The 56,570-nt window shown below is 57.6% G+C and carries 53 protein-coding genes, 1 tRNA gene, 2 pseudogenes and 1 riboswitch (1 of these 57 running past the window's edge); of the genes and pseudogenes, 33 read left to right on the forward strand and 23 right to left on the reverse strand.

The genetic code is table 11. The features are described 5' to 3' along the window. Positions 1–29: 29 nt before the first annotated feature. Positions 30–176, reverse strand: a pseudogene (locus tag AC2FIR_RS21280) (hypothetical protein); the annotation flags it as partial. A 221-nt stretch (positions 177–397) separates the two neighbouring features. Then, the gene (gene gcvA, locus AC2FIR_RS21285; RefSeq protein WP_170612474.1) at positions 398–1,333 is read right to left on the reverse strand and encodes a transcriptional regulator GcvA; all 936 of its coding nucleotides are present in this window, start codon (positions 1,331–1,333) and stop codon (positions 398–400) included. Positions 1,334–1,474: 141 nt separating this feature from the next. Between gcvA and AC2FIR_RS21290 the strand changes: the two genes are divergently transcribed. The 4 genes from AC2FIR_RS21290 (at position 1,475) to AC2FIR_RS21305 (ending at position 5,077) form a co-directional block, all read left to right on the forward strand. Then, on the forward strand, positions 1,475–2,116 hold the full coding sequence (locus tag AC2FIR_RS21290) for a pyridoxamine 5'-phosphate oxidase family protein (RefSeq protein ID WP_496747524.1): 642 nt from the start codon (positions 1,475–1,477) through the stop codon (positions 2,114–2,116). 13 nt (positions 2,117–2,129) lie between these two features. Beyond that, the gene (locus AC2FIR_RS21295) at positions 2,130–3,092 is read left to right on the forward strand and encodes an alpha/beta fold hydrolase (protein ID WP_321250110.1); all 963 of its coding nucleotides are present in this window, start codon (positions 2,130–2,132) and stop codon (positions 3,090–3,092) included. Between the two features lie 116 nt (positions 3,093–3,208). Next, on the forward strand, positions 3,209–4,048 hold the full coding sequence (locus tag AC2FIR_RS21300) for a PhzF family phenazine biosynthesis protein (RefSeq protein ID WP_480912439.1): 840 nt from the start codon (positions 3,209–3,211) through the stop codon (positions 4,046–4,048). Positions 4,049–4,300: 252 nt separating this feature from the next. Continuing rightward, positions 4,301–5,077 (forward strand): alpha/beta hydrolase, encoded by a 777-nt coding sequence (locus tag AC2FIR_RS21305; RefSeq protein WP_496747521.1) that lies wholly within the window; start codon positions 4,301–4,303, stop codon positions 5,075–5,077. Between the two features lie 178 nt (positions 5,078–5,255). Here the strand turns inward: AC2FIR_RS21305 and AC2FIR_RS21310 are convergent, their stop codons facing one another. The 3 genes and pseudogenes from AC2FIR_RS21310 to AC2FIR_RS21320 form a co-directional block, all read right to left on the reverse strand. Next, positions 5,256–5,831 carry a lipid-binding SYLF domain-containing protein gene (locus AC2FIR_RS21310; RefSeq protein WP_496747519.1) on the reverse strand — a complete coding sequence of 192 codons (576 nt, stop codon included), beginning with the start codon at positions 5,829–5,831 and terminating at the stop codon, positions 5,256–5,258. Between the two features lie 443 nt (positions 5,832–6,274). Beyond that, positions 6,275–7,549: a TAXI family TRAP transporter solute-binding subunit gene (locus AC2FIR_RS21315; RefSeq protein ID WP_496747517.1), complete on the reverse strand. Its 1,275-nt coding sequence runs from the start codon at positions 7,547–7,549 to the stop codon at positions 6,275–6,277. A 118-nt stretch (positions 7,550–7,667) separates the two neighbouring features. After that, a pseudogene (locus AC2FIR_RS21320) lies at positions 7,668–8,202 on the reverse strand (transposase); the annotation flags it as partial. 281 nt (positions 8,203–8,483) lie between these two features. Here AC2FIR_RS21320 and AC2FIR_RS21325 point away from each other — a divergent pair. The 16 genes from AC2FIR_RS21325 to AC2FIR_RS21400 all read left to right on the forward strand — a co-directional run bounded on the left by AC2FIR_RS21325 (position 8,484) and on the right by AC2FIR_RS21400 (position 27,226). Then, positions 8,484–9,500 carry a substrate-binding domain-containing protein gene (locus AC2FIR_RS21325; RefSeq protein ID WP_496747515.1) on the forward strand — a complete coding sequence of 339 codons (1,017 nt, stop codon included), beginning with the start codon at positions 8,484–8,486 and terminating at the stop codon, positions 9,498–9,500. A gap of 98 nt (positions 9,501–9,598) precedes the next feature. Continuing rightward, positions 9,599–11,113, forward strand: a complete 1,515-nt coding sequence (locus tag AC2FIR_RS21330; RefSeq protein ID WP_496747513.1) for a sugar ABC transporter ATP-binding protein — start codon at positions 9,599–9,601, stop codon at positions 11,111–11,113. Positions 11,114–11,127: 14 nt separating this feature from the next. Next, on the forward strand, positions 11,128–12,123 hold the full coding sequence (locus AC2FIR_RS21335) for an ABC transporter permease (RefSeq protein WP_480527160.1): 996 nt from the start codon (positions 11,128–11,130) through the stop codon (positions 12,121–12,123). After that, entirely contained in the window at positions 12,123–13,103 is a 981-nt protein-coding gene (locus AC2FIR_RS21340) for a sugar-binding transcriptional regulator (protein WP_496747512.1), read from the forward strand. Before AC2FIR_RS21335 ends, AC2FIR_RS21340 begins: the two co-directional genes overlap by 1 nt. Further along, entirely contained in the window at positions 13,093–14,088 is a 996-nt protein-coding gene (locus tag AC2FIR_RS21345; protein WP_496763075.1) for an aldo/keto reductase, read from the forward strand. The genes AC2FIR_RS21340 and AC2FIR_RS21345 overlap by 11 nt, the downstream gene beginning before the upstream one ends. 33 nt (positions 14,089–14,121) lie before the next feature. Further along, the gene (locus AC2FIR_RS21350; protein WP_496747509.1) at positions 14,122–15,843 is read left to right on the forward strand and encodes a glycerol-3-phosphate dehydrogenase/oxidase; all 1,722 of its coding nucleotides are present in this window, start codon (positions 14,122–14,124) and stop codon (positions 15,841–15,843) included. Continuing rightward, positions 15,834–16,676: a class I fructose-bisphosphate aldolase gene (locus AC2FIR_RS21355; RefSeq protein ID WP_170816877.1), complete on the forward strand. Its 843-nt coding sequence runs from the start codon at positions 15,834–15,836 to the stop codon at positions 16,674–16,676. Before AC2FIR_RS21350 ends, AC2FIR_RS21355 begins: the two co-directional genes overlap by 10 nt. Further along, positions 16,669–18,180, forward strand: coding sequence for an FGGY-family carbohydrate kinase (locus AC2FIR_RS21360; protein ID WP_496747507.1), 1,512 nt, complete (start codon positions 16,669–16,671; stop codon positions 18,178–18,180). The genes AC2FIR_RS21355 and AC2FIR_RS21360 overlap by 8 nt, the downstream gene beginning before the upstream one ends. A gap of 4 nt (positions 18,181–18,184) precedes the next feature. After that, the gene (locus tag AC2FIR_RS21365; protein ID WP_496747505.1) at positions 18,185–19,195 is read left to right on the forward strand and encodes a zinc-binding alcohol dehydrogenase family protein; all 1,011 of its coding nucleotides are present in this window, start codon (positions 18,185–18,187) and stop codon (positions 19,193–19,195) included. Positions 19,196–19,214: 19 nt separating this feature from the next. Then, complete coding sequence (locus AC2FIR_RS21370) at positions 19,215–20,828, forward strand: GMC family oxidoreductase (protein ID WP_480912417.1); 1,614 nt, start codon at positions 19,215–19,217, stop codon at positions 20,826–20,828. Between the two features lie 3 nt (positions 20,829–20,831). Beyond that, positions 20,832–21,116 (forward strand): putative quinol monooxygenase, encoded by a 285-nt coding sequence (locus tag AC2FIR_RS21375; RefSeq protein ID WP_480813336.1) that lies wholly within the window; start codon positions 20,832–20,834, stop codon positions 21,114–21,116. Positions 21,117–21,473: 357 nt separating this feature from the next. Next, a complete protein-coding gene (locus AC2FIR_RS21380) occupies positions 21,474–22,490 on the forward strand; it encodes a sugar ABC transporter substrate-binding protein (RefSeq protein ID WP_496747502.1) in 1,017 nt (338 codons plus the stop codon). Between the two features lie 215 nt (positions 22,491–22,705). Then, positions 22,706–24,214 carry a sugar ABC transporter ATP-binding protein gene (locus AC2FIR_RS21385; protein WP_496747501.1) on the forward strand — a complete coding sequence of 503 codons (1,509 nt, stop codon included), beginning with the start codon at positions 22,706–22,708 and terminating at the stop codon, positions 24,212–24,214. Next, the gene (locus AC2FIR_RS21390) at positions 24,211–25,239 is read left to right on the forward strand and encodes an ABC transporter permease (protein WP_496747500.1); all 1,029 of its coding nucleotides are present in this window, start codon (positions 24,211–24,213) and stop codon (positions 25,237–25,239) included. Before AC2FIR_RS21385 ends, AC2FIR_RS21390 begins: the two co-directional genes overlap by 4 nt. Further along, positions 25,239–26,261 (forward strand): ABC transporter permease, encoded by a 1,023-nt coding sequence (locus AC2FIR_RS21395; RefSeq protein WP_496747498.1) that lies wholly within the window; start codon positions 25,239–25,241, stop codon positions 26,259–26,261. Before AC2FIR_RS21390 ends, AC2FIR_RS21395 begins: the two co-directional genes overlap by 1 nt. Further along, positions 26,258–27,226 carry a sugar-binding transcriptional regulator gene (locus AC2FIR_RS21400; protein ID WP_496747496.1) on the forward strand — a complete coding sequence of 323 codons (969 nt, stop codon included), beginning with the start codon at positions 26,258–26,260 and terminating at the stop codon, positions 27,224–27,226. Before AC2FIR_RS21395 ends, AC2FIR_RS21400 begins: the two co-directional genes overlap by 4 nt. Here the strand turns inward: AC2FIR_RS21400 and AC2FIR_RS21405 are convergent. The 3 genes from AC2FIR_RS21405 to AC2FIR_RS21415 form a co-directional block, all read right to left on the reverse strand. Then, positions 27,212–27,415: a hypothetical protein gene (locus tag AC2FIR_RS21405; protein ID WP_496747495.1), complete on the reverse strand. Its 204-nt coding sequence runs from the start codon at positions 27,413–27,415 to the stop codon at positions 27,212–27,214. The two genes, AC2FIR_RS21400 and AC2FIR_RS21405, sit on opposite strands and share 15 nt — an antisense overlap. A gap of 155 nt (positions 27,416–27,570) precedes the next feature. Further along, positions 27,571–28,089 (reverse strand): GNAT family N-acetyltransferase, encoded by a 519-nt coding sequence (locus tag AC2FIR_RS21410; RefSeq protein ID WP_480813342.1) that lies wholly within the window; start codon positions 28,087–28,089, stop codon positions 27,571–27,573. A 79-nt stretch (positions 28,090–28,168) separates the two neighbouring features. After that, on the reverse strand, positions 28,169–28,753 hold the full coding sequence (locus AC2FIR_RS21415; RefSeq protein WP_496747528.1) for a VOC family protein: 585 nt from the start codon (positions 28,751–28,753) through the stop codon (positions 28,169–28,171). Between the two features lie 856 nt (positions 28,754–29,609). Between AC2FIR_RS21415 and AC2FIR_RS21420 the strand changes: the two genes are divergently transcribed. The 5 genes from AC2FIR_RS21420 (at position 29,610) to AC2FIR_RS21440 (ending at position 36,583) form a co-directional block, all read left to right on the forward strand. Continuing rightward, entirely contained in the window at positions 29,610–30,443 is an 834-nt protein-coding gene (locus AC2FIR_RS21420; protein WP_496763079.1) for an arsenate reductase/protein-tyrosine-phosphatase family protein, read from the forward strand. Continuing rightward, positions 30,440–31,438 carry an ArsJ-associated glyceraldehyde-3-phosphate dehydrogenase gene (locus AC2FIR_RS21425; RefSeq protein WP_496747490.1) on the forward strand — a complete coding sequence of 333 codons (999 nt, stop codon included), beginning with the start codon at positions 30,440–30,442 and terminating at the stop codon, positions 31,436–31,438. Before AC2FIR_RS21420 ends, AC2FIR_RS21425 begins: the two co-directional genes overlap by 4 nt. Beyond that, a complete protein-coding gene (arsJ, locus tag AC2FIR_RS21430; protein WP_496747488.1) occupies positions 31,435–32,700 on the forward strand; it encodes an organoarsenical effux MFS transporter ArsJ in 1,266 nt (421 codons plus the stop codon). Before AC2FIR_RS21425 ends, arsJ begins: the two co-directional genes overlap by 4 nt. Continuing rightward, complete coding sequence (arsB, locus tag AC2FIR_RS21435) at positions 32,697–33,719, forward strand: ACR3 family arsenite efflux transporter (RefSeq protein WP_496747486.1); 1,023 nt, start codon at positions 32,697–32,699, stop codon at positions 33,717–33,719. Before arsJ ends, arsB begins: the two co-directional genes overlap by 4 nt. A 302-nt stretch (positions 33,720–34,021) precedes the next feature. After that, positions 34,022–36,583: a M10 family metallopeptidase C-terminal domain-containing protein gene (locus AC2FIR_RS21440; protein ID WP_496763082.1), complete on the forward strand. Its 2,562-nt coding sequence runs from the start codon at positions 34,022–34,024 to the stop codon at positions 36,581–36,583. A 114-nt stretch (positions 36,584–36,697) separates the two neighbouring features. Here AC2FIR_RS21440 and dxs read toward each other — a convergent pair whose 3' ends face one another. The 6 genes from dxs to AC2FIR_RS21470 form a co-directional block, all read right to left on the reverse strand. Next, positions 36,698–38,626: a 1-deoxy-D-xylulose-5-phosphate synthase gene (gene dxs, locus AC2FIR_RS21445; protein ID WP_496747482.1), complete on the reverse strand. Its 1,929-nt coding sequence runs from the start codon at positions 38,624–38,626 to the stop codon at positions 36,698–36,700. Positions 38,627–38,642: 16 nt separating this feature from the next. After that, positions 38,643–39,509 carry a polyprenyl synthetase family protein gene (locus AC2FIR_RS21450; protein WP_496747480.1) on the reverse strand — a complete coding sequence of 289 codons (867 nt, stop codon included), beginning with the start codon at positions 39,507–39,509 and terminating at the stop codon, positions 38,643–38,645. Beyond that, positions 39,510–39,752 carry an exodeoxyribonuclease VII small subunit gene (locus tag AC2FIR_RS21455; RefSeq protein ID WP_496747478.1) on the reverse strand — a complete coding sequence of 81 codons (243 nt, stop codon included), beginning with the start codon at positions 39,750–39,752 and terminating at the stop codon, positions 39,510–39,512. Continuing rightward, positions 39,749–40,675 (reverse strand): histone deacetylase family protein, encoded by a 927-nt coding sequence (locus tag AC2FIR_RS21460; RefSeq protein WP_480912381.1) that lies wholly within the window; start codon positions 40,673–40,675, stop codon positions 39,749–39,751. The genes AC2FIR_RS21455 and AC2FIR_RS21460 overlap by 4 nt, the downstream gene beginning before the upstream one ends. Positions 40,676–40,745: 70 nt before the next feature. Further along, on the reverse strand, positions 40,746–41,447 hold the full coding sequence (locus AC2FIR_RS21465) for a response regulator (protein WP_170612542.1): 702 nt from the start codon (positions 41,445–41,447) through the stop codon (positions 40,746–40,748). Beyond that, positions 41,444–41,956 carry a MarR family winged helix-turn-helix transcriptional regulator gene (locus AC2FIR_RS21470; RefSeq protein ID WP_170612544.1) on the reverse strand — a complete coding sequence of 171 codons (513 nt, stop codon included), beginning with the start codon at positions 41,954–41,956 and terminating at the stop codon, positions 41,444–41,446. The genes AC2FIR_RS21465 and AC2FIR_RS21470 overlap by 4 nt, the downstream gene beginning before the upstream one ends. 157 nt (positions 41,957–42,113) lie before the next feature. Between AC2FIR_RS21470 and AC2FIR_RS21475 the strand changes: the two genes are divergently transcribed. The 3 genes from AC2FIR_RS21475 (at position 42,114) to AC2FIR_RS21485 (ending at position 44,530) form a co-directional block, all read left to right on the forward strand. Then, positions 42,114–42,980, forward strand: a complete 867-nt coding sequence (locus tag AC2FIR_RS21475; RefSeq protein ID WP_170612547.1) for a branched-chain amino acid aminotransferase — start codon at positions 42,114–42,116, stop codon at positions 42,978–42,980. A gap of 125 nt (positions 42,981–43,105) precedes the next feature. Beyond that, positions 43,106–44,056 (forward strand): AraC family transcriptional regulator, encoded by a 951-nt coding sequence (locus AC2FIR_RS21480; protein WP_170807240.1) that lies wholly within the window; start codon positions 43,106–43,108, stop codon positions 44,054–44,056. 108 nt (positions 44,057–44,164) lie between these two features. Beyond that, positions 44,165–44,530 (forward strand): SPW repeat domain-containing protein, encoded by a 366-nt coding sequence (locus AC2FIR_RS21485; RefSeq protein ID WP_496747475.1) that lies wholly within the window; start codon positions 44,165–44,167, stop codon positions 44,528–44,530. Between the two features lie 395 nt (positions 44,531–44,925). On the opposite strand, the gene cobO is transcribed toward AC2FIR_RS21485, so the two are convergent. The 5 genes from cobO to AC2FIR_RS21510 all read right to left on the reverse strand — a co-directional run bounded on the left by cobO (position 44,926) and on the right by AC2FIR_RS21510 (position 48,876). Further along, positions 44,926–45,525, reverse strand: a complete 600-nt coding sequence (gene cobO / locus AC2FIR_RS21490; protein ID WP_496747473.1) for a cob(I)yrinic acid a,c-diamide adenosyltransferase — start codon at positions 45,523–45,525, stop codon at positions 44,926–44,928. Positions 45,526–45,581: 56 nt separating this feature from the next. Beyond that, a complete protein-coding gene (locus AC2FIR_RS21495) occupies positions 45,582–46,517 on the reverse strand; it encodes a DMT family transporter (RefSeq protein WP_170682646.1) in 936 nt (311 codons plus the stop codon). Between the two features lie 45 nt (positions 46,518–46,562). After that, on the reverse strand, positions 46,563–47,225 hold the full coding sequence (locus tag AC2FIR_RS21500) for an HD domain-containing protein (RefSeq protein ID WP_496747471.1): 663 nt from the start codon (positions 47,223–47,225) through the stop codon (positions 46,563–46,565). Beyond that, positions 47,209–48,309, reverse strand: coding sequence for a chorismate synthase (gene aroC, locus AC2FIR_RS21505; protein ID WP_496747469.1), 1,101 nt, complete (start codon positions 48,307–48,309; stop codon positions 47,209–47,211). Before aroC ends, AC2FIR_RS21500 begins: the two co-directional genes overlap by 17 nt. 126 nt (positions 48,310–48,435) lie before the next feature. Next, positions 48,436–48,876, reverse strand: a complete 441-nt coding sequence (locus AC2FIR_RS21510) for a 6,7-dimethyl-8-ribityllumazine synthase (protein WP_170807186.1) — start codon at positions 48,874–48,876, stop codon at positions 48,436–48,438. A gap of 128 nt (positions 48,877–49,004) precedes the next feature. After that, positions 49,005–49,152, reverse strand: a riboswitch (FMN riboswitch). 53 nt (positions 49,153–49,205) lie between these two features. On the opposite strand from AC2FIR_RS21510, the gene AC2FIR_RS21515 reads away from it, so the two are divergent. After that, complete coding sequence (locus AC2FIR_RS21515) at positions 49,206–49,820, forward strand: FMN-binding negative transcriptional regulator (protein ID WP_496763084.1); 615 nt, start codon at positions 49,206–49,208, stop codon at positions 49,818–49,820. A gap of 13 nt (positions 49,821–49,833) precedes the next feature. Here AC2FIR_RS21515 and AC2FIR_RS21520 read toward each other — a convergent pair whose 3' ends face one another. Then, positions 49,834–50,277 carry a c-type cytochrome gene (locus tag AC2FIR_RS21520; protein ID WP_170612563.1) on the reverse strand — a complete coding sequence of 148 codons (444 nt, stop codon included), beginning with the start codon at positions 50,275–50,277 and terminating at the stop codon, positions 49,834–49,836. A 487-nt stretch (positions 50,278–50,764) separates the two neighbouring features. On the opposite strand from AC2FIR_RS21520, the gene petA reads away from it, so the two are divergent. The 3 genes from petA to AC2FIR_RS21535 are packed head-to-tail and all read left to right on the forward strand — an operon-like array spanning position 50,765 to position 53,495. Beyond that, entirely contained in the window at positions 50,765–51,349 is a 585-nt protein-coding gene (petA, locus tag AC2FIR_RS21525; RefSeq protein WP_170612564.1) for a ubiquinol-cytochrome c reductase iron-sulfur subunit, read from the forward strand. Positions 51,350–51,360: 11 nt separating this feature from the next. Continuing rightward, positions 51,361–52,692, forward strand: a complete 1,332-nt coding sequence (petB, locus tag AC2FIR_RS21530) for a cytochrome b (protein ID WP_170682649.1) — start codon at positions 51,361–51,363, stop codon at positions 52,690–52,692. A 17-nt stretch (positions 52,693–52,709) separates the two neighbouring features. After that, positions 52,710–53,495 carry a cytochrome c1 gene (locus AC2FIR_RS21535; protein ID WP_480912367.1) on the forward strand — a complete coding sequence of 262 codons (786 nt, stop codon included), beginning with the start codon at positions 52,710–52,712 and terminating at the stop codon, positions 53,493–53,495. Between the two features lie 141 nt (positions 53,496–53,636). On the opposite strand, the gene mtaB is transcribed toward AC2FIR_RS21535, so the two are convergent. Together mtaB and dapF are read right to left on the reverse strand one after the other, a co-directional pair. Then, positions 53,637–54,893 carry a tRNA (N(6)-L-threonylcarbamoyladenosine(37)-C(2))-methylthiotransferase MtaB gene (gene mtaB, locus AC2FIR_RS21540; RefSeq protein ID WP_496747465.1) on the reverse strand — a complete coding sequence of 419 codons (1,257 nt, stop codon included), beginning with the start codon at positions 54,891–54,893 and terminating at the stop codon, positions 53,637–53,639. Then, complete coding sequence (dapF, locus tag AC2FIR_RS21545) at positions 54,890–55,732, reverse strand: diaminopimelate epimerase (protein ID WP_496747464.1); 843 nt, start codon at positions 55,730–55,732, stop codon at positions 54,890–54,892. Before dapF ends, mtaB begins: the two co-directional genes overlap by 4 nt. Before the next feature lie 209 nt (positions 55,733–55,941). On the opposite strand from dapF, the gene AC2FIR_RS21550 reads away from it, so the two are divergent. Beyond that, positions 55,942–56,017, forward strand: a tRNA-Lys gene (locus AC2FIR_RS21550). Between the two features lie 116 nt (positions 56,018–56,133). Here AC2FIR_RS21550 and AC2FIR_RS21555 read toward each other — a convergent pair. After that, positions 56,134–56,570 carry the end of an SDH family Clp fold serine proteinase gene (locus AC2FIR_RS21555; protein WP_496763086.1) on the reverse strand. The gene runs 466 nt beyond the window's last position, so only the last 437 of its 903 coding nucleotides appear in the window; its start codon lies beyond the right edge, outside the window; its stop codon occupies positions 56,134–56,136.

The following is a 56,570-nucleotide window of genomic DNA, read 5'->3' on the forward strand; positions in this document are numbered from 1 at the left end:
TGCCGTATTGCCGCGACAGTGCGTTCTTGTCAGCTACGAGACGAACTTCGTCTTCCCTTGCACGTGGCTGATACCGTAGTGTCGAACGATGCTGCCCCGGCAGACAAGCCACCATGATACCGACGTCTCCGTTTTCCAGGAGACACTGGGAGTTGCCAATGCGACCCTTTGCGTGTTTTCGCGCTACAGCGCGCACGTCGATGTGTTAGAGGCGGTTAGTCTTGGTTAATCTGGTGTTAAGTAAGTCTCGATCTTGCCATTGGTTAGCATTTGGCCAAAGGCGACTAAGCTGAATTGCGCAGTAGTGGTTAGGAACGGCGGAAGACTGACATTTGCCGCGTTCTCGCAATACTGCCCTCGTCGCCTGCATCCCAGCCATTCGCAACAAAAGGAAGCTCTAAGATCTGCTCGAACTTACGCTTTCCATTTCGGGGTCTTTGAGCTCTCGCAACATCCAATCGCGAAGCGCGGCAATATTTGGACGTCGAGAATGCGCCTCTGGATAAACAAGGTGAAATGTGGACCCGAGAGGAATTGCCAGATCAAAAAGTTCAACCACGCGCCCGGCCTGGACATCTTTTGCAGAAAGAAACCGCCAACCCAGAACAACGCCAGCGCCATCGATGGCGGCTTGTAGCCCATGATCCGGAAGGCTGAAATGCATCCCACGCGTGGCGTCCACGTCTTGCGTACCGCTGGTGTCCAGCCAAGTCTGCCAAGTTGGCGCGTTGGGATCAAAGTCCATTGAATGATTGTGCAGCAGAACATGTTTCCTCAGATCAGACGGCGTTCTGATCGCATTTGGCCCTTCCAGCAGGCGCGGGCTGCACATCGGGATCACGGATTCATCAAAAAGCTTGATGGCTTCAAGACCGGGCCATTCTCCATGCCCAAGCCGAATGGCGGCGTCAAAATCGTCGCGCTGGAAATCGACAAGACCAAGGCTCGTCGAAATCCGCACGTCGATATCGGGATGCTGAGAATAGAATTTCTGCAGCCTTGGGATCAACCACATGGCGGCAAATGTAGGCGCCACGGTCAACGCCAACGAGCCCCCCTTGTCCGCTTCTGCCACATGCTCCATCGCCTGATCGAGGTTTGCAAACACTGTTTGCAGCTCCTTGGCCAAGAGCTGCCCCGCCTCGACAAGGACCAGGCCTCGCGCTCGCCGTCGAAAAAGAGAAACACCGAGAAACCCTTCCAATTTCTTAATCTGGTGACTGATCGCGGCCGGCGTCACTGACAACTCTTCGGCTGCTGCGACAAAACTGAGATGGCGTGCGGCGGCTTCAAAGGCGCGAAGCGCGTTGAGGGGATAGTTTTTCCGGATCATATCTTTGGCTAAGTTTTTCTAATCCTGCGATAGATATAGTCGTTTGTCAAACCGCCCAGGGGCTCACAAATTTGGCACTACAAACGGCCCACTCGGGCGGATCACTTAAAAAAACTAACTAACGTCCGAAAGGAAAACGCTATGGCACGAGCCTTCGCGACCATCGCCTTTACACCCGCTGTCCGCTTTCAGCAGTCGCGAATGGGTTCGGCGGAGACATACAGCAAATTCTTGGCCAACGACGTGGCATACCCCGATGAGCTCGGCCCCCAAGAGGTCCGCTTCATCGCCGAACGAGACGGGTTTTATCAGGCTTCGGTGTCCCAAACTGGGTGGCCATACGTCCAATTCCGCGGCGGCCCGACCGGCTTTCTGAAGGTGCTGTCATCACAAACGCTCGGCTACGCCGACTTCCTCGGAAACCGACAGTACATCAGCACCGGGAACCTATCGGGCAACGATCGGTTATCGATGATCCTAATGGACTACCCCAACCGCCGCCGACTGAAAATCTGGGGACGTGCTCGCCTGATTGAAGGCGCCGACAATCCCGAAGTTCTGGGTCAGTTTCACGACCAATCCTATCCGGCGCGTCCCGAGCGCGCAGTCCTTATCACCGTTGAGGCCTTCGACTGGAATTGCCCCAGCCACATACCGCGTCGCCTCACGGTTGATGAGGCACATGAAGAGATTGCGGCGTTGCGCCGTGAAAACGAGGCCCTGAGGGCCGAATCCATTGCCATGCGTGCCTTCAAAGCACCCGGCTCTCCAACCAAACCCTGAAAGGAACTGATCAATGACACAACGGTTGCACCCTCCCGCACTTGCGGCGCTTCTTGCTGCTACAACACTTTTGCCAGCGGCCCTGCCCAACAATGCTATCGCGGCTGAAAGCCCATTTGCCGTCAACATGAAGTCGATGGATATCGACGGGCACACCATTGCATATCGCGAGGCCGGAGACCCCTCGAACCCTACAGTCCTGCTTCTTCACGGCTTTCCCACTTCATCGCACATGTTCCGCGAACTGATCCCAATCTTGGCCGAAGAGTACCACGTGGTTGCTCCAGACTATCTTGGCTTCGGTGCATCGGACATGCCTTCCGCCGAAAGCTATGACTATAGCTTTGCCAATGCAGCAAACACAGTCACGCGTTTGATCGACGCAAAAGGGGTCGATAGCTACGCCGTCTATCTGATGGATTACGGCGCGCCCATCGGCTACCGGATGTTTGCCGAACACCCCGAACGTGTTACCGGCTTTATCATTCAGAACGGCAATGCTTACGAAGAGGGATTGCGGGAGTTCTGGGACCCAATCAAGACATATTGGGCCGACCCAAGCGCCGAGAACGGCGATGCATTGCGCGGCTTCCTGACCCTTGATGCTACCAAATGGCAATTTACCCATGGTGTTGGCGACGTCTCGACGGTAAATCCCGACAACTTCTGGCACGTCCAGTATCTGCTTGACCGCCCAGGAAACCAAGAAATCCAGCTTGAGATGTTCTTGGACTACGGTGCCAACGTCGCGGAATACCCAAAGTGGCAGGCCCTGTTCAGAGAGCATCAGCCTCCGGCGCTGATTGTATGGGGAAAGAACGACCACATCTTCCCGGCTGAAGGTGCCCACCCCTACAAGGCTGATCTAGATGACGTGGAGTTCCATCTGCTTGATACAGGGCACTTCGCTCTCGAGGAATATGGCGATGTCATTGCCGTCGAGATGCAAGATTTCCTCGCACGCATCAATGAATGACCGTAACCGGCCCTGGCGTGTCACTACGCCGGGGTTTCAATGCGCACGAGCAGAATTGGCTTCGCGGCTTCTGGCTGACTGTTCCAAGGCTGCAACGGCAGAAAAGGACCAAGATCATGAAAGATAAAACGAACCAGCATGTTTTCCGTGTTGCGGCCTTCTCCGATGGCTCCGAAGGTGGCAATCCCGCGGGTGTCGTGGTCGGAGAATCGCTTCCCTCCGAGTCCGAGATGCAACGTCTTGCAAAGGAAATCGGTTATTCTGAAACTGTATTTGCCGCACCTCAGAATGACGGTTGGCGGGTGCGGTTCTTCTCCCCGGAAGAAGAGGTGGCTTTTTGCGGGCATGCCACGATTGCACTGGGTAGCGTGCTGGCCGAGCACAATGGGCAGGGCTTGATACAGCTCAACATGAACGCGGGCCGCATAACCGTCGAAACAAATGCTGACGGAAGCACCACTCTGACATCGCCCGCCACCCGTAGCGCCGCGGCGGATCCGGCCCTAGTGAAGGCTGCGCTTTGTCTATTCGATCTCAAAGAGACTGATCTTGACCCCGCCCTTCCTTCCGCGCTCGCCAACGCGGGAAACAACCATTTGCTAATTGCGCTTCGAGACAGGCGCACGCTTGCAAAGATGTCTTATGATTTGGCCGAGGGGGCGCGGTTGATGCGGCAGTATGATCTGACCACGATCAACCTTATTTGGTCGGAAACGCCGCGCCGTTTTCACAGCCGCAATGCATTCGCAATCGGTGGCGTGTTCGAAGATCCTGCGACAGGGGCCGCCGCCGCTGCGCTGTCGGGGTACCTTCGGGATATCGGCTGGCCTCATGACGGCGAGATCGAAATCGTGCAGGGCGAGGACATGGGAGCAAGGTCATTGCTTCATTCAATCATAAGCGCCACGCCTGGTGAAGGAATTCGAGTCTCGGGGAGGACCCGGTTCTTGAAATGATAGCACAGCCCAAGCCTTCAAGCCTCCCAGGGCGCTACCCTCAAACATCGCGGGCTTCCCGAAAAAGCCGCCCAAGCTGATGACAAAACGGCTTTGTCCGCACAGCGGTTGTTCGGTTAAACTTGCCCTGGGTCCGCCTTGCAAACGTAAAGGATCAAGGCACCTTGCCGCCAAATTAGATCTGGCAAAATCTAAATGGGCCATCCGACGGCATTGCGTCCGTCTTCTAAAAGTCATCCGTGGAGATATTGAATGCCGAAAAAAGACAGGCCTCCGGTACTTCTATTGACAGGTACAAACGCGGCCGCGTGGACGATGGAGAATGTTCGTACGTCCTATGAGGCATCGGGATATGCCTGCCACAGCATGACCTACCGCTATCATGACCTTCCAACCGGTCCAGAGCGCGATAACAAACTGGTCGGGTTGAGTATCGCGGATTACGTAGATGACGCGAGGCAGTTCATCAAAGAAATCGGCGAGGCTCCGGTTGTCGTAGGTCACTCCCTTGGCGGCGTCGTTGCACAACTGTTGGCGGCTGAACGCGCGGTGAAAGCTGGCGTTCTTCTGAACAGCAGCGTGATGAACGGTGTTTTGGCAACGACTGACGGAGAACGTGATCTGGGGAAACTTTTCATTTCGTCCGGTGCTTTCTGGGAACACGCGCTTGGACAGGACTTAGATCTTCTTTCAAAATACGGTCTGAATACACTGCCGGACGATCTACAGCGCGACATTCACGCACGTCTTGGCACCGAGTCCGGTCGCGTGCTGTTTGAACTTGTCTTCTGGATGTTCGATGCGCGCCAGACGACCCTGATCGATCCTGAAAAGGTAACCTGTCCTTTGCTATTTGTTTCGGGAACCGAAGACAAGGCAGTTGCGACAAGCACGGCAAGGAACATGGCTTCCCTATATGAAACTGCAGATTTTCTGGTCGCAGAGAGGGCTTGTCACTACCTACAGTTCGACGAAACATGGCCCCAGACAGCCCGGAAGACGCTGGAATGGCTTGAACGGGCAGTCTGAAGACACTTCCTTGGACGAGACACGTTGCAGCCGTCAAGTGTGGCTCTGAGAAAGCCCCTGATGTCCTTGCGAAGAATCGAACCCGACCTCCCAGTTTTTGAATGCTCGGCACCAACAAGTTTTCGCGGAACTCAGATTTATTTTGGGTTCCGCGAAACTTCGTTTATTACGTTCCGAATTATTGTTCGATTTCGATTTTTTTGAAACGAGACCCTTTCCAGCTCACATCGGCCATCAAACCCTTTTGGCCAAAAATGAAGGATACAATATCGCTTTTGAGGTTAGTGGTATCCAAGTCGCCTCCAGCGCCGACTTTGGCGACGGCCACTGATGCATCCACACCCAATTCCCACTCGCGGTCATTGCTGGTGAACTTTGCCAACGCGTCGTCTGTATTCAGCGCCAAAATCATGGAATGAGACTGTATTCCGGCGATGAACCCTCCCTTTACGCCGAAGGTGTTGTAGTACAGCTTTTCATTGGCTCCGGTGACCAGCACACATCGACCGCCTTCGGCGCCAAAACCAAGGCCGGCTTTGGTGATGCTCGGACAAACCAAAACACCCTTGGCACTCGCCAGCACCTCGTCGGCACCTTTTGCATCGGCTTTGAACTGGGCTAAAGTTGCGTCTGCTTCAGCGTCGAGCTTTGCAGCGTCTTCTGCCGTGAATTTAGCGGATGCCGTATTCGCAAAGGCAAAGACAAACAAAAAGCTGGCAAAGACGATCATCAAACGATTGTTGAATGCGTACATTTTTTCCTCCCTAAAGGTCAGGAACCGAGAAATCGGTTTGCGCGTGCAAACTGCACAGAAGTATTAATACCAGACCCCAAATGAGTCACCTAGACAGATACTCAATACATGCGTTCCTCAGAATTCCTCCACGTCTATTGGGTTTGGATTGAGTTCAACGCGGTCGTCTGAGCGCTTCTGTCTGATGCCCAAGAAGCGGCTGAAACCGGACGCTCAATTCCAGTCAGCACTGCGGAAACCTCTGCCTTGACGTCCCACTGACCGCTATACGGAAACCGGACATAGGTTTGAACAGGTCCTACATCCGAATTGCGGGCGAACCGGCTTTTGTTCGAGGCGCGTTTGACGGTGCAACTTTACAACCCAACCACGAGGTGCACCCGACCAGCAGTTCTTCCTCCGGACGTCGGGGAGCGAAACGAGATAGTTCACTACGACAAAAACTAGGGCTCTTGTTGCCTATTGGCGCGGTGGCGTTCGATTTCCTGAGCAATAAGCTCGATGTGCAGCCGCGCGTCGTAGGCCTTCTGCCGGTAAGCGAGTGGCAAGTTCAAATTCGCGAGTGTCGCAGATACGTCATCGAGTTTCTTCGCTACAGCTTCAATCTCCTCGGCCGTCGCAGCGTCGTCGATTTCTGCTTCCAGCGATGCAATGTGTTGATAGTGTCGCCAAACTCTTCGGTTTTGGAACCAGATGTAAAGGGCCGGAACGAGACGCAGCAGCGGCGCAAGGAATAAAATCGGCAAGAGAAAAAGCAACACCCGACCAAACTGGGCCGCAACCCAAAATGGAAAGATATCGTGAAGAATGTTGGGCCCAGAGTTGATCATGTGCCAAGCGACGTCATTAATTGGGGCCGGAGGGGAATTGGTGTTTGGAAACTCCTTGGCCGCTCGCAGAACGGTTCGGTCTGCGTGGATTTTGTTTGCGCTATGAACAAGCCTGTCGACAACAGCCGGGTGCAGCTCGTTTGTCGCGATCATCGATGCAGTCAAAGTCAGTATTTTGACATCATGCGCGGGTCGCGGCGGGGCCAAAGAGGTTGACCCGGCTGGAACAACAACGGAATGGCCGCTGACAAATCTGAAAGACAGGGCGTCGATCAAGGCCATTTGGATCAGATCCAGCTTGGGGTCGACTATGGCCTCTGTCAGGTATGGCGCATCCAGAGGCGACACAAACAAGGCTGCATCCGCCTCGCCAGCACGCAACGCGTCTATGGCCTCGAATCCGCCAATTTCCTGCAATTCGATGCCCGAGTCCTGAAGGCCCGCGGCTTCTATGAGTGCCAGTGCTGCGGCACGTGTGCCTGATCCGACTTGTCCAGCAGCCAAACGAATCCCGCGCCAATCTCCGGGATATCGGCCAACTTGCGCGGCGGAACGTCTGAAAATCACCAGCGGTTCAGGGAAGAGAGCCCCGAGTGACTCTAGATTCTCTCCTCTGGGAAGAGGAATGCCGCCCTGCACAAAGGCAACGTCCACATCTCCGTCAATGAGCCTTTGAATGTTCTCGACGGAACCAGCAGTTTCCACCAGCTCTAACGATATGTCGTCCCTGGCAAGCTTGGACTGATACTCGAGGCCAATCCGCCAATACCCGCCGTCTTTTGGCCCAGTGGCAAGCCGAATGTTCTCGGGCGGAACAAGGCTACTGATAAGAAGAATAACCAAAACAACAACGAAGACGGGTACAAGTAGGATATAAAACAGTCGCATCGGTCTTCTTTGAAGTTGACGAGATCTCGACGATGATCTGTTTTGTTACAACTGTTTGTCAATTATTGAGCGCGTGCACCCCGTATCAATCAGGCGCGTGGATCAGGCGTCGGTCATCAAATAGACATTCGACACGATTGTCGTTCACTCCGCTGCCGGCATCTTTCAGCGAAGCCGCAATCCGGCGACAACCGTGGCGGTCTTATTGTCGGGTGAGTTCGATCATGTCGGCAGCCAGCCGGTCTTAAACGGCACGGCCTCTTGGAACCGTGCGCTGCGTCGAACGGTTTTTACGAAACCCTCGACAGGCCCACGCTCTGAGTTGTGGAACTGACTTCGCACATGTTCAATGCAGGCACGACGACGCTAAGGGCTTAGTAGTTTGCCCGCTCGGCCTCCGAAAGGTTCAATTTATCCAGCGTCGGATCGGACACTGCCTGGCACAGACGCTCATTTTCCTTCTGAAGGCGCTTTAGTTCCTTCAGTTGGTCAGTTCCCATACCGCCATATTACTTCCGCCAGCGATAGTCCTTCTGCTTGGTTATTTGCACTTGGCGAATGGCATCTACACGTCGCATCCCTTGACCGCATAGCACCTCAACCTGCCGTAGTTTCCCGACGATCTCTTCCGGTGTGTGCCGCTTGATACCCATATTTGACCCTCCGTTTCCAACAATACGGGCAGACCGCTTCAGTGGCGGAGAATTACTGAAGTCCGGTACGCTACGTTCCCTTTCAAAGATAGCCATCCAGAGTATGGTGACGAAATAAATTTCAAGGACAAAAATTTTTGTCAAAAATTATTGACGCCACCGGTGCATCACCCTTAGACAGGGAGTGTGCAATAAACATCACATATAGAAATTTCTTGCACAGTTGGTGCTGAACGAACAATGCGCCGCAGTCGCAGGAGCATTCTGCAGGGAGGAAACCAATGAACATCAAGAAGGCAAACAGTATTATTGCGTCCGCCGCGTTGGCGGTTGCCGGGGCTTCTGCCGCGCCAGCGCAGGCCGAAAGCATCATGTGCGAACCCGATGAGACATACATCATGAACGTGATGGTCTCGGGTCATCCCTATTGGGTGCCGGTATACCAGGGCTTCAAACAGGCTGCCGAGGCGTTTGGTTGCAAAACCGTGTTCTCAGGCACGCCGGATTACGACATCACCAAGCAGATCGCCTCGTTCGAGCAGGATCTGGTGAAGCAGCCTGCAGGTGTTCTGTTGCACCCGATGCAGTCCGATCCATTTATCGAGCCGATCAATCGCGCTGTCGACAATGGCACCGAGATCGTCACCTTTGCCGCCGACAGTCCAAGCTCAAAGCGCACCGGCTATATCACCTCGGACAACCATGCCGAGGCGAAGTTCGCGGCAGAAGAGATCGTCAAGCAAGTAGGTGACAGCGCCGAATACGCGGTTCTCGAGAATCCGGGACAGTCAAACCACGATCTGCGCGTCACGTCGCTGATTGCATACATGCAAGACAATTATCCGAACATGAAACTGGTCGGACGTCAGGCCACGAACCAGGACAGCAATGCGGCCTATCGCGCGACAGCCTCGATCATTCAGGCCAATCCGAATGTGGCGGCGATCTGGATTCCCGAAGCGGGTTCTGCCGAAGGTGCTGTTGCGGCGAAACTGGAAGCCGGCTCGGACCTTCTGATCATGCACGCGGATGTGACGCCCACCACGTTGGAACACATCCGAGCGGGCAACATCCATATGTCGCTGAACCCAAACCAGGGTGTACAGGGCTTCATGGGCTTCATGGCGGTGCATCTGGCAAACCGGTCGGACATTTTCGATCCGTTCAACGATTGGCGGACCAGCGGTTTCAACCCGGTTCAGATACCGTTCGTGGACAATGGCTTTGCAGTCATCACCAAGGACAACGCGGACAGCTTTGACCTGAACGTCTACATGGAAGGCCGCGATCCGGCCTGATCCGAGAACTCCCCGACGAACCGCCCGCGCAGTTCCAAATCAGTTCGCGGGCGGTTCAGGACATCAACCAAAAAAGAGACACCCGAACAGGTGGTGCAATGCAAGACGATGTGATCCTTCGGATATCGAACCTCAGCAAGTCTTTTGGCCCGGTCAAAGCACTGCGCGGGATCGACTTTGAACTCCGCAAAGGAGAAATCCACGCGATAGCAGGGGAAAACGGTGCAGGAAAATCGACACTGATGAACGTGATTGACGGGATTTTGCAACCGGACAGCGGCCAGATCGTTCTCGATGGCAAGCCGGTCAAAATCTCGTCACCCACGATGGCGCAGCAACTGGGTATCGGCTTTGTCCATCAGGAAATCGCTCTGTGCCCGGATGTGTCGGTGGCCGAGAACATCTTCATGGCCAAAACCAATATCAGCCGGTCATGGCTGATGGATTACAAAAAACTGGAGCGTGATGCGGTCGATGTGTTCCGCCAACTCAGCGACATCGATCCTTCGGTTCTGGTTAAGAACCTTTCGATCTCCAACCAGCAACTGGTCGAGATTGCAAAGGCCCTGACGCTGGATTGCCGCATTCTGATCCTTGACGAGCCCACAGCCGCACTCACGGAATCCGAGGCTCGGACCCTGTTCGGGATCATGCGCAATCTGGCGGATCAGGGGATTTCCATCATCTATATCTCGCATCGAATGGTCGAGATCTTTGACAACTGCGACCGGGTTTCGGTGTTCCGGGATGGCCAGCACATCGTCACGCGGAATGTGGCCGACATACAGCCCGGTGACGTGGTGAATGCAATGGTCGGACGGGTGATCGATGACCTGTACCCCAAGAAACAAGGCACCCCGTCAGACGAGGTGATCCTGGACGTGCGCAACCTTACCGAGGCGACGCGGTTCCGCGATATATCGTTCACCCTGAACAAGGGTGAAATCCTGGGCATTGCAGGACTTATCGGTGCAGGCCGCAGCGAGATCGCAAAGGCAATCTGCAAGCTGGAAGGGGATGCGTCCGGACAGGTTTGGCTGAATGGCGAAGAACTCAGGTTGCGCAACTATCAGGACAGTATCGCCAAGGGGATGGTGTACCTGTCCGAGGACCGCAAAGGCGATGGGGTTTTCCTTGAATTGCCAATCGCCGCCAACGTCTCGGCCCTGAAGCTTGAACAGGTTGCCAACGGACTTGGCCTGATCCAGCCCGCCGCAGAAACGGCCCAGGCCGAAGCGCTCGGGCGCAAGCTGAACCTGAAATGCGGATCGTTGAGCGACCCGGTGTCCTCGCTTTCGGGCGGAAATCAGCAAAAAGTGGCGCTCGCCAAGATGCTTTCGGTCAACCCGCGTCTGATCTTTCTGGATGAACCGACCCGCGGTGTCGACGTTGGCGCAAAGTCTGAAATCCACCGCATTCTGCGTGACCTCGCGAATGAGGGCGTGGGGATCGTCGTGATTTCTTCGGAATTGCCCGAACTGATTGGTGTCTGCGACCGTGTGCTGGTTGTGCGTGAAGGGCGCATCAGCGGGCAGGTCACAGGCGACAAAATGACGGAAGAAAACATCATGCATCTGGCTTCCATTGCGGAAGTGCAGGCTTCGGTCGCATGAGCGGAGGGACGAATATGGACAACACCGTGAACCTGACCCAAGCGGGACCCGCCGAAAGCATACCGCCGCTGAAACGCCTGTTTCAAATGCGCGAAACGGGGTTGATTGTCATCATTCTGGCGTTGTTTTTGATCATGTCCTTCGCCTCACCCTATTTCCTGACCTGGGCCAATATGCGGGCGATGTCGATGGCCTTTGCGGTGGACGGACTGCTGGTGATCGGCATGACAATCCTGCTGATCTCGGGGGGGATCGACCTGTCGGTCGGTTCGGTCACAGCGCTGGCCATGGTGATCGCCGGGTGGCTTTTCCTGAGCGGGGTGAACCCGTGGGTAGCCTCGGCCATGGCGATCGCTCTGTGTACGGCCATCGGGGCCTTCATGGGGTTCTTCGTAACCCGCGTTGGGCTGCATCATTTCATCGTATCGCTGGCGATCATGGTAATTGCGCGGGGGGCTTGCCTGTTGTTCACGGGTGGACGGCCGCTGGGGCTATACACCCTGCCGCCCGAGTTCAAATTCATCGGACAGGGATCTGTCGGACCGATCCCGATAGTGATCATCATCTTCCTTGTCTTCGTGATCGCCTTTGATTTCATGCTGCGGCGCACGACCATGTTCCGGAAAGTGTTCTATACCGGTTCCAACGAAAAGGCCGCGGCCTATTCGGGCATTCGCACGAAGAAGGTGATCTTTCTGACCACCACGTTGTGTTCAACGCTCTGCGGCGTGGCGGGCATCATCTACATGGCCCGGTTCGGCTCGGCGCAGCCGACGTTCGGGTTGGGGCTGGAACTGACCATCATCGCCGCTGCAGTGATCGGCGGGGCCAGTCTGAATGGCGGCTCGGGGTCGATCCTTGGCGCAATCCTCGGCGTCATCCTGTTGTCGCTGGTGTCCAGTTCGCTGGCGCTGCTGGACGTGTCGGTCTACTGGCAGGACATCATCCGTGGGTCGATCCTGCTGGCGGCGGTCACCATCGACCACTACCTGAACAAGAGGCGCGGGTGATGGTGGACAAGAAGAAAGACTTCGAACTGATCCGGCAGATCCACACCGTTCTGGTCCTGCATTACCTGGAAGGTCAGAAGCAGGCCGATATTGCCCGGACGCTGAACCTGTCGAACTCGAAGGTCAACCGTCTGATCACGCAGGGTCGCAATATGGGCATGGTGAAAATCGATATCGAAAGCCCGTTCGAGACGTTGATGGATATCGAACGTGATCTGGCCCGGTCGACCGGTCTGAACGACGCCATCGTCACCCCGTCGGTCGCTGGCAGCGCCGAGACGACGCTACAACAGGTCGGCCGCGCTGCCGCCAATCATCTGGTTGAAACCCTGCGGGATGGGGATGTCATCGCGATCACTGGCGGCAAGGCTGTCAGTGCAACGGTCGAGGCGCTGAAACCCGAGCGTGATTTTGACGTGACCGTTGTACCGCTGACGGGGGGTATTCAGGGCAAGTACTACACGGACGTTAACCATCTGGCGACGCAGATGGCAGACCGGTTGGGCGGCAAAACCATGCTGTTGCACGCACCGCTGTTCGCCGAAAGCCGTGAACAGCGCGACATGCTGGAACAGGTCTCCTCGATCCGCGAGGTACTGGACCTGGCCCGCCGGGCAGATGTCGCTCTGGTCGGGGTCGGATCGATCGAGCCGGAAGGTTCCAGCTATTACGACCTGCACCCTGTGCCCGAGGCGGATCGCAAGATGCTGGTGGGCATGGGCGTGATCGGAGAGCTCCTGGCCCATCTCATCCATATCGACGGGTCGGTGTCGAACTATGCACTGAACTCACGATTGGTGTCGGTTTCACCATCCGATCTGGCGCAGTGCTCGCGCGTGATCGGGGTCAGTGCAGGGGCGCAGAAAGTGCAGCCAATCAAGGCAGTGCTGAACGGAAAGTTTCTCAACTCGCTGATCCTGGACGAAGATACAGCGACCGCAGTCATACAGGAAATGGAAGGAACACGGGATGTCGCATGAGATGCTGACACGGGAAATCGGAACGTCTGGGATCGAAGCGTCGGTCATCGGGCTGGGCACATGGGCCATCGGTGGCTGGATGTGGGGCGGCACGGACGAGGCGAAGTCCATTGCGGCAATTCAGGCCTCGGTCGATGCGGGGGTGACGCTGATCGACACGGCCCCCGCTTATGGTCAGGGCGTCGCTGAAGACATTGTGGGCAAGGCGCTAAAGGGTCGGCGCGACAAGGTCGTGCTGGCCACGAAATGCGGGCTGGTCTGGCATACGCAAAAGGGAAACCACTTCTTCGACTATGACGGCAAGCCGGTGCATCGCTATCTGGGCAAGGACGCGATCATCCATGAGGTTGAGCAGAGCCTGACCCGCCTGGGCACCGACTACATCGACCACTACATCACCCACTGGCAGGACCCGACCACACCCATTGCCGAGACGATGGAGGCGCTGGAAACCCTGAAACAGCAAGGCAAGATCCGCTCGATCGGGGCCAGCAACACCTCGGTCGACGAGGTACGGGCCTATGTGGCCGCGGGGCAGTTGGACGCCATCCAGGAAGAATACTCGATGGTCAAGCGCGATATCGAAGGCACTTTGCTGCCGATGTGCCGTGAGAATGGCGTATCCGTGCTCAGTTATTCCTCGCTGGCACTGGGGTTGCTCAGCGGCAAGATCGGTCCGGATCGTGAGTTTACCGGCGATGATCAACGCAAGGACAACCCGCGCTTTTCCATGGCGAACCGCCAGAAGGTGGCGGACCTGATGGCGACCATCGCACCGATTGCCGAAGGGCATGACGCGACGCTGGCACAGACTGTCATCGCCTGGACGGTACAGCAGCCGGGGATCACCTTCTCACTTTGCGGTGCGCGGGATGCAGCACAGGCAGTCGAGAATGCGAAGGCAGGGCGGCTGCGCCTGACCGAAGCCGAGATCGCCGAGATCGACACCCAAGCCCGCGCGCATCTGAGCGATCTGGACAGCTGAACCATCGAAGCCTTCGCGAAAAACAGGACCATCATGTCAGAACAACGACAACAACACCTGACAAAACTGCGCGAGAACGCCGCGTTTGACGTGGTGGTGATTGGCGGGGGCGTGAACGGAATCGGTGTCTACCGCGATCTTGCCCTGCAGGGACTTCGGGTGCTGCTGGTTGAACGCAACGATTTTGCCTCGGGCTGTAGTGCCGCGCCATCCCGGATGATCCATGGTGGCCTGCGCTATCTGGAAAACGGCGAGTTCGATTTGGTGCGGGAGTCGCTTCAGGAACGTGATGCGCTTTTGGTGAATGCTCCACACATGGTGCGGCCTTTGCCGACGGTGATCCCCGTAACCTCGGTCTTTTCCGGAATGTTCAATGCCGCGGCGAGCTTTGTCGGCCGGCATGGCAAACCCTCCAGCCGCGGGGCGGTGCCGATCAAGCTGGGTCTGTCGCTTTATGACTGGGTGACGCGCAAGCGGCGAATTCTGCCCAGGCATCATTTCAACAGCGTTGGTCGCACACGCAAGGACTGGCCCGCGCTAACGCCAAAAGCCACACGTTCAGCGGTGTACTACGACGCGCAGATCACCCATCCCGAACGTTTATGCGTTGAAATGATCCGCGACGTTCAGATCGCGGTCCCGGAATGCGTTGCCCTTAACTACGCGGAGATGGCAACAGATGGCGATGGCTATTCAGTGATCGACAGGCGCAGCGGCGAGACTCTGCAACTTGATCCAAGGGTAATCGTAAACGCGACCGGCGCTTGGCTGGACGATACCGTGCAAGTCCTGGGTGGCACCTTGGATGAGCAGATGGTCTCGGGCACCAAGGGCTCGCACCTGATCGTCGAAAACCCGGCTCTGTTTCAGGCGCTTGGTGGTCATATGGTCTATTTCGAAAACACGGACGGGCGGGTGTGCATCGTGTTCCCCTATCAGGGCAAGGTGTTGGCCGGATCGACTGACATCCGCGTCGAGAAAGCCGCGCGGGTGCGCTGCGAGCCGGAGGAACTCGACTACATCCTCGGCTCACTTCGGTTGGTTTTTCCCAAGATCAAGGTCACGCCCGACCAGGTGGTGTTCAGCTTTAGCGGCATCCGTCCGTTGCCACGCAGCGATCACGATTTCACCGGTCGAATATCGCGCGGCCATTTCACGCGACGTTTGGACGGAGATGTTCCCCAGTTCTGCATGGTCGGCGGCAAATGGACCACGTTCCGCGCTTTTGGAGAACAGACCGGGGATGAGGTTCTGGCCGAGTTGGGCAAGCCCCGGCAAACTTCGACCCTGGGGCTTGCCATTGGCGGCGGCGCGCAGTTCCCCGATGATCCGCGGACCTTGGAAATCCGGCTGGAAGAAGAATTCCACGTTACACCTGATCGCGCACAACACCTGATCGGGCACTACGGCAGTCAAGCGGATGATGTTGCGCTGTTCTGCCAGTTGGTTGACGACACGCCTCTGGCGGAAGGCTGCTCTTACACCAGGGCCGAGATCATCTGGCTGATGCGCACCGAATTTGTCGAAACCCTGTCCGACATTGTCCTGCGCCGGACCGCGCTGTCCATAACAGGCCAGATTTCCGAAGTACTGTTGGACCGGCTGGGTGGCATCTTTGTCGATGAACGTGGTCTCAGCCAACAAGAGATTACCAATCAGATCCAAGCCCTGATCCACGAATTGTCCGAGTTTCACGGCGTGTCCGCCGAGGCTCTGACCGCACGAAACAAGGAACGGAGAACAGAATGCGTGTAAGCACCAAGGCCCGGATGAACCGGATGTTCACGAACGGGGGATGTCTGGATGTGGCGATCGACCACGGCGTTTGCAACGAGCCCAGCTTTATGGTCGGGCTGGAGGATATGGCGGGTGTTATGGACACGCTGATCGGGGCCAGGCCGGACGCGATCCAATGTGCCTACGGGCAGGCCGATCTGCTGCAATCGCGCCCCGAAAAGGACAAGCCCGCGCTGGTGATGCGGATCGACATGGGCAACCCTTACAACGATCAGCGCCACCGGGTGATGTGGTCGATGCTGCAAAACGCAGACGAACCGATCATCGGCGCGCTGGAAATGGACGCCGCCGCCGTCGTTGTGAACCTGTTCATGCTGCCGGATGAGCCTGAACTGTTCCGCCAATGCGTCGAGAATATCAGCAAGGTGCGCGCAGCCTGCCACAAATACGGGATGCCGCTGATGATCGAGCCCCTGGTCATGCTGCCCAACGATGTGCGCGGAGGCTACCAGGTGGATGGCAATGCCGAGAAGATCGTGACACTGGTGCGTCTGGCCTCGGAAATGGGGGCCGACATCATCAAGGCGGACCCAACCGAGAACCCCGAGGATTTCCACCGCGTGATCGAGGCCGCCCGCGTGCCGGTTCTGGTGCGTGGTGGTGGCAAGGAAGACCTTAAGACCGTTCTGATGAAGTCGGCGGCGCTGATGGCACAGGGCGCGCAGGGCATGGTCTATGGCCGCAATATCTATCAGCATGACAACCCCAAGGCAGTTGTGGCCGCTCTGATGGCGATGATCCACAATAACGCAAGCGGTGAAGAAGCGTGGGATATCTATAACAGTGGCTGAGAACGGGTATATTCTGGGGCTGGATGCAGGAAACACAGTCATCAAGGCTGTGCTTTTTGACCTGCAGGGGCGCCCTGTGGCGATGCAGGCGCTGGACGGGCAGTCCTCGACGCCGCAGCCAGGGCATGTCGAGCGTGACCTGAACGAGTTGTGGTCAAATGCCCGGCAGGTGATCGGCGGATGTATCGACAAGGCCGGGATAACCCCTGACCAGATCATCGGCGTTGGCTGTGCCGGGCATGGCAACGGGCTTTACCTGCTGGACAAGGCGGGCGCGCCGTTGATCGGCATCCAATCGCTGGACACGCGCGCCGCATCTCTGGCTCAGGAGCTTTCCGAGGTGGCCGGCGACGCCTTGCACGCGTTGTGCCTGCAAAAGCCGTGGCCGTCACAGACCCCGGTTCTTCTGGCCTGGATCAAACGGAACCGACCCGAGCTTTATGCGCGAACCGGCACGGTTATGCTGTGCAAGGATTTCATAACCTACCAGCTGACCAGTGAGCGGGTCAGCGAGATTTCGGACATGTCAGGTTGCGGCATGACCCGCATGCCCGACTGCACCTATGACGACGGCCTGCTGGCACTTTATGGCCTGAGTGATGCGCGCCAGATGCTTCCGCGCCTGATCGATCCGGCGGATATTGCCGGAACCGTCAGTCAAAAGGCCGCCGTCGCAACGGGTCTGGCCGAGGGCACACCGGTGATCGGCGGCTATTTCGATGTGGTCTCCAGCGCGATGGGTTCGGGGGTCGTGCGCGCCGGAGAGGCTTCGATCATCGCGGGTACCTGGAGCATCAATCAGGTTTTCTCGGATGCGCCAGCGGTCAATGACGACTTGTTCATGGTGTCGGGTTTTGGTCCGAACCGGTTCGTGAATATCGAGGCCAGTGCCACGTCGGCGGCCAATCTGGAGTGGTATGTGCGCGAGTTCGTCGAACGCGGAGGTCATCATGACGACCCGTTCGGGCACTGCAATGCCAAAGTGGCGGAGGTTGATCCCGCGCCAGACGATCCGTTTTTTCACCCCTTTCTCTACGGCTCGGGACAGGGGGCGTCTTTCCGGGGCGGGTTCTATGGAGTCGCGGGCTGGCATGGCGAAGGCCACATGCTGCGGGCCCTGTTCGAGGGCGTCTTGTTCGAGCATCGCCGCCATATCGAGGTTCTGAAAACCGCAGGCGTCGGATTCGACCAGGCGGTTCTGTCTGGCGGCGGCTCACGCAGCCCGGTCTGGCCGCAGATGTTCGCGGATTGCCTTGGCGTGCCGATCTATGTGGCCGAGGCGCAGGAAACGGGCGCTTTGGGCGCGGCCATCGGAGTAGCGGTGGCGACCGGAATTTATGAAACATACGAAGACGCGATTGGTCAGATGACCCGCTGCGACTCTGAGTTCCAGCCGAATGCGGCGATGCAGCGCCATTACGACACCCGGTACGCCAAGTATCTCGGGTTGATCGAAGCGATGCGCGGGTTCTGGGACGACGCTCAAACGACATTTGAAAGGTAGAAAAATGAAAGCTGTAGGGTTTCTGAAGTCACTGCCGATTGAAGCACAGGACAGCCTGTTGGATGTCGACCTGCCGGAACCGGTCGTGCTGCCAAACGATCTTCTGGTGGAAATCGAGGCGGTCTCGGTAAACCCCGCAGATGCGAAACGGCGCATCCGGACAGCCGCCGATCAGGATCATGCGGAGCCGTTCATTCTTGGATACGACGCGGTTGGGATTGTCCGCGAAATGGGCGCAGAGGTCACTGGTTTTTCCAAAGGCGACCGGGTCTGGTACGCGGGTGATGCCAATCGTCCGGGATCATATGCAGAGTTGCAGGCGGTTGATCATCGGATTGCGTCCGTGGCACCGTCCTCGGTCAGCCCCGAAGCAGCAGCGTCGCTTCCCCTGGTGTCGCTGACCGCGTGGGAAATGCTGTTTGACCGTCTGCAAGTGCCCGCCAATGAGACTCCCGCCAGTCTGCTGGTCATAGGCGGGGCCGGAGGGGTCGGATCGATCACTTTGCAACTGGCGCGGAAGCTGACTGGCCTGCACCTGATCGCAACCGCCTCGCGCCCGGAAACCACCGAGTGGTGCAAGGAAATGGGTGCGCATCAGGTGGTGAACCACCGCGATCTTGTCGCCGATTTCCGGGCCGTCGGGCATGATACCGTGGACTACATCACCCAATACGCCGATACCGCGCAGCATTGGGACGCGATGTGCGAACTGATCGCGCCACAGGGACGGATCGGGACCATCGTCGAGACGGATGAAAAGCTGGACATCTCAGCCCTGCAAGGCAAATCTGCCGCATTGATGTGGGAGCTGATGTTCACGCGATCTCTGTTTGGCACCGCGGATATGGCGCGTCAGGGGCAGATATTGGCGCGGGTTGCCAGACTTGTTGATGACGGGATCATTCGGACAACTGAAACCAAAACGCTGCGGGGCTTGTCGGCGGACACGCTGAAAGAAGCTCATGGGATCATTGAAACCGGCCGCATGATCGGCAAACTTGTCGTCGCGTATTAATCAGAAAGACCAGACATTCATGACAGACGCCCGGCAACTTGATGGGGACTACGACTATATCATCGTCGGCGCAGGCACGGCCGGATGTGTTCTGGCGAACCGATTGACCGAAGACCCCAAAACACGAGTTCTGCTGCTCGAGGCAGGCGGTTCAGACAACTACCACTGGGTGCATATTCCGGTTGGCTATCTCTATTGCATCGGCAATCCACGTACCGACTGGATGATGAAAACCGCGCCCGAACCGGGGCTGAACGGGCGTTCTCTGGCCTATCCGCGCGGTAAGGTGCTGGGGGGATGCACGTCGGTCAACGGCATGATCTACATGCGGGGCCAGGCGGCGGACTACGATCACTGGCGGCAGCTGGGAAATACTGGCTGGGGTTGGGATGACGTGCTGCCCTATTTCCTGAAATCCGAGGATCACCATGCCGGGCGGACCGACATGCATGGGCATGGCGGTGAATGGAAGGTCTCGAAACAGCGTTTGGAATGGGACATCCTTAGAGCCGTGCAGGAAGGCGCCAAGGAGTTCGGCATTCTGCCGCGCGCCGATTTCAACGATGGCAATAACGAAGGTACGGGTTTTTTCGAGGTCAATCAGCGTAAAGGTGTGCGTTGGAACACGACCAAAGGCTTTCTGCGCCCGGCGATGAAACGCCCCAACCTGCGTGTTTTAACCCACGCCGAGACCGAGACGCTGTTGTTCGACGGCAAACAGGTAACGGGCGTGCGCTATCAGCACAAAGGCGAGCGATGCGAAGCTTTTGCCCAGGCCGAGGTGTTGCTGGCGGCCGGAGCGGTCAACTCGCCCAAGATTCTGGAATTGTCGGGTGTCGGGCGAGGCGATGTTCTGGCTGATCACGGAATCGCTCTGCACCACGAAAGCCAAGGTGTCGGCGAGAACCTGCAGGACCATTTGCAGATCCGGACGGTGTTCAAAGTCCAGAACGCAAAAACTCTGAACACGATGGCGAATTCCCTGGTTGGAAAGGCGAAGATCGCTCTTCAATACGGTCTGACGCAATCCGGGCCGATGTCGATGGCTCCCAGCCAGTTCGGCATGTTCACCAAATCCAACCAGGATCTGGCCACGCCAGATCTGGAATACCACGTGCAGCCCCTGTCCACGGACAAGCTGGGCGACCCGTTGCACCCGTTCCCGGCGATCACCGTATCGGTCTGCAACCTGCGCCCTGAAAGCACGGGCACCTGCCATATTCAGGCGGCGGATACCAAGGCGCAGCCTGACATTCGCCTGAACTACCTGTCAACCGATAATGACAAACAGGTCGCCGTGAAATCCGTGCGGCAGGCGCGGATGATTATGACGGCGAACGCTCTGAAACCCTATCAGCCGCAAGAAATCCTGCCCGGTCCGGTGATGGAGTCCGAAGACGACTTGGTGAAAGGCGTCGGGGATATCGCCACCACGATTTTCCACCCCGTCGGCACCTGCAAGATGGGGTCGGACGCCTCAGCCGTGGTGGGCGCGGATCTCAGGGTGCATGGGCTGAAGGGATTGCGGGTGGTCGACGCGTCGATCATGCCGAAAATCGTTTCGGGAAACACCGCGTCACCTGTTGTGATGATCGCGGAAAAGGCGGCGGATATGATCCGCAAGGGAGTCTGACAAGTGTCGGAAGTCGTGATCATCGCGCGGATCGTGCCGGAAGACGGCCAGTGGGAATTGTTGCGCGCTGCCATAGATGATCTGGCCGCTGCCAGCCGCGAAGAGGCGGGAAACAAAGGCTATGACGTGTTTGTTCCAGCCAGCCGACCGGCTGAGTTTCTGATCCATGAAATCTGGTCAGATGCCGAGGCGATTGCCAATCACGGGCGCATGCCGCACATGGCCAGGTTCAAAGAAATCGTAAAGGGAAAGGCCCAGATTTCGGTTCAAAAACTGGCCAAAACCTAAGGGCCAAGGGATTCGTTTTTCTGATTTTTTGCTGAGTTTCCGCAATATTATTTTCTCTGTCATAGTTCTGGTGACAGAGGGGCAATTCGCATGTGGAGTATGCAAGACATGGGTGTAAAAAATATACAATAAAAACAACAATATACGCGAAAAATATACTGGCCGATCTCACGGAACATCTTAGCCGCAGAACCGCCAAAAACGTTGACTGTGCACCTCAGAATGATAATAATAACAATCACTGCAATATATTTCAGTTTCAATTCCTGAGGAGGGGCATTGGCTGAGATCGCGGCTCCGGAGCGCTCTGTCCCGGATCGACCGCACTCTGGAGAAAACAAAAGGGAAGAGAAGAAAATGCAGCGGAGGAATGTATTCAAGGCCGGCCTGCTGGCAACAACACTGACGTTTGTTGGAGGCGCCGGAGCCTTTGCCGATGATAGCAAGCGGATCGCGTTCTTTGTATCTGACTTGTCGAACGTGTTTCACCAGTCTCAGGCCGCCGAGGCCGAGCGTTACGCAAAAGAAAAGTACGGCGCTGAGGTGGTGGTGTTTGATGGCCGGGCGGATTCAGCCGTCATGACTCAGAACGTTGACCAAATTGCAGCAGGTGGATTCGATGCTGCCACACTGCACATCTGGGATGCCGAGGCCGCCACACCCGGTGTCGAGGATGCGCTGGCAGATGATATCGTCATGACCTCGTTCTTCAGCCCGATCACGGATACCGGCATTCCGACCGCACGAAGCGATGAAGCCGCCGTGTCGTTCGAGATGGGCGCGCAAATGGCCAAGGCCTGGAAAGAGGCACATCCCGATAAACCTATCGTCATGGTGCAACTGGGTTGGCCAAACCATACCGAAGTCAACTCGGGCCGGACCGCGCCATTTGCCGAAGGTGTCCTGTCGGTTGATCCCGACGCCGAAAATCTGGGCGCGCTGGATTCCAGCAAGGGCCAGGAAGCAGCCAAGCAGATCATCGTCGACCTGCTGACACAGCGCCCCGAAGTGAACCTGATCTATTCCGAAGCATCGAACCTGACCGTGGGAACGATGGCCGGGCTGGCGCAGCTGGGGCGCGGCAAGTTCGACAATGGCAAGCCGCTGACCGAGATTGTGGCCAGTGTCGACTTTGACTCGGTCGAGTTCGAACAGGTTTATGATCCTGCTTCCAGCCTAAAAGTTTCGATGGGTCTGCCGCCTGTGGAAACCGCGCAGGGCCGGATTGACCTGATCATGGATGTGCTGGACGGCAAGATCGAACGGACCTCGGACACGGCGGAAGAGTTTTTCTACAAGGCCTACACTGTTTCCTACTGGTCCATGCCAAAGGAAGAGGCCGAGCAGTGGCTGAAGGACCAGTTCGGTGGCTGAAGGGCGTTGACTGAACCAGGCTTTGGCAAACAGGTCCGTTGGTCGACAACGGGCCTGATCTGCCCAGCCGGTTCTTGCAATGCTGCCTGCTCAAACACCGCAAACCCGCACGGGGTTCCGGCGCTGGTGGCAACGCATCCAAACTCGGATAAGCTTGATCCAGGGACGCGGCCCTTTGCGCCGGTCGGAGGCTTGCGGATTAAAAGGGGATGATCGTGCAGATTGCTTTTGCCGAAAAAGCGCTGTCCGTCAGGGATTTGACCAAGGACTACCCCGGCGTGAGGGCCGTGGACACCGTGTCATTCGACATTGATCGCAACACGGTGCATTGCCTGGTCGGAGAGAACGGTGCCGGAAAATCGACCATCGTGAAGATGTTGACCGGGGCACTGGCCCCGACCAGCGGAACGATGGCCATCCAGGGCCAGGCCTATGAGCCAAACAACACCCAGGATGCCCGTGAAAGCGGTGTAGGGACGCTGTTTCAGGAATTGCATGTGGTTGATCAACTGACCGTCGAGGAAAACCTGACACTGGGGATGGAAGCCAGTCGCTTTGGTTTTCTGGTCAAGTCAGACCTTGAAGACCGCGTGATCAAAACTCTAGCAGCGATTGAGCCGACAATTGACCCCAAAGCGCGTGTGTCCTCGCTGAGCGTCGCGCAGAAACAAATCGTCGAGATCGCCCGTGCCGCGTCCTCGGGTGCGAGCATCATCATCATGGACGAACCGACCGCAGCGCTGTCGGAGCGTGAAGTGGAGCGCCTGTTCGGCGTGATCAGGCGGCTGCGGGACGCGGACGTGACGGTCATTTATATCTCGCACAAGCTGGATGAGATTTTTGAACTGGGTGACAATGTTACCGTCATGCGCGATGGCAAACACATCGCCACCAAACCACTGACCGAAGTAAACGGCCGCCCTGAACTGATCGAGATGATGGTGGGACGCGCGATCACTCATGATTATGAGCCGCGCGGCGAAATTGCGGATAGTCCGGTGCTGACAGTCAAAGGTCTGAGCAATCACCTGCTGAAAGACGTGTCTTTTCATGTAAATGAGGGAGAGATCGTTGGCTTTTACGGTCTGGTCGGTGCAGGCAAGACCGAGGTCGCACGGGCGATATATGGGGCTGACAAGGCCGAAGGGCAGATAGATTTCAAGAACCGCAAACGCGCGGCCTCGCCCAAGGAAGCCATCGCGGCAGGGATCGCCCTGGTTCCCGAGGAACGGCGCACGCAGGGCCTGTTCACCGAACTTACGATCCGTCGCAATATTCCGATCATGAACATCCGCAAGCTGGCCCGGTTCGGCATCTTTCAGGATGAGCGCGAAAAAGAAGTCGCTCGCGAGTATGTCGGCAAGTTGGGGATCGCGACGAATTCCATCGAGAAATACGCCGAGAAATTATCGGGCGGAAACCAGCAAAAGGTTGTTCTGTCCAAATGTCTGTTCGCTGATGCGGATCTGTTGTTGCTGGATGAACCCACGCGCGGCGTCGACGTGGGCGCAAAATCCGAAATCTACGATCTGATCCGCGACCTGGCGAACAACGGCCGCGCGATCTGCATCTTTTCGTCAGAACTGGAAGAGGTGCTGGGCATCTGCGACCGGGTCTTTCTGATGTATGACGGCCGCATCGAGGCCGAGATCAAAAACGGGGCAGAGGTCGACATTCCGCGTATCCTGAATGTCGTTACCGGTGGGGGCGGTGAAAACTCATGACCGATCAGGCAATTCAGGGCCGAAGGCTGGCTGAGCGGGACAACAGTCTGAGTGACGAGATGTTCATCACCTCTCTGGTAGCGGGGGCCGCCATGGCACTTTTCGCGCTCGCCTCCGTTTTGGTGCCCAACTTCTTCCAGTTTCAGAACGTTGTGAATCTGGTGACAAATAACTGGGCGGTGATTTCGCTGGGCGTTGGGGTCACGTTCTTGCTGGTTTCGGGAAACTTCGACCTGTCGGTGGGCGGTATCGTGGCGCTTTCGGGCGTATTGGCGGTGTGGTTCGCGCAGTCTACGGATGGGGCGAATGCACTTTCTTCAGGCTGGGGGATGCCGACGTCGCTGGCAATGGTCTGCGCGCTGATCGGGGCAATGCTGATCGGGGCCATCAACGCGGTCTTCGTGGTTGTGCTGCGTGTGCCGTCAATCATCGTCACGTTGGGCACCATGATGCTGGCGCGCGGAATTGCACAGGTGATTACCCAAGGTTCGCAGCGCAACACCAACCTGCCCTCGGATTTCGGAACGCTGGGGAACATGACCATGTTCGGCACCTCGATCAAACTGCCGGTGGTGCTGATGGTGATTCTGATCCTCGTGGCCGTTTTTGTTGAGCGTAAGACGGTGTTCGGACGGCTGACCTATCTGATCGGCGCGAACCCGGTGGCCTCACGTTTGTCTGGCGTCGACAACGCGCGGCATGTGGTGAAGCTTTACCTGTTCAGCGCCTTTGTTGCCGGGGCCGTGGGGATTCTGCTGGCATCCGAGTTCAAATCGGGCTTTTCCAACCGCGGCACACTGATGGAATTCGACGCGCTTGTCATCTCTCTTCTGGGCGGGGTTGCGATTGCCGGCGGGTTCGGGTCGATTATCGGCATGTTCTTTGGGGCGATCGTTCTGGCCACCGTGACCTCGGCCGCGACGGGGTTGGTGCTGTCACCGGACTGGCAGTTCACCCTCAAGGCCATCGCGGTGTTCATCGCGATCATGGCCCAGACATGGGCTTTGGCGCGGAGGCACGCGTGATGACCGACCTTACCCAAAACCCCAGAGCCGGAGACCGTGTGAAACGGTTCCTGAAAGACTACTACATCTATCTGGTCCTCATCCTCGTCGTCGTGCTGCTGAGCACCGCCAACCTGGACAAGTTCCCGCTGTTCGAGCGCGGCAACTTTCTGAGCGAGCGAAATATCATCAACATCCTGCGCATCTCGGCCCCGATCCTGACACTGGCAGGAGCTTTCACACTGCTGATGATCTCGGGTTATATCGACCTGTCCGTGGGCAGCGCCATGAGCCTGAGCGCGGTCGTCTACGCCCTTCTGGCCATCAACGGGATACCCTTCCTGCCCGCCTTTCTTGCGACGGTTCTGGTGGGGGTTCTGTTGGGCGCGATCAACGGGTTTCTGGTAATCCGGCTGAAGATCACACCGGTCATTGCAACGCTGATCACACTGAGCCTCTATAAGGGCATTGCGCTGCTGCTGGTCGAAGATGGCGTCTCGGCCATCAAATCCGGCGGCGGGCTGAAAATGCCGAGTTGGTTCAACGACTACGGGCGCGATGGCGTTCTGTTTGGCCTGCCCTGGGCCTTCTGGGTGGCCGTTCTGGTGACGATTGCGATGATCATTGCGCAGGATCGGATGAAGCTGGGTAAATACGCGGCGGCAACTGGAGGCAACCCAACAGCGGCGAAACTCTCGGGCATCAATACGGCTCGCACGGTGATCATCCTTTACGTGCTGGTCGGCATCTGCGCTGCGCTGGCCGGGATTGCCCGGTCCAGCTTTATGTCGCTGGGTGATCCGCTGTCAGGCGATGGCATGGAATTAACCGCTATACTTGTGGTTCTGTTGGGTGGTACAGCCTTCAGCGGCGGTGAGGGGCGTGTTTTGAAATCCTTCATCGGCGCGTTGATCATCATGTCCCTGACAGTTGGCATGTTGACACTTGTGCCCGCCTATTTCCAAACTCTGGTCGTGGGCACCGTGTTGTTGCTGGCGGCCGCGTCGAACCATTTGGTGAGCAGAAAGGACAACGAGAGTTGAACGCCAGCGGACCCGATCCCGATACCCTGCGCCTGATTGCCCGCGTCCTGACCTTGCATTTTCAGGAAGGTCAGCTGCAAGCCGAGATTGCGAAGAACCTTAGGCTATCGACCGCCAAGGTGAACCGACTCATCAAGCAAGGCCGCGAGATGGGTATGGTCGAGTTTCGGATCCACAGCCCATTCCAACGGTTATTTGATCTGGAAAACCAACTGAAGCAGCGATGGTCCGGTGTCGAATTTCTGGTCGTCGATACGGTCACCGAAAATGCAGGCACCACACTGGATCTGGTCGGCAAAGCCGCAGCCCAATACTTTCAGGAAATCGTGCAAGAAGACGACGTCATCGCAATCTCGGGCGGCAAGGCGCTGAGCGTCGTGGCCAACCACCTGCGGCCCAAGAGGTCCACATCAAACAGGGTCATTCCAATGACCGGCGGCGTTCAGGGGCAACACTATACGGATGTAAACCATATTGCGACGCGCATTGCGGACGGGCTTGGCGGTGTGGCTACCCTCATACACATCCCCCTGCACGCCGATACCAAAGAAGAGCGTGACATGCTTATGTCGGTCCGAGCGGTACGGGATGTGCTGAATCAGGCGCGAAACGCAAATGTCTCGCTTTTGGGATTGGGCGCCGTGACCGGAGAGGATGCAACCTACTACCAAGCTCACCCCCTGTCAGAAGAGGACAGGATTCAGCTGTATGACAGCGGCGTCAGGGCCGAGCTGCTGGGGCATCTGGTCAATTCCGCAGGCGAGCTATGCAGCAGTGAACTAAATTCCAGACTGGTCAGCCTGCCGCTTTCAGATGCCAAGTTGGTTCCCATCCGTATTGGCGTGGCAAGTGGAAAAGAAAAGGTTGAGCCAATCCTGGCGGCATTGAATGGCGAACACGTCAATACCTTGGTGGTTGATGACATAACCGCTCAGTCAGTATTGGATAGTTCAGCGAAAGAATAATGTTTCTGCTTCGGTCGGAATCAGCTTGTCTATCGTCAAAAGAACTGCCCTTTTTGGCGGTTCGTTTTCGTTCCGGAAGCGCTGAGGTTCCTTCAAGTCATCAACGCCCATTCCGCCGCATTTCTTCTTCCAGCGATTACAGGTTTGCTCCACAATACTGTTTGGCCGGATCGCTTCCAGACGAGACATTCCTTAACCATCAGAAACTCAACTGTTGCTGTTGGTGACTGAAAATACGGCTGAGACGGACGCAACCAGCCGCCGTAATTCGAACCTCGCATCACACCGCCGATGCGGTTGATGTCCCCCTGAGCCCGAGCCGACCTTCTTGAGCCGGAAAGCTGCTAGCCTTCGGTAAGAGGACGCTCCATGAAATAGACGTACGGCTGCCATTCGCTAGGAAATCCCTCGGAATGTGGTGCGTCCACGAAGCCGGCAGCTTCATACATTGATCGGGCGTGCGTGAGAAACTTCGCTGAAGAAAAGCGCACACGTTGATATCCGTCTTTGATCAATTGCTCGAACATGTGGCTCAATAGCTGACGACCAATTCCAAAGCCACGACCATTGTCGTTCACGAACATGCGGTTAAACTCGGCAACTCCGGGACGCGCCTCGTTGTACATCACGCATCCAACCGGCTGATCATCGAGCAACGCGAGAAGAATGCCGCCATGTGGTCTGGCATGTAGAGAGGGGAGATCGTCCAGTATCGCCTGAAACCGGACCGGGTCCATTGGGTTTCCTTTGGTTGGCCAGTCGGTTGGGTAGTTTTTCCAATGCCAGTCCAACCACTGTTGGCACAAGTCGCGGACTTGTTCGAATTCGGCCTCAGTCGATGCCATTCGTATCAAGACTTCCATTGTTTCAGCCTGCCCACTTCAATCTGTTGGAACACGGTCAATATGATTCAGGCGTTCTCGCAAAGATCCCCTGCATCGATCAGGAGTAGGGGTTTCTGGCCGAGCGGTCTGCGGACAGGCTCTGCTGATCCCTTCGCACCAGAAGCTCAATGGCGTCAGCAAGATGTTCCTTGTCGATATGGTGATCTCCGCGAGCCACCCGGATGCGGTGCGCTTCTATCATAACGTCGGCGTGCCGGCAGCCTTCGGGTGGCTCAAATCGGTACGAGGCCAATTCGATCCGCAGCCCGAGCGGATCACGAAAGTAAATCGAATCCATGAATCCGCGATCGACAGGACCGGTATGCACGACGCCGCGTGCATCAAGCCTGGCCGGGACCTGCCAGAATGTCGCTTGGCTGACGTTCAGGGCAAGGTGGTGCAGTGACCCGGTGTCTTCGGGAACAACGGTTGGGTCAGGCTTGCGGTCCTCATTTGTGAAGACGGTAATCAATCGACCGTCACCGGGATCGAAGTAAAGATGCCCCTCATTCGGATTGTCGAGGTTCGGTTGATCGAAGACAAACGGCATACCCAACACACCTTCCCAAAAGTCGATCGAGGTTTGCCGATCCGCTCCGACAAGCGTGACATGGTGAACTCCCTGGGTTTGGATTTTTCGCAGTTCGTCGCTCTTTTCCATTTCCGTTACCACCCTGTTTGTCTCTTGGTAGCACAGATCGGCAAAACGCGCGAACGAACCGTTGGCTTCGACTGCTTTGCGGACCATCTCACTTGGCGGATTGCCCTGGAAAAAACTCAGCAATGTCCTCCGCAAAGTTAAGTCCGAGCCTATTTGCAGAGTTATGACTCGTTGACTTTCAACGCCGTTAGATGATGGTTGCCGCGAGGGCGATGGTGGAAATGTAGACTTTCGGTTGACTGCCGGATCGGGTCGCGACGCGTCGCGTGTTATTGAGCCAGCCGAACATGGTCCGGAAACTGTTGCGCCGAGTACATCGATGCTTGTCAAGTTTCACGGCTTACTTGCCTTACTTTGGTCCAAGGATGAACCTCCGTATCCCTTGGCCTTTCAAACCTTCTTGGAACCGGCCGATTTAATGGCCCTATTTATCAAGTGGTCAGTCGATGTTGGGCGCGCTGTTCGGGAATGCCTTCGCGCAGACTTGTCCAGCGGACATGAACTGGTCGAGTGGGTGTTGCTTGCTTCTGTAAAAGGTACGTTGATCATTGCGGTTTCCACTTCGCCGGTGAATCGCGCTGTTTTGCCTTGGCACCATCGAAGGTCTTTCCACTCCAGACCCGCCTTTCACTGAAGTGAGGCATTCCATGAGATGTGGGGAAGCAATCCTTAAAATCCACGATCTTGGCACCCGCCAGACGGAATAGATCAGACATCTCCAATGCTCGTTTTGAACCGTGGATCATGAGGTCAAACCGGAATCAACGGGTTCCGATTTTAATGCCCACCTTTGTCATACAGATTGACATGTTACTATTAATTCAATATTTCATGAAATATGATAGAAAGAATCACAGAACAGTTGTCAATCCTGGGGCACCCGCAGCGGATAACCGTTTTCCGCATGTTGATGCGGCGGTTTCCCGATACTGTGCCCGCAGGAGAGCTGGCAACCGAACTGGGCATCAAGCCCAGCACGATGTCCAACTACCTCAACGCTCTGCAGCGGTCGGGCCTGGTGTCGCAGACGCGGTCCGGAACCTCTTTGCTCTATTCGGTTGAAATGACGAACGTGCAGCGCATGCTCGACTTTTTGATCGTCGATTGCTGCCGTGGCCGGCCGGATATCTGCATGCCCTTCACAAAAGGAGATGGTGCCAAGACCGAGCGCAAGTACAACGTATTGTTTCTGTGTGTCGGCAATTCCGCCCGCTCGATATTTGCGGAGTCGTTGCTGCGGTCCCTTGGACCGGATCGTTTCAATGTCTATTCCGCAGGAACCCAGCCCACCTCTGAACTGAACCCGTTTGCCGTTCAGGTTCTGAAGGACAAGGGACATGACGTTTCGGTCCTGCGTTCCAAACATATGTCCGAGTTCTTCGAGGCCGGCGCTCCGGAAATGGATTTTGTCTTTACCGTCTGCAATCAGGCAGCCAACGAGGAATGCCCGGCCTGGGAGGGCCAGCCGATCAGCGGCCATTGGGGCATGGTCGACCCTGTCAAGGCGCAGGGCACCAACGCGGAGAAAGCGCTGGCCTTTCAGAACGCTTACGGCGCGCTCAAACGGCGCATCGAAACCTTTATATCGTTGCCGGTCGAAAGCCTCGACCGGATCGCATTGCAATCTGCTGTCGATGACATCGGCAGGAATGTCGCCGGGGACATGAAATGACGACATATGCTGTGAACGGCCTGGGCCGGATGGGAAAACTGGCGCTGAAGCCTTTGCTGGACAAGGGCGCCAAGATCGCCTGGATCAATGACGCAGTTGGCGACCCGGCGATGCATGCGCATCTGCTGGAGTTCGACACTGTGCACGGGCGCTGGGACGCAACATTTGCGCATGATGCGGACAGCGTCACGGTTAACGGGACGCGCCTGCCCTTCATCGGAACCAAAGACCTGAACGCCTTGCCACTGGACGGTGTCGATGTGGTGATCGACTGCACCGGCGTATTCAAAACCGAAGCCAAGCTGGCTCCGTATTTTGAGGCGGGCGTGAAGAAGGTCGTTGTTTCGGCCCCGGTCAAGGACGGCCCCACCGCCAATATCGTGATGGGCGTGAACGAAGACACCTATGACCCCGCCACGCATCACATCGTGACGGCGGCCTCCTGCACCACCAATTGTCTGGCGCCAGTTGTGAAGGTCATTCACGAAAACCTCGGCATCCGCCACGGTTCAATGACAACAATCCATGACGTGACCAACACACAGACCATTGTAGACCGCCCCGCCAAAGACCTGCGCCGCGCCCGGTCCGCGCTGAACTCGCTGATTCCAACCACCACCGGATCGGCCACGGCGATCACGCTGATCTATCCGGAACTGAAAGGGCGGCTGAACGGCCATGCAGTGCGGGTGCCGCTGCTGAACGCCTCGCTTACCGATTGCGTGTTCGAAGTGGAACGTGAAACCACCGCCGAGGAGGTCAACGCCTTCTTCAAATCTGCAGCCGAAGGTGAGCTGAAAGGTATTCTGGGTTATGAAACCCGGCCGCTGGTTTCGACCGACTACACCAATGACGAACGGTCTTCGATCATCGATGCGCCGTCGACCATGGTGGTGAACGGGACGCAGGTGAAGGTCTACGCGTGGTACGACAATGAAATGGGTTACGCACACCGTCTGGTGGACGTCGCAATGATGGTTGGAAACGCGCTGTGACCCAGCGGCCCGAAGGACTGTCGGCCTATATCGCGGTCACGGCGGCCTATTGGGCCTTTATGCTGACCGACGGAGCCTTGCGTATGCTGGTGTTGCTGCACTTTCATACCATGGGGTTCTCGCCGGTGCAGTTGGCATATCTGTTCGTCCTGTATGAAGTCGCCGGGATGGGCACGAACCTGGCGGCCGGCTGGTTCGCGGCGCGGTTCGGGTTGGCATCAACGCTTTACGCGGGGCTTTGCTTGCAGGTCGCGGCGCTGCTTGCCCTGACGCAATTAGATCCTAACTGGGACATTCCGGCCAAAGTAGCCTTTGTGATGATCGTTCAGGGGGCGAGCGGGATCGCCAAGGATCTGGCCAAAATGTCTTCAAAATCCGCAGTGAAGCTGCTGGCCCCGGCCGAAGGCGACGGGCTGTTTCGTTGGGTCGCCATCCTCACCGGATCGAAGAATGCGGTGAAGGGGTTGGGTTTTCTGCTGGGGGCCGGGTTGCTGGCGACGCTGGGCTTTATGTGGGCCACGCTGGCCATGGCCATTGTGCTTGCAATCATTCTGATCGCAGTCTTCGTTCTGATGCCGCCCGGCCTGCCCAAAGGACGCAAAGGCGCAAAATTCTCCGAGGTCTTCTCGAAATCCACCAATGTGAACTGGCTGTCGTTGGCACGCGTCTTTCTGTTCGGCGCGCGGGACGTCTGGTTTGTGGTCGGTATCCCGATCTATTTCTATGCCGTTCTGTCGGACGGAACTGACGAAGGCAACCGCGCAGCGTTCTTCATGATCGGAACCTTCATGGCTTTGTGGGTGATCCTGTACGGGGCAGTACAGGCCAGTGCGCCGAAAATCCTGCACGCGGCAGAGCGCAGCGAGGGCGACCTGATCCAGGCCGCACGCAATTGGGCTGCGGCCCTGTTCTGCGTTCCTGCGGCTCTAACGCTGGCGGTTCTGCTGTCCTCGGGTCCCGAGACATGGCTGACCGCAACGCTGGTTCTGGGCTTGCTGGCGTTCGGCGCGATCTTCGCCGTCAATTCTGCATTGCACTCCTACCTCATCCTGGCCTTCACCCAATCGGAGCGGGTAACGATGGATGTGGGGTTTTATTACATGGCCAACGCGACGGGCCGCCTGATCGGCACCGTCCTGTCCGGCCTCACCTATCAGGTCGGGGGCCTGCCGCTGGTTCTGGGAACGGCGGCGGTGATGGTCGCCGCTGCTGCTCTGACATCCGGCAAACTCATCGACCAGACGTCCGAGGCCCTCTCATGACTGTTTTTGAACGCTACCTGTCCGTCTGGGTCGCCCTTGCCATGGTCGCAGGTGTTTTGATTGGCCTTGCCGCGCCTGGACTGGTCGGGCTGATTGCCTCGGCCGAGGTGGCCAGTGTCAACCTTGTGGTGGCTGTACTGATCTGGGCGATGGTTTATCCGATGATGGTCGGCGTCGATTTCGGCGCGGTGGCGGGCGTGGCACGCCAGCCCCGCGGTCTGATCGTTACCCTGACGGTCAACTGGCTGATTAAACCCTTTACCATGGCGCTGCTGGCGGTCCTGTTCTTCGATTACGTTTTTGCCCCGTGGATCGAACCCGAGGATGCTGCCCAATACACAGCGGGCCTTATCCTGCTTGGCGCGGCGCCCTGCACGGCGATGGTGTTCGTCTGGTCTCAACTGACTCGGGGCGATGCGACCTATACGCTGGTTCAGGTGTCGGTAAATGACCTCATCATGGTCGTGGCTTTCGCGCCAATTGTTGCCTTTCTGCTGGGCGTAACGGACATCTCGGTGCCGTGGCAAACCCTGGTTCTGGCAACCGTGCTGTACGTGGTCCTGCCCCTGATCGCCGGGCTGATCACCCGTCGCAAACTGGGCTCGCAAGCGGCGATTGACGCCTTTTCAGCGCGTGTCAAGCCGTGGTCGGTCATGGGCCTGATCGCAACCGTCGTCATCCTTTTCGGCCTGCAAGGAGAGACAATCCTCTCGAAACCGCTTGTCATCTTGCTGATCGCGGTTCCGATCCTGATTCAGAGCTATGGTATCTTCGCGCTTGCCTATGGCGCGGCCTATGCGCTGAAAGTTCCGCATCGCATCGCCGCACCCTGCGCCATGATCGGAACCTCGAATTTTTTCGAACTGGCGGTTGCCGTCGCCATCAGCCTGTTCGGCCTCAATTCCGGTGCCGCTCTGGCGACTGTGGTCGGGGTTCTGGTCGAAGTTCCGGTGATGCTGTCACTGGTTGCTTTTGCCAACAGGACGCGCGTTTCGGTTCAACAGCGCGCAGAAAGCTGAAGTCGCAGTATTGAACAGGTGCACAAAAAAAGCGCCGGATGACAAATAATATAAGCAGGCCAGTCTTCGGACACAACGCGGTTGACCAAGTCGATGAAAGACAAGGTAATTCCTGAAAACTAGGTAGTTCCAGGGCTCTCGGATACCGGGTTCAGAACGTGCGATTCAATCCCACATCGTTTGGAGGTTCTGGACTTAACGATTTGTTCAGATATTTTTGAATCCGCAATCTTCAGTTGCCATGAAAATGACAATTTGAAACTGAATTCAGCTTTGAAACGAATTTTCTTTGAGGTCCTCAGATGCTTACGTTCCCGCCGCAACCCCCGTCATCCTCTCCCCTCAGCGCAATTCAAGGTGACAGAGCTTACGGTGATGGCAACCCGGCGACCGTCACGACGATTACTTATCATTTTGGGGATTTCTACGATAAATTCGGCACTTCGTTTTGGACAGACGCATATAAGAACGAGTTCAAGCAGGCCCTTGCGGTCATAGAATCGGTCGCAAATATCCGATTCGTTGAAACAGCCAACGTCTTTGCCGCCGATCTTGTCGAGTATATCGCCCCGAGCAGTTTCTTTACTGGCCAGGGGTTTTCCCCCTATACGCTGGGATATCATTACTTCCCCAACTACGGCCCGTCTGAAGGTGCCTTCAACACCAACTGGTGGGCGGCCGGGCCGGGGGGCAACGGAACACCCGGGGCGTATTTTTTCACGACGATCCTGCATGAAATCGGTCATGCGCTTGGTCTTGGGCATCCGCATGACACGGGGTTGTCCACAACTGTCATGAGCGGGGTGACGTCGCCCTTCAATGACTACGGTGCAAACAATCTGAATCAGGGCGTTTACACCGTCATGTCCTACAATGACGGCTGGACGCAAGTGAACGGCAATCTGTCCCCATACGCGCAGTTTGGCGGATCGACCGGGTTGGGCGCGTTGGATATTGCGGCCCTGCAAGCCCTTTATGGTGCGAATACAACGCACAATTCGGGTAACACCGTTTATACTCTGCCATCAGCCAACGTCAGCGGGACAGGCTATCAGTCGATCTGGGACACAGGTGGCATCGATACGATCCAGCATCTCGGTAGCACAGGCGCGCTGATCGATCTGCGTGCAGCTACGATAGACTACTCAGCGACCGGTGGCGGGATTGTCTCCAACGTCGGTGGCGTTATGGGCGGTTTCACAATTGCTCAGGGCACCGTGATCGAAAACGCCACGGGCGGATGGGGCAACGATACGCTTATCGGGAACAGTGCGAACAATGTTCTGATTGGTACAGGCGGCAACAACACGATTATCGGCGGCGGCGGTAACGATGCTATTTTTGTCGCCCCCGGAACCGGAACAGACACCGTCCAGGGCGGCGATGGAAATGATATGGCCATCGTCACCAGCAACAACGGCACGTTCTCAGGAGGGGCGGGTACCGATACCGTTCGATTTGTCAGCGCAACAAGCGGTTATCTGCTAATTCAGAACGGCAGCACCTACCAATTCAAAAGCGTCGCGAACGGAGCAACATTCTCTGTTTCGTCGGACGTGGAACAGTTTCAATTTTCGGATGGCGCGCAATCGTTTGATAGCGCCGGGGTTGTAGCGGCCATGGGTGTCGTGAACGTTGAAACGGTCGGCACGGTGCTTCAGCATGCAAATCAAGGGATATACGTGTTGGACGGTGGATCGTCGAATGTCGCGCTGACTTACAACGGACAAGCGGTCGGCCAGAACACGCTGGGCGGCTGGCAGGCCATTCACGCCGAGGCCAGCGGTGGTGGCTATCGCGTACTTTGGCAGAACACAGACGGCAGTTACGCCGAATGGATCACCAACGGACAGGGGCATTTTCTCAATGGGTCGATAGTCAGCAACATCTACAGTCTTGAGATCGTATATGGGGCCGATATCAACGGTGATGGCACCACAGGACACGTGGCGATACCTATTGAGAGTAACGGGTCGACAACACTGTCCCTCTGGACCCAGGGCTCTTACCTTATCAATGGAAGTATCCCGGTATCCCTGAACGGCACGACAATTGCACCTGGTAGTCTGGCTGGCTGGGATGCCGTTCAGGTCGAAGCGTCAACTGGCGGGTATCGTTTGCTGTGGAAGAATAGCGACGGCAGTTACGCCGAATGGACATTGGACAGTGCGGGCCAGTTCACCGGCGGTGCCGCGGTAGGCAACGTCGTTGACCTTGAGACCTTCTATGGGGCTGACATTAACGGTGATGGCACCACAGGGCACACGATAAACTCCATCGAAACAGCCGGTTCGACGGATTTGGGGGCTTCGACACACGGTATGTACATGATCAACGGAACCATTGCGGTGTCGTTGAACGGCGCGAATATCGGCCCCGGCAGCTTGAGCGGATGGAACGCCATTCATGTCGAAGCCTCTGGTGGCGGTTACAGGCTTTTGTGGAAAAACACCGATGGCAGCTATGCAGAATGGTATCTGGATGGTTCAGGTCAATATGCGGGCGGTGCCCTGGTTCCTGATGTTGTCGCCGTCGAACTCTTTTATCAGTGGGATATCGATGGCAGCGGAACGGTCGGATTTGCCCAACCGAAACTGGCCCACCCCGATGCTCTGGAGCCTGTTGCAAACCAATTTGTCGCCGATCTGCTTCTGGCCGTCGATGAGGAAGATACGGACAATCTGATCTTCGTCGCGGAACTGGAAGACGCCGAAGAAACGGAGCCCTTCTTCGAGACAGATGGCGAACTTGCCGCACGAAACATTTCGGAAACTCAGCCAGAGCACGGTGATAGCCTCGAACACCATTCGGAGGATGAGCTGGAAGTCTTTGACCCTCTGGAAGAAGATGCATTCCTGATCTGATCAGAGATCTGATTGCAAAACAAAAAAGAATGGCCGCCGTCAAACAGATGACTGCGGCCATTTTGCAGTAAGCGTAAAAAACCCGGGATCTGGCCTAAAAACCGCCCACTGAAATCAGGCGCGTTTTTCGCCGATTGTCGCGATACCCAGCACATCCAGTACTTTTGCTTCGATATGCTCGGCATTCATTCCGGCCTCGGCATACATATCCGCCGGGTTGGCCTGATCGATGAACGTGTCAGGCAAAACCATCGAGCGATACCTGAGGCCGAGGTCGAACACCCCTTCGTCCGAAAGCAGTTGCGCAACGTGGCTGCCGAACCCGCCGACTGCGCCTTCTTCGATGGTTATCAGGGCCTCGTGATCCTCAGCCAGCGACAGGATCAGGTCCCGATCCAGCGGTTTGGCAAAGCGGGCATCGGCAATGGTCGGCGAAATCCCCTTGGCTGTCAGGGATTCTGCAGCCTTCTCTACCTCGGCCAGGCGCGTGCCAAATGACAGCAACGCCACGCGCGCGCCCTTCCGGATCATGCGTCCCTTGCCGATTTCCAGAATTTCACCGCGTTCCGGCAGTTCAACGCCAACACCTTCGCCACGCGGATAGCGGAACGCGATGGGGCCGTCGTCATGGGCTGCGGCAGTCGCAACCATATGCATCAGTTCTGCCTCGTCAGCGGCGGCCATCACCACCATGCCCGGCAGATTGGCCAGATAAGCGATGTCAAACGAACCGGCATGTGTCGCGCCATCCGCGCCCACCAGCCCGGCGCGATCGATTGCAAATCGCACCGGCAACCGCTGTATGGCAACATCATGAACAACCTGATCATACCCGCGCTGCAAAAAGGTCGAGTACATCGCGCAGAACGGCTTCATCCCACCGGCCGCCAGCGCAGCGGCGAAGGTTACGCCGTGCTGTTCGGCAATCGCCACGTCAAAACAGCGCGATGGGTAGCGTTCGGCAAACAGGTTCAGGCCCGTACCGTCGGGCATTGCAGCTGTGACCGCGACGATCTTGTCGTCACGCGCAGCCTCTTCCACAAGCGTTTTGCCGAAAACCGAAGTGTAAGACGGCGCGTTGGATGGTGCTTTTTTCTGTTCGCCCGTCACCACGTCGAATTTCGCCGTCGCGTGCCCCCTGTCGCGGGCTTGTTCGGCCGGGGCGAAACCTTTGCCCTTCTTGGTCAACACATGGATCAGGATCGGCCCGGTTGCCCGCGCCTTGACGGTGCGCAGCACCGGCAGCAACTGGTCCATGTCATGCCCGTCGATCGGTCCCACATAGGAAAAGCCCAGTTCTTCGAACAGCGTGCCCCCTACGGCCATCCCCTTCAGCATCTCCTTGGCGCGCTTTGCGCCTTCACGGAACGGTTCCGGCAGCAGCGAGACCGCGCCTTTGGCGGCAGCTTTCAGATCATGGAAAGGTTCTTCGGCGTAAATTCGCGACAGATAGTTGGAGAGCGCACCAACCGGTGGCGCAATGCTCATCTCATTGTCGTTCAGAATGACGATCAGGCGTTTCTTCAGATGGCCGGCGTTGTTCATCGCCTCAAAGGCCATGCCCGCCGACATCGACCCGTCGCCGATCACGGCAATCGCGTCACCCAGACCTTCGGGTGTTACTCCGCCCAGATCGCGCGCCACGGCAAAGCCCAGCGCCGCACTGATCGATGTACTGGAATGCGCCGCGCCAAAGGGGTCATATGGGCTTTCGCTGCGCTTGGTGAACCCGCTCAGGCCATCTTTCTGGCGCAGGGTCCGGATTCGGTCGCGGCGTTCGGTCAAAATCTTGTGCGGATAGCACTGATGGCCGACGTCCCAGATGATCTTGTCGCGCGGTGTTTCGAAAACCGCATGCAACGCCGTGGTCAGTTCGACCACGCCCAATCCCGCACCCAGATGCCCGCCGGTGACGGAAACCGCCGAAATCGTCTCGGCCCGCAGCTCTTGCGCCACCTGATTCAACTGCGCGTCCGAGAACCGCCTGAGATCCGCAGGGCGGTTCACAAGGTCCAGCAGGGGCGTATTCGGGCGGTCAGACATTTGGCGCGTTCCTGGCTTAGCTGTCCCGGGCAATAACGAAGCGGGCGGCGTCCTTCAAGGTTTCTGCCTGCGGACCATACCCATCCAGCGCGGCACAGGCCTGATTTGCCAGGTCCACGGCACGAGCCTTGGCCGCGTCCAGACCCAGCAGCGAGACAAAGGTCGCCTTTCCGGCCGCCGCATCCTTTTGCAGGCGCTTACCGGCTTTTTCGGCGTCACCTTCTACATCCAAGATGTCATCAGCAATCTGGAAGGCAAGTCCAAGGGCACGGGCATATTGGCGCATCGGCTCTGGGTCGATCTGCGCCAGGCGCGCACCCGCACAGGCGGACCATTCGATCAGTGCGCCGGTTTTGCCCGCCTGCAGGCGCGTGATTTCATCCAGTGTCAGCGGCGTTTCCGCCGTTTCCGCCGCAATATCCAGCGCCTGACCCAGCACCATCCCCTGCGCGCCACTCGCCTTGGCCAATGTCACGGCCAGTTCCGCGCGCACTTCGGCGGTTCCGACCTCGGGTAGGGAGCACAACTCAAATGCCAGCGTCTGCAAGGCATCGCCGGTCAAAAGGGCAGTGCCTTCGTCCCATTTCACGTGCGCTGTCGGGCGACCTCGGCGCATATCATCGTTGTCCATGCAAGGCAGATCGTCATGGACGAGCGAATAAGCGTGCAACGCCTCGATCCCCGTTGCGGGCCAGATCGCCTGCGCGGCATCAATTCCATGTAACCGCGCGCTTTCCAGTACCAGGAATCCGCGCAGGCGCTTTCCGCCCTCGGTGGCATAGGCCATCGCCCGGGTCACATCCAGATCGTCCAGCGCCCCCAGCACCAGATCGAACTGGTGCTGAATCCGCGCGGCATCCTGCGCCAGAATGTCCTGAAACATCTACTGACCTTCGACAGGGGTCGTCCCGGTCGGCTGCCCGTCGGCGTCCAAAGTGATCGCAGCCACTTTTTCCTCGGCCCGCTTCAGCTCGTCCTCGCAGCGCTTCTTCAGCTGCGCGCCACGCTCATACAGCGCGATGGATTGGTCCAGCGCCACATCGCCGCGCTCCAGTTGGCCGACCACGGCCTCAAGCTCTTTCATCGCCTGTTCGAAAGTCATTTGCTCAACTGGGGTATCGGTCATCGTGCTGCCTTCATCAGTTCTTCCACATGGGCGCGTGTCGCCTCGGCCAGTGCGTTCAGATCATATCCGCCTTCCAGAGTCGAGACGATGCGGCCACCGCAAACCTCATCGGCGATCCTGCACAGTTCGGCCGTGATCCAGGCGAAGTCGGCGGTCGACCAGTTGAGATTGGCCAGGGGATCGTTTTGATGCGCGTCGAACCCGGCCGAGATAATGATCAGTTCCGGCTTGAATGCACGCAAACGCGGAAAGGCCTGCGTTTCGTAGACCCTGCGCATTTCAGGGCCGCCCGTACCGGGCGCCAGCGGAATATTCAGGATTGTCTCGAAGGCGCCGGTCTCATCCGGACGACCCGATCCGGGCCACAATGGCATCTGTTGGCTGGTGATCAGCAACGCGCGCCGCTCGTCCCAAAGCAATTCCTGCGTACCGTTGCCGTGATGTACATCAAAATCCACCACCGCCACCCGGCCAAGGCCATGATGGTCCAGCGCATGTTTGGCCGCCAGCGCAGCGTTGCCGAACAGGCAGAACCCCATGGCCGTGTCAGTTTCGGCATGATGCCCCGGGGGCCGGATGGCGCAGAAGGCGTTTCCGGCGTCTCCCTCCAAAACCATGTCCACGGCCCGAACAACCGCACCGGCGGCGCGATAGGCAGCGTCGATCGAACCCGGAGACAGAAACGTGTCCCCGTCAATCTGGGCAAACCCGTCGACGGGGCGCATTTTGCGCAGGTCGCTGATGTAGCTTTGCGGGTGTATGCGCAAAAGATCGTCATCCGCCGCCAAGGGGGCGGTCACCCGATTCAGGTCCAGGGGTTCAAGCGCATGCAGAATATGCTCCAGCCGTGCGACACGTTCGGGGTGCCCGTCGGGTGTTACATGCCCAAGGCAATCCGCGTGGGTCAAAAGGGCTGTTTTCATGGGGATCCCTTCTTCATCTGGCTACAAATACCCTCGCCGAAGGCTTCAAGTCGCCGCGCAGCGGCACTTCTTAGTCCGGCGCCAGCATGTACCCGGCCCCGCGCACCGTCTGAAGATAGCGCGGTTGTTTCGGGTCCTGTTCGATCTTGCGGCGCAGGCGGGTGATCTGCACATCCACCGCCCGCTCCTGTGCCTGGCCTTTGTCCCTGCCCAAATCCTCGACAAGTTTGGCGCGGCTGATCGGTTCACCCGGCTGGGCCGAAAAAATCTTCATCAACTGGCTTTCCGTCGCCGTCAGCCGTACCGGGTTCTCGCCCTGCCACATCTCTCCGCGCTCAATATCGTACCGAATGGGTCCAAGTTGCAAAATCTTGGCTGCGCTGTCCTGTGCAGGCGTGTCTGGCATCCGTCTCAGGATCGCATTGATCCGCAGCAGCAGTTCCTTGGGCTCAAAGGGTTTGGACAGGTAGTCGTCCGCGCCCGCTTCCAGCCCGGAAATCCGATGCTCGGTCTCACCCTTTGCCGTCAACAGCAGGATTGGTGTCGCATGAGTTTCGCGCAGGGACCGCGTCAGGCTGACGCCGTCCTCGCCGGGCATCATCACATCCAGAACGATCAGGTCAAAGTCCAGTCCGGACAGCACCCGCCGGGCGTGCGCCGCATCCCGGGCCGCTGTGACCAGAAATCCGTTACGCATCAGGAATTTCTTGAGGAGATCACGAATGCGCTCGTCATCATCGACGATCAGCAGATGGGCGTCCATTTCGCTCATGAAGTCGTATCCCGCAATTTCGTATATGCATGACGCATATCAGCATCCATCATCGCTTCAAGCACTTTGCGAAAGCCCGAGACCGCCTCGGGTCCGGCTTCCTTGTAAGCCGCGCGCATCCGAACGCGCTGCGCCTCGGACAGCGTCGCCTCCAGTGCCCTGCCATTCTCTGTCAGAAATAGGTGTCGTTCCCGTTTGTCCACTGTTCCGACCCGGCTTTCCACCAAACCGTCTTCGATCAAAGTGCGTAAGACCCTGTTCAGAGACTGTTTTGTCACCCCTAGTATGGCCAGCAGATTATTGACCGTTGTCCCCGGCGCGCGGTTGATGAAATGGATGGCCCTGTGATGCGCACGGCCATAGGCCATCTGCGCCAGAATGCGATCCGGATCGGCGGTAAAGCCGCGATACGCAAAGAACATCGCCTCGATCCCCTGCCGCAACTGCTCGTCAGTCAGAAACAGCAGGCTTTCTCCACCAAAGACCTGAGTCGGGCGGGTGTCGGACATATTGCGCCTCATTCGTTACTCGGGTTGACTTTATGTCAGTGATATTGACATTCCAAGTGCACACAGGAATCGATTCCCAGTTTTTGCGCAATTTCATGTCCATTTCAGGCAAAACTTGCGCAACAATCGGAAACAATTACCGGCTCAGGAGGTTCGCATGGCGGGATATGACGATCGTGACGGTGTCATCTGGTTGGATGGCAAACTTGTACCCTGGCGCGAGGCCAATGTGCATATTCTGACCCACGCAATGCATTATGCCTCGTCCGTATTCGAAGGCGAACGGGCGTATAACGGCAAAATTTTCAAAAGTCGCGAGCATTCGAAACGTCTGATCGCCTCGGCCGAGGCGCTGGATATGCCCATGCCTTATGACGTCGATCAAATCGAAGCCGCCAAGGAAGAGGCGCTGAAAGCCAGCGGTCTTCAGGATGCCTATGTACGCGCACTGGTCTGGCGCGGTTCGGGTGACGATATGGGTGTGGCTTCGGCCAGAAACCCGGTGCGGATGGCTGTCGCGGTCTGGCCCTGGGGCGCATATTATGGTGACGCCAAGATGCAGGGCGCCAAGCTGGACATCGCCGAATGGAAGCGGCCCAGCCCGGAAACCATACCGGTTCACGCCAAGGCGGCGGGCCTCTACATGATCTGCACGATCTCGAAACACAAAGCCGAAGCCAAAGGCTGCTCGGACGCCCTGTTCATGGATTGGCGTGGGTTTGTGGCCGAGGCAACCGGCGCCAACGTGTTCTTCGTCAAGGATGGCGAGGTCCACACTCCGTTGGCCGACTGCTTCCTGAACGGCATCACCCGCCAAACGGTCATTCAGATGCTGAAGGACAAAGGCATCACCGTGCATGAGCGGCGGATCAAACCCGAAGAGATGGCCGATTTCGAGCAATGCTGGCTGACCGGCACCGCTGCTGAGGTCACCCCGGTTGGGCAGATCGGCGACTATACGTTCGAAGTTGGCGATCTTACCCGTGAAATCGCGGCAGACTACGAAGCCCTCGTCCGCGCCTAATCCCGAGCCCGAGAACCATTGAAACCCTCGCTTTTGGCGGGGGTTTTTCTTTGCAGGTTGTCCGGATTTCCTTGCTGAACGTTCAGCCGGATGGACGATTGCGCAAGGACGTGTACAGTGCTGTCATGTTGGACCTGCTCAGCGATATCCTCACGCGCCTGTCCCTGCGCGGGACGTTCTATTTCCGCACATCCTTTACGCCCCCCTTTGGAATTCAGGTTCCGGCCTTTGAAAACGTGGCTCGGTTCCATTTCGTGCAACGCGGGGAATTGAAGGTTCATGTGTCCTCAACCGGAGACACATTGCGTCTCAAACAAGGGGATCTGATCCTTGTTCCGCATGGGGCGGCCCATGCATTGTTGTGCAACGAGGTCAGGCCATTCGATGCGCTGCCACTGGAGCAGGTGCTGCAGCAGTCCGGCTATCAGGGTGACGGTGTTCTGGTCTATGGGGGCGAGGACAAGGATCGCGACACGCAGCTGATCTGCGGGCATTTCTCTTTCACCGGGCCACCGGGGCGACGCGGAACAGGACATATGCTGATCGATCGGCTGCCGCCCTACATTCTGATCGAAAATTACGGCGAAGAGGCGGGCGCCTGGATCGAGGCTACCCTGCGCATGATCGGGTCAGAAGTGAGCGGGGCCCGGATCGGGGGCGACCTGATCGCGCTGAAACTGTCCGAGGTCCTGTTTGCACAGGCAATCCGTGCCTATCTGGAACACCAAAGCCCCAGTAACGCCGCTCTGGCGGGATTTGCCGACCAGCGGGTTTCGCGCGCGCTTACCGCGTTTCACCGCGCCCCCGCACAGGAGTGGAGCGTGGAGACACTGGCCCGCGAGGCAGGAATGTCGCGTACGGCATTCGCGCAGTTGTTTGCCGAGAAGATGGGAACGACACCCATGCAGTATCTGACCAACTGGCGCATGCAGATTGCCTGCCACGGCCTGACCGAAAGCCGCTGGAACGTCGCTGATGCCGCCGCCGAAGTGGGTTACGCCTCGGAGGCTGCGTTTTCCCGCGTTTTCAAAAAACAGATCGGCCTGTCTCCCGCGGCTTATCGGGCGATGAACTAATACCTCGATCTGTTGAACGATCTGCAAAGAAATGCGAACGCCAAGAGCTAATACGTCCAGACTTGCGCCCTTATCTTGGGGCCACTCCAAGCAAGGAAAGGAAACATCATGTCTCTTCGTTTCGTAACGCGCACCGTACACGCCTATCTTGATTACCCGGTCGCCCTGGCCCTTATGATCCTGCCTTTTGTTCTGGGATTGGGTCAATCAAACCCGATGGCCTTGTGGCTGTCCGTCACAACGGGCGTCGCCGCATTTGTTCTGACCGTTCTGACCGATCATCACCTTGGGATCTGGCGGGTCCTGCCCTACAAGCTCCATCTCACGGTGGACCTGATTGTCGGGATCACCTTTCTGCTGGCACCCAGCCTTTTTGGTTTCACCGGGCTGGACGCGGTCTGTTACTGGCTGAACGGTGCGGCCGTGGTTGTTGTCATTTCACTCAGCGCGCCCGAGCAAGGCGTCACCGCCTGAGTGCAAATTCAGACTTGAGTATTCCGACTAAAACAGTCAGATTATTAAGAAGCGCCGGATGCATCTGTTTCGGCATCAGGTTTCGGGGCGGTCTGCGAGCTTAGCGCAGCACAAGGTGACGGCACGCCACCGCCCCGAAAACGACTATGAGAGGTTTGGGATGTGTCGCCCGTTTGATGAACTCATGTCCAAACACGAGGCCGCGACCTCCTGCGGGTGTGGCTGCAATGAAGATTATGCCGCCTATCTCGATCAGAACGGGCCAATCAGTAAAGATACAGACACCCGAATTTCCGAAGAAGAGTCAGCCCGTCTACGCGAGTCAGTGCGCCGTGTGTTTGAAGCCCGAGCCGCACGAAGCGGCCCGGTGAATGATTGACCAAACCGACCCCGTATCAGAAATCGACGCCGCGCTGGGCTTTGATACCGGCCTGAAACGGGTGTTTTTCCACGTTCATTTCGGTGACCAGATCGGCATAGTCCCGCAGCGCTTGAGGCGCGTCGCGACCTGTCAGAAAGACGCTGGTACGCTCTGACCGGTTCTTCAGCCCGTCGATCACCTGTTCGACCGAAAGGTACTCGTAGCGCAATGCGATGTTGATCTCGTCCAGCACGACCAGATCATAATCTCCGCTGCTCATCAGCTTGCACGCTTTGTCGAAAGCGGCGTTTGCGGCGGCGATATCGCGTTCCTTATCCTGTGTATCCCATGTAAAACCTTCGCCCATGGTGTGCCACGTCACCAGATCGCGCTCTTCGAAAAAGCGCCGTTCACCGGTTTTCCATTTGCCCTTGATGAACTGTACAACGGCAACCTGCTGACCCCAGCCCAGCGCCCTGATCACGACACCAAATGCGGCCGAGGATTTGCCTTTGCCCTTGCCTGTGTTGATCAGAACCAGGCCGCGTTCGGGATCGACCGCCTCGGAAACCTTCTTACGGTGCTCAGCCTGCACCTTTTGCATCTTTTCCTTGTGATCATGTGCGTCACTCATCGGGAAACCTCGTTGTTTGTCGCGCCCAAACTAGGGAAAGATGGCGAAAGGTAAAGTCACGCTTTGGGGTCCGTGACAGATCTGGCCTTGCCGCGCTCCAGCCCCAGCTGATGCTCGCGCCAGATCACCACCGCATTGCCGGCGATGACCAGAACAGCCCCAAGCAAAATGGCCAGCGTTGGCAGCTCATCAAACCAGACATAGCCGATGCCGATGGCAAACAGCATGGTGGTATAGTCATATGGGGCCAGCATCGAGGCCTGGCCAAACCGGTACGAGGACGTCACCAGGATTTGCGCGACCCCCCCGGTCAGTCCCATCGCAATCAGTATCGCCAGCTGCTCCCATGTCGGCACAGCCCAGCCCCAGAATACCGTCAGCCCGGACAGGGCGGTCGCCGTAACCGAAAAGTAGAAAACGATCGCAGCCGGATGGTCGACCTGAACCAATTGCCGGATGTGAATCTGCACAAAGGCCCGCGCGATTGTTGCGCCCAGCACGCAAAGCGCACCAATTGTGGCTGCCAGTTCCAGTTCGGTGCTGCCAAGCCGCGGCCACAGCATGATCAGAACACCCAAAAGGCCCAGAACGACGGCACCAATACGGATCAAACGGATACGTTCGCCCAACATGACCGCTGCGAGAACGAGGGTGAAGATCGGGGTCGCGTAGCCAATGGCAGTCACTTCGGGCAGCGGCAGCAGGCTGAGCCCGGTGAAAGTCAAACCCATTGCGGTCGTGCCCAGAACACCGCGCCAGAAATGACCCATCGGCTTTTTGACCACGAAGCCCTGCGCCAGTTCCCCACGCGATACCAGCCAGATGATGATGACCGGAATGGCAAAGAGCGACCGAAAAAAAACCAGCTCACCCGGAGGAAAATCTTCGGACAATGCCTTGACCAGCGCCGACATCGAGGTGAACAGAAAAAGGGCGCTGAGTTTCAGCGCCACGGCCAGTACGGGTCGATGCGATGTTAAAGGTTTTGCCATCGGCGCGACCCTGCGCCTTTGCGGCGCAAAGATCAACGGCTGGAATCAGCGGTCTGTCCAGCTTGGCGGCAAGGTACTGCCGATCTCTTCCGCGAATTCTTCAAGAAAACGGATCATCCGGCCGATCCGCTGCTGCGCGATCTGTTTTCCGGTCTCGGTCAGCATGTCATTCGGCAGGCTGAGAAGCTTGACTTTCCAATGGTCGACCGAGAAGTGCAGGTCATCCAGAGGCCGGTGTTCTGCAAACGGGTCGGCCGGATCATAAAGCGACCGCCCCAATGCGCCGGAAACAGAAAAGTTGCGGGCTACGCCGATCGCGCCCAACGCATCCAGCCGGTCGGCATCCCGCAGAATACGGGCCTCATCCGTTTCAGGCGTGATGTTGGCCGAAAAGCTGTGGGATTCAATTGCGTGCTGAATGGCGCGGATCTGATCCGGGCGATAGCCCAATTCCCTCAGAACAGTCTCTGATTCCGTCGCGGACCGGCGCGAGGCCAGATGCCGGCAAGGGTCATCTTTTGGCAGGTTCACCAGATCATGCAGATAGCTTGCGGCCAGAAGCACGCCCATATCCGTTTCGCGATCCGCGATGGCCTGCGCATTCACCCAGACCCGGTCTAGGTGGGCCAGATCATGGGCAGGGTCGGTCTCCATACGCTGCGCAACGATGCCGCGCAGGCGCGTACGCAGATCAGCCGATCCGTCCACGGTTCTCTCCGATCTGGCCGCGGTGCAGCAGCAGGTGGTCGAGGATCACGCATGCCATCATCGCCTCGCCTACCGGGACAGCGCGAATGCCGACGCAGGGGTCATGGCGGCCTTTTGTGATGATTTCGGTCTCTTTCCCGGATTTGGTGATCGTTTTGCGAGTGGTCAGGATGGACGAGGTCGGCTTGACCGCGAAACGGACCACAATGTCCTGTCCGGTCGAGATACCGCCGAGAATACCGCCCGCGTGGTTCGAACTGTATTGCGGGCCGTTCTGGCCCATGAAGATCTCATCGGCATTGGCCTCTCCGGTCAGTTCCGCCGCGGCCATACCCTCGCCGATCTCGACGCCCTTGACCGCATTGATCGACATCATCGCGGCGGCCAGATCAGTGTCTAACTTGGCATAAACCGGCGCACCAAGACCGGCAGGAACGCCGCGCGCCACCACTTCGACCACGGCACCAACCGAGTTTCCGGATTTGCGCAGATCGTCCAGAAAAGCCGCCCAACCCTCGGCCGCGTGCGCATCCGGGGTCCAAAACGGATTTTGTTCGATCTGGGACCAGTCGAAATTGTCGCGATTAATCTTGTGGGGTCCGATCTGCGTCATGTAACCGGTGATCTGAACATTGGGGGCAATCTGTTTGATCGCCTCACGCGCTAGACCTCCGGCCGCAACACGAGAAGCCGTTTCGCGGGCCGAACTGCGCCCGCCACCGCGATAATCGCGGATACCGTATTTCTGCCAGTAGGTGATATCGGCGTGGCCCGGGCGGAACTTGTCCATGATATCGCCGTAATCTTTCGAGCGCTGATCGGTGTTTTCGATCATCAGCTGCACGGGGGTCCCGGTGGTCTGGCCTTCGAACACACCCGAGAGGATTTTCACCTGATCCGGTTCACGCCGCTGAGTGGTGAACTTGTTCTGCCCCGGTTTGCGCTTGTCCAGCCAGTGCTGGATCATTCCCTCGTCGATCGCGACGCCCGGCGGGCAGCCATCGACGGTCGCACCCAAAGCGGGTCCGTGGCTTTCACCCCAGGTGGTGACGCGGAAAAGATGGCCAAAGCTGTTCATCGACATGAGGCGTGCTCCTTTGCGCGATGTGATTAGCGGTCGCGGGGCCCGGCCTCAAGCGGATTTGCTGATTGGTCCGGGGGGCGCTGCCCGATGGGCAGCGCGTTTTGAGTATTTTTGAAAAGATGAAGTTCAGGCGACTTGCGCAATCTCTGCACGGGATTCGGTGATCTTGAGAGCGGCCTGTGCGGCTTCGCGCCCTTTTTGAACGAAATGCGCACGATAGATGGCGTTGTGGTGGTCGGTTTCCTGATACTGGTGCGGCGTGAGCGAGACCGACAGGACCGGAACGCCCGTGTCCATTCCGGCGCGCATCAGCCCGTCGACCACGGCCTGTGCCACGAAATCATGCCGGTAGATGCCGCCATCCACGACAAAGGCGGCGCAGGCAACAGCGGCGTAGCGCCCGGTTTGGGCCAGATCGCGGGCCAGCAGAGGCATCTCGAACGCGCCCGGCACGTCGAAAACATCGACCTGATCGGCAGGGATCAGTTCCAGAAACCCGTCGAGCGCCCGGTCAACGATGTCCGAATGCCAGTTGGCTTTGACGAATGCATAGCGGGTGTGTGTCATCAAGATCTACTTTCGGTTTGGTTGCCAACTGGCTGTCGCGAGAACCGGTTCCCACTTTTCGCTGCCAGCCCGGCATGACACGTCACCCAAGGCGATCACGAGCCGCCGCGCCGTTTGGCGGCGCGCCAGCACGTTCTCTTTCATCCGGACTGTAACCGTCGGCTCTGGCCTCTCACCAGATCTGCTGACACCCCGGTCGCCGGGGCCGCTCGCGGGCTTGCGGGTCGTGACCCGCATACCGCCGGTGGGGAATTCCGCCCCGCCCTGAGAACGCGCGGACCTTGCCAAGGTGCGGGCGGTTCTGCAAGAGATTTCGCAGGAGGATAGACATGCACCCGAACCCTGCCTTCCGCGCTGAAGACACTGCGCGCCATATCGCCTTTGCCCGAGAACGGGCGTTCGGGGTTCTGACCCTTTCCACGGATCAGGCGCCGTTGCTCAGCCATGTGCCTTTCTTAATTAGCGAAGATGGGGCCGTTGCCGACCTGCATCTGGTGCGATCGAACCCGATTGTGCACGCACTGAAACAGCCGCGTGTTGCCCGGATCGCCGTGTCCGGGCCGGACGGGTACATCTCACCCGATTGGTACGGGGCCGAGGACCAGGTGCCGACATGGAACTATGTCGCCGTGCACCTGACAGGCCGGATCAGGGTACTGCCACATTCTGAATTGCGGGATTTGCTGGATCGCCAATCCGCTTTCTACGAAGAGCGCCTGCGGCCCAAGCCGCCCTGGACCGCCGGAAAGATGAACTCGGACGCGTTGGAGCGCATGATGCGGGTGATTGTCCCGTGCAGACTGCAGGTGGACGACATTCAGGGCACCTGGAAGCTGAATCAGAACAAAACCGACAAGATGCGGCATTCTGCGGCCGATTACGTTGAGGCGGATGGTTTTGGCAGCGAGACCGGATTGCTGGCCACATTGATGCGGGGAACATGACCAGCCGGATCGGTCATTCGCTGAAGGTCGCCAGATAGGCCGCGATATCGTCGGCGCCCTTTTTCAGCCTGACGCTCATATTCGGACGCGCGGTTTCGTCATTAAGGTACTCCCTGATAAAGCCAATCGGATCTTGGGAGTAGGCAGAAATGTTCTCTTCGGTCCAAACCAGCCCTTCCTCGCCCGCCCGTATCATGTCGTCGGTAAACATGCCAATTGGCAGACGCTCGCTGCCATAGCGATAATCATTTTCGGCTCCGGCAACGCGACCTACGACACCAAAGAGATTCGGACCGGTTATGCCGCCTTTGACCAAAACCTCGCCATCTTTGATGATTGCGTGGCAGGAAGAACAGCGGTTGTAGAGTTTTTCGCCTTTTTCCGGATCGCCGGCGGCAGTGGCCTGAGATGCAGCGGCCAGCGCCAGGGTCACGACGGTTGCAAAGAGCTTTGACATAGAGAACGTCCTGTTGCGGGTGAGGTTTCCCCCGCCCTTCCGGGATTCCCGTTAAAAGTGCAACCGAAAACAGTCACAACTATGTTATTGAAAAATATGTATTTTCAACTCAAAATTTACGTGACGGTGGAGGCCCTTAAAGTGGAAATTTGTGCGGCGAAATCTGGTCAGGAGTATGCAGACCGGGGACCTTGTGGCACGTCCGGTGTCAGCATCAGGACAGGTTCCCCGTTTCGATATGTGACCCCGAATCACGTTGCGCCCGATCTGCGGTGATCGGCAAATTTCCCCGCTTAACCCCACCGCTATCTTGAAAAAATGCCCCTTCGTTGTGACATGAATGCCCAGATGCGGCGTAGTGCGCGCCTATGACCGCTGGACGAACCGTTTTCTCCCGGATAGATAGCCGCGATGAGACGCCGTATTTGATGCGGTGCTGATGCATGTTTGCCCGGTCCACCCGGGCGTCGGAATCGGAGAAAACCTCGTGTCCCACGCAGAAGACCACGAAGGCACCCGCAGAGATTTCCTCTACTACGTCGCTGGCGGCGCAGGTGTCGTTGCAACGGGGGCGGCCGTCTGGCCCCTGGTCAACCAAATGAACCCATCGGCAGACGTTCAGGCGCTGTCCTCGATCCGCGTGGATGTCAGCGGGGTTGAGCCGGGTACGCAGCTGACAGTCAAGTGGCTGGGCAAGCCCGTGTTCATCCGTCACCGCACCGGTGCCGAGATCCAGGAAGCGCAGGAGCAGGACGCCGAAGGCGTTGACGCACTGCCGGATCCGCTGGCCCGCAACTTCAACCTGAACGCTGATGCGCCGGCAACCGACGCCAACCGCGTTATGCCTTCGCCTGAAGGCGAAGCACCGGGCGCATGGATCGTTCAGATGGGCGTCTGCACCCATCTGGGTTGCGTGCCTTTGGGTGATGCCGGCGATTTTGGCGGCTGGTTCTGCCCCTGCCACGGTTCGCACTATGATCTTGCCGGTCGTATCCGCAAAGGCCCCGCGCCTGAAAACCTGCCCGTTCCGCCTGCGGAGTGGACGGATAACTCCACCATCAGACTCGGCTAAGGGAGACCCAGATGTCCGGAATTCCCCACGATCATTACGAGCCGAAGACAAACGGCGAAAAGTGGCTGAACAGCCGCCTTCCCATCGTCGGCCTGCTGTATGACACCCTCATGATCCCGACCCCCAAGAACCTGAACTGGTGGTGGATCTGGGGCATCGTTCTGGCGTTCTGCCTGGCGCTGCAAATCGTCACCGGCATCATCCTGGTGATGCACTATACTCCGCATGTCGATCTGGCCTTTGCCAGCGTCGAACACATCATGCGCAACGTGAATGGCGGCTACTTTATCCGCTATCTGCACATGAACGGCGCGTCGCTGTTCTTTGTTGCGGTCTATATTCACATGTTCCGCGGCCTGTTCTACGGCTCGTACAAAGCCCCGCGTGAGATCACGTGGATCATCGGTATGCTGATCTACCTGATGATGATGGGCACTGCCTTCATGGGCTACGTTCTGCCCTGGGGTCAGATGTCTTTCTGGGGTGCGACCGTGATCACCGGTCTGTTTGGCGCGATCCCGTTCGTTGGCGATGCGATCCAGACCTGGCTGCTGGGCGGACCCGCCGTGGACAACGCCACGCTGAACCGCTTCTTCTCGTTGCACTACCTGCTGCCATTCATCATCGCGGCGCTGGTCATCGTGCACATCTGGGCCTTCCACACCACCGGAAACAACAACCCCACGGGTGTTGAGGTGCGTCGTGGCTCGAAGGCCGAGGCCGAGAAAGACACGCTGCCGTTCTGGCCCTACTTCGTGATCAAGGACCTGTTTGCGCTGGCCGTGATCCTGGTAATCTTCTGGGCGATTGTCGGTTTCATGCCGAACTACCTGGGCCACCCGGACAACTACATCGAAGCCAACCCGCTGGTTACGCCTGCGCACATCGTTCCCGAATGGTACTTCCTGCCGTTCTACGCGATCCTGCGTGCGTTCACTGGTGAGGTCTGGGTTGTTCAGTTCGCCAGCTTCATCACCGGCGGTATCGTCGACGCCAAGTTCTTTGGTGTGATTGCGATGTTCGGTGCGATCCTGGCAATGGCTCTGGCACCCTGGCTGGACACGTCGACCGTGCGTTCGGGCAAGTACCGCCCGATGTTCAAATGGTGGTTCTACCTGCTGATCATCGACTTCTTCGCCCTGATGTGGCTGGGTGCGATGCCCGCGGAAGAGCCTTACGCAACCTTCTCGCTGATCGCGTCCGCCTACTGGTTCGCCTATTTCTTCGTGATCCTGCCGATCCTGGGTGTTATCGAAAAACCCGAGGCGCAGCCGGAAACCATCGAAGAAGACTTCAACGCGCATTATGGCAAGGCAGACGCCGACGCCACGCCGGCCGAGTAAGAAGAGGGACCGGAAACATGTTCAAGAAACTTGCAATCGGTGCCGCGTTTGCCATCGCCCTTACCCCTGCTGCGTCCCTCGCGGCAGGTGGCGGCGAGCAGCACATCGAAGACTTCGACTTCTCGTTCGAAGGCCCCTTTGGCACCTGGGATCAAAACCAGCTGCAGCGTGGTCTTCAGGTCTACACTGAAGTCTGTGCGGCCTGCCACGGCCTAAGATACGTACCCCTGCGCGACCTTGAGGCGCTGGGATATTCGGAAGAAGAAGTCATCGCCTATGCGGCTGGCAACTTTGAAGTGTTCGATCCCGAGCTTGACGATTTCCGTCCGGCGATCCCGACTGACCACTTCCCGGCCAATGACGGCGTTGGCGCTCCGGACCTGAGCCTGATGGCCAAGGCCCGTGCCGGCTTCCACGGCCCTTATGGTCTGGGCATCAACCAGCTGTTCAAAGGCATGGGCGGCGCGGAATACATCGCCTCGCTGCTGGATGGCTATACCGGTAAGGAAAAGGAAGAGGCAGGTGCGGTTCTGTACGAAAACACCGCCTTCCCGGGTGGCTGGATTTCGATGGCACCGCCGCTGGCCGAAGATCAGGTGGAGTTCGCCGATGGCCACCCTGCCACCGTCGAAGCCATGTCCGAGGACATCGCCGCCTTCCTGATGTGGACCGCCGAACCGAAGATGATGGATCGCAAGAATGCCGGTTTCGTTGGCGTTCTGTTCCTGTCGGTGCTGTCGGTTCTGCTGTATCTGGTCAACAAGCGCCTTTGGGCACCCCACAAAGGCAAGAAGCTGCACTAAGCACTGACCCGCAAAGAACGAAGAAACCCCCGCGCCATTGGCAGCGGGGGTTTTTTGTTGTGATCGGAGTGAAGGGGCCAGCCCCTTCTTGGCCTGCGGCCAATTCAACCCCGGGATATTTCTGGCCAGATGAAAAGCGGATCAGGCTGTCAGTTGAGTGTCCGTGTTGCCCCTAATGGTGGCGGTCACGATCTTGCCTTCGGTTTGCGGTGTGGAAAACGTCACTTCGGTGAACTGCTCGGTCCGGCCCATGTTCGGGTTCTCCATCAGGATGTGATGGGTTCTGCCGATCTGGGCGGTCAGGTGTTTGGAGACCTGAACCGCTCCTGCCGCGCGTAAACGGGCGGCGCGGTCTTTGATGACATTGCCGTTGATCTGCTGCGGTATATGGGCCGCCGGAGTGCCATCGCGTTTGGAATACGGGAAGACGTGCAGCCAGGTCAGGTCGCAATCTTTGACCAGCTTCAGCGAGTTCTCGAAATGCGCTTCGGATTCGGTTGGGAAACCCGCGATTATATCGGCGCCAAAAGTCATATCGGGGCGCAGTTTGCGGGCCTCTTCCGTGAAGCGAATTGCATCATCGCGCAGGTGGCGGCGTTTCATGCGTTTGAGAATCAGATCGTCGCCATGCTGCAACGACAGGTGCAGATGTGGCATCAGGCGTGGCTCGGTCGCGATCGCTTGCATCAGGTTTTCATCCACCTCGATGGAATCAATCGAACTGATCCGCAGGCGCGGCAGGTCCGGTACCAGCTTCAGGATGCGCATCACCAGATCGCCCAGCTTGGGCTGCGCCGGCAGGTCTGCCCCCCACGAGGTCAGGTCAACACCCGTCAAGACAACTTCGTTATACCCCCGCTCCACCAGCCGTTTGATCTGATCGACTACAACGCCGGCTGGCACGCTACGCGAATTGCCACGGCCATAAGGGATGATGCAGAAGGTGCACCGATGGTCACAGCCATTCTGGACCTGCACATATGCGCGCGAGCGCGTGCCGAACCCGTCGATCAGGTGCCCCGCGGTTTCGGTCACGGACATGATGTCGTCGACCTGCACGGATTCGGTCTCGCCGATGAAGTCGGCAGCCATGCTTTTCCATGTCGCGGGCTGCATTTTTTCGGTATTCCCGATCACCGCGTCGACCTCGTCCATACTGGCAAATGTCTCGGGCTCGGTCTGGGCCGCACAACCGGTGACAATCAGACGCGCATTGGGGTTTTCCCGCCGAAGCTTGCGGATTTCCTGCCGGGCCTTGCGCACCGCCTCGGCCGTGACAGCACATGTGTTCACGACAACAGCATCTGTCAGTCCCGCCTCCCGCGACAGTTCTTTCATCGCCTCGGTTTCATAGGCGTTCAGGCGGCAGCCCAGCGTGGTGAATTTGGGCGGGTTCATCCCAGCGCCCTCAGGAATTCAGGCGTCAACGTACCCGAGAAGACGTGGCAGGTCGGCCCGGTCATCCAGACGCCATCCTCGCGCCAGTCGATCCAGATTGTTCCGCCGTCCAGTTCGATCTGAACCTTGCGCCCCGTAAGGCCCCGGCGCGCGGCCGAAACCGCCGTCGCACAAGAGGACGAGCCCGAAGCCAAGGTAATGCCCACGCCACGCTCCCACACGCGCATACGCAAGTGATCCGGTCCGATGACCTGCACCACCTGTACATTGGTGCGTTCGGGGTAAAGGGGGTGATGCTCGTATCGCGCGCCGAACTCCGTCAGGGGAATCGCCTCGGCGTCCTCGACAAAGAAGGTGCAATGCGGGTTGCCCATACCGGTGGCGCTCGGGCTGCCCTCGATCGGCAGTTCCAGCGTATCGACATCTTCTGCGAGCGGGATCTCGTGCCAGTCCAACTGCGGAGGCCCCATGTTCACTGCAGTCAGCCCGTCGCCCACATCCCGCGCAACAAGCGTACCGCGTTCTGTTGTCAGGGTCAGGTTGGATTTTCCGGTCTCCTCCATCAGAAACCGGGCAATGCAGCGGGTGGCATTCCCGCAAGCCGCAGACGTCGACCCATCTGCATTGTAAAACACCAGATGCGCGTCTTCTTCGCCTTGCTGAATGACGGCAAGCTGGTCGAAACCCACACCCATCTGACGATGCCCGATTCCCCGCGCCAGGGCGGGCGTCATCTCCACCGACGCCGCACGTGCGTCGAGAATGACGAAGTCATTTCCCAGCCCGTGCATCTTCATGAAGGGCAATCCGGTATCGAGTCTCAGCTGCATGGCGCGCATATAACCCTGCGCAGGACATGAATCCAGTCTGACAGGGAGATTCGTAAAAAAAGGGGTTGACCCCCCTGCGCCACCTGCCTAATTAGGCCGCCTATCGGGTCGCCTGAAACACTGATTTTTCAAGCGGAACGAGGTGCAAAAAAGGTCTTGAACCCAACCGGGAACTTGCCTTAAAGAGCGCCACGGATCGACGAGATCCAAAAAAGAGTGGGCCGTTAGCTCAGTTGGTAGAGCAACTGACTTTTAATCAGTGGGTCGCAGGTTCGAATCCTGCACGGCTCACCACTTTTTTTGACATTAATATCAATAAACTATGCTACTGGTGTTTAAGGTGGCTGTCTGACCGCCTGTATGCTTTGTTTTGCTTGGGGGACAAATAGGGGACATTTCAGTCAGACTTACTACGCACTGACCGTCCATTGACCCCCATTCGAGTTTCGAATTATCTTTATTGAATTCGTCATTCCGAACGATGCAACAAAAGCATGATGTACGCTGAGGACCTCTTCCTGCAGATTCTGGTCGTCCTCCAGTGAAACAACCTTCAGTCCCATGTCGTTGCATTTGTCAATCATGAAGTGGTGTGCGTGCTCTGTCGTGCCCTTGTAATCCATTAAGTTCTCAACAATTGCCTCTGCTGCCTCGGTCGGGTTTCCCTCGTTTTTAAGCATGTTTCCGGCCAGCCAACGCGAGACCATGTCTCTCGTACCCGCGACGCCCCGCTCGCAATCTAGGATAAAGGCAGGTGGATATTTTGCAAAAACTTGCTCGTAGACCAATTTTTTTAGTGGTTCCTTTTTGATTTCTTCAATTGCCTGATCGACCTCGGCCAAAACCC

The sequence above is a fragment of the Ruegeria sp. CDSB136 genome (assembly GCF_059610965.1).

Coding starts and splice junctions, on each gene's coding strand:
- AC2FIR_RS21425 (WP_496747490.1), top strand. CDS start 30,440: ATGACGACATATGCTGTGAACGGCCTGGGCCGGATGGGAAAACTGGCG.
- AC2FIR_RS21380 (WP_496747502.1), top strand. CDS start 21,474: ATGCAGCGGAGGAATGTATTCAAGGCCGGCCTGCTGGCAACAACACTG.
- AC2FIR_RS21390 (WP_496747500.1), top strand. CDS start 24,211: ATGACCGATCAGGCAATTCAGGGCCGAAGGCTGGCTGAGCGGGACAAC.
- gcvA (WP_170612474.1), bottom strand. CDS start 1,333: ATGATCCGGAAAAACTATCCCCTCAACGCGCTTCGCGCCTTTGAAGCC.
- AC2FIR_RS21330 (WP_496747513.1), top strand. CDS start 9,599: ATGCAAGACGATGTGATCCTTCGGATATCGAACCTCAGCAAGTCTTTT.
- AC2FIR_RS21420 (WP_496763079.1), top strand. CDS start 29,610: ATGATAGAAAGAATCACAGAACAGTTGTCAATCCTGGGGCACCCGCAG.
- AC2FIR_RS21455 (WP_496747478.1), bottom strand. CDS start 39,752: ATGACCGATACCCCAGTTGAGCAAATGACTTTCGAACAGGCGATGAAA.
- AC2FIR_RS21460 (WP_480912381.1), bottom strand. CDS start 40,675: ATGAAAACAGCCCTTTTGACCCACGCGGATTGCCTTGGGCATGTAACA.
- petB (WP_170682649.1), top strand. CDS start 51,361: ATGTCCGGAATTCCCCACGATCATTACGAGCCGAAGACAAACGGCGAA.
- AC2FIR_RS21475 (WP_170612547.1), top strand. CDS start 42,114: ATGGCGGGATATGACGATCGTGACGGTGTCATCTGGTTGGATGGCAAA.
- AC2FIR_RS21520 (WP_170612563.1), bottom strand. CDS start 50,277: ATGTCAAAGCTCTTTGCAACCGTCGTGACCCTGGCGCTGGCCGCTGCA.
- AC2FIR_RS21310 (WP_496747519.1), bottom strand. CDS start 5,831: ATGTACGCATTCAACAATCGTTTGATGATCGTCTTTGCCAGCTTTTTG.
- AC2FIR_RS21370 (WP_480912417.1), top strand. CDS start 19,215: ATGACAGACGCCCGGCAACTTGATGGGGACTACGACTATATCATCGTC.
- AC2FIR_RS21480 (WP_170807240.1), top strand. CDS start 43,106: ATGTTGGACCTGCTCAGCGATATCCTCACGCGCCTGTCCCTGCGCGGG.
- arsB (WP_496747486.1), top strand. CDS start 32,697: ATGACTGTTTTTGAACGCTACCTGTCCGTCTGGGTCGCCCTTGCCATG.
- AC2FIR_RS21410 (WP_480813342.1), bottom strand. CDS start 28,089: ATGGAAGTCTTGATACGAATGGCATCGACTGAGGCCGAATTCGAACAA.
- AC2FIR_RS21355 (WP_170816877.1), top strand. CDS start 15,834: ATGCGTGTAAGCACCAAGGCCCGGATGAACCGGATGTTCACGAACGGG.
- AC2FIR_RS21315 (WP_496747517.1), bottom strand. CDS start 7,549: ATGCGACTGTTTTATATCCTACTTGTACCCGTCTTCGTTGTTGTTTTG.
- AC2FIR_RS21365 (WP_496747505.1), top strand. CDS start 18,185: ATGAAAGCTGTAGGGTTTCTGAAGTCACTGCCGATTGAAGCACAGGAC.
- aroC (WP_496747469.1), bottom strand. CDS start 48,309: ATGTCGATGAACAGCTTTGGCCATCTTTTCCGCGTCACCACCTGGGGT.
- AC2FIR_RS21395 (WP_496747498.1), top strand. CDS start 25,239: ATGACCGACCTTACCCAAAACCCCAGAGCCGGAGACCGTGTGAAACGG.
- AC2FIR_RS21465 (WP_170612542.1), bottom strand. CDS start 41,447: ATGAGCGAAATGGACGCCCATCTGCTGATCGTCGATGATGACGAGCGC.
- AC2FIR_RS21300 (WP_480912439.1), top strand. CDS start 3,209: ATGAAAGATAAAACGAACCAGCATGTTTTCCGTGTTGCGGCCTTCTCC.
- AC2FIR_RS21515 (WP_496763084.1), top strand. CDS start 49,206: ATGCACCCGAACCCTGCCTTCCGCGCTGAAGACACTGCGCGCCATATC.
- AC2FIR_RS21535 (WP_480912367.1), top strand. CDS start 52,710: ATGTTCAAGAAACTTGCAATCGGTGCCGCGTTTGCCATCGCCCTTACC.
- AC2FIR_RS21290 (WP_496747524.1), top strand. CDS start 1,475: ATGGCACGAGCCTTCGCGACCATCGCCTTTACACCCGCTGTCCGCTTT.
- AC2FIR_RS21495 (WP_170682646.1), bottom strand. CDS start 46,517: ATGGCAAAACCTTTAACATCGCATCGACCCGTACTGGCCGTGGCGCTG.
- AC2FIR_RS21510 (WP_170807186.1), bottom strand. CDS start 48,876: ATGACACACACCCGCTATGCATTCGTCAAAGCCAACTGGCATTCGGAC.
- AC2FIR_RS21345 (WP_496763075.1), top strand. CDS start 13,093: ATGTCGCATGAGATGCTGACACGGGAAATCGGAACGTCTGGGATCGAA.
- AC2FIR_RS21305 (WP_496747521.1), top strand. CDS start 4,301: ATGCCGAAAAAAGACAGGCCTCCGGTACTTCTATTGACAGGTACAAAC.
- AC2FIR_RS21335 (WP_480527160.1), top strand. CDS start 11,128: ATGGACAACACCGTGAACCTGACCCAAGCGGGACCCGCCGAAAGCATA.
- AC2FIR_RS21485 (WP_496747475.1), top strand. CDS start 44,165: ATGTCTCTTCGTTTCGTAACGCGCACCGTACACGCCTATCTTGATTAC.
- AC2FIR_RS21440 (WP_496763082.1), top strand. CDS start 34,022: ATGCTTACGTTCCCGCCGCAACCCCCGTCATCCTCTCCCCTCAGCGCA.
- AC2FIR_RS21350 (WP_496747509.1), top strand. CDS start 14,122: ATGTCAGAACAACGACAACAACACCTGACAAAACTGCGCGAGAACGCC.
- AC2FIR_RS21450 (WP_496747480.1), bottom strand. CDS start 39,509: ATGTTTCAGGACATTCTGGCGCAGGATGCCGCGCGGATTCAGCACCAG.
- mtaB (WP_496747465.1), bottom strand. CDS start 54,893: ATGAACCCGCCCAAATTCACCACGCTGGGCTGCCGCCTGAACGCCTAT.
- AC2FIR_RS21340 (WP_496747512.1), top strand. CDS start 12,123: ATGGTGGACAAGAAGAAAGACTTCGAACTGATCCGGCAGATCCACACC.
- cobO (WP_496747473.1), bottom strand. CDS start 45,525: ATGAGTGACGCACATGATCACAAGGAAAAGATGCAAAAGGTGCAGGCT.
- AC2FIR_RS21470 (WP_170612544.1), bottom strand. CDS start 41,956: ATGTCCGACACCCGCCCGACTCAGGTCTTTGGTGGAGAAAGCCTGCTG.
- dxs (WP_496747482.1), bottom strand. CDS start 38,626: ATGTCTGACCGCCCGAATACGCCCCTGCTGGACCTTGTGAACCGCCCT.
- AC2FIR_RS21405 (WP_496747495.1), bottom strand. CDS start 27,415: ATGTCTCGTCTGGAAGCGATCCGGCCAAACAGTATTGTGGAGCAAACC.
- AC2FIR_RS21325 (WP_496747515.1), top strand. CDS start 8,484: ATGAACATCAAGAAGGCAAACAGTATTATTGCGTCCGCCGCGTTGGCG.
- AC2FIR_RS21295 (WP_321250110.1), top strand. CDS start 2,130: ATGACACAACGGTTGCACCCTCCCGCACTTGCGGCGCTTCTTGCTGCT.
- dapF (WP_496747464.1), bottom strand. CDS start 55,732: ATGCGCGCCATGCAGCTGAGACTCGATACCGGATTGCCCTTCATGAAG.